Here is a 57078-nt window from a genome sequence, read left to right as displayed (position 1 = left end):
CCGTCCTGGTGGACGCCGATGTCGACGAACGCCCCGAACGCGGCCACGTTCGTCACGACGCCTTCGAGCACCATGCCCGCCGTCAGGTCGCCGATCTTCTCGACGCCCTCCTTGAACGTGGCCGTGCGGAAGGCCGGCCGCGGGTCGCGGCCCGGCTTCTCCAGCTCGCGCAGGATGTCGGAGACCGTCGGCAGGCCGAAGGTGTCGTCGACGAAGTCGTCGGGCCGCAGCGAGCGCAGCACCGCCGTGTTGCCGACGAGGGAGGTGACGTCACCGCCGGTGGCCTTCACCATCTTGCGCACCACCGGGTACGCCTCGGGGTGGACGCTGGAGGCGTCCAGGGGGTCGTCGCCCCCGCGGATGCGCAGGAAGCCCGCGCACAGCTCGTACGCCTTGGGGCCGAGCCGGGGCACGTCCTTGAGCGCCCTGCGGGAGCGGAAGGGGCCGTTGGCGTCCCGGTGGGCGACGATGTTCTCGGCGAGGCCGGAGCCGATGCCCGAGACCCGGGAGAGCAGCGGCGCCGAGGCGGTGTTGACGTCGACGCCGACGCCGTTGACGCAGTCCTCGACGACCGCGTCCAGCGAGCGGGACAGCTTCACCTCGGACAGGTCGTGCTGGTACTGCCCGACACCGATGGACTTGGGGTCGATCTTGACCAGTTCGGCGAGCGGGTCCTGCAGCCGGCGGGCGATGGAGACGGCGCCGCGCAGGGAGACGTCGAGGCCGGGCAGTTCCTGGGAGGCGAAGGCGGAGGCGGAGTACACCGAGGCGCCGGCCTCGGAGACCATCACCTTCGTCAGCTTCAGCTCCGGATGACGGGCGATCAGGTCCGCGGCGAGCCGGTCCGTCTCCCGCGAGGCCGTGCCGTTGCCGATGGCGACGAGCTCCACGCCGTGCTCGCGCGCCAGGCGGGCGAGGGTGGCCAGCGAGGCGTCCCACTTGTTCTGCGGCACGTGCGGGTAGATCGTCTCGGTCGCGGCGACCTTGCCGGTGGCGTCGACGACGGCGACCTTCACGCCCGTGCGGAAGCCCGGGTCCAGGCCCATCGTGGCGCGCGTGCCGGCGGGGGCGGCCAGCAGCAGGTCGCGCAGGTTGGCGGCGAAGACGCGCACGGCCTCGTCCTCGGCGGCCTGCCGCAGCCGCAGCCGCAGGTCGATGCCGAGGTGGACGAGGACGCGCGTGCGCCAGGCCCAGCGCACCGTGTCGCCGAGCCACTTGTCGGCGGGCCGGCCCCGGTCGGCGATGCCGAAGCGGCGGGCGATCATCTGCTCGTACGGCCCCGGGCCCTCGGTGCGCTCGTCGGCGGGCTCCGGCTCCAGGGTGAGGTCGAGGACCTCCTCCTTCTCGCCGCGCAGCATGGCCAGCACCCGGTGCGAGGGCAGGGCGGTGAAGGGCTCGGCGAAGTCGAAGTAGTCGGCGAACTTCGCGCCCGCCTCCTCCTTGCCGTCGCGGACCTTCGCCGCCAGCCGGCCGCGTTCCCACATCCGCTCGCGCAGCTCGCCGATGAGGTCCGCGTCCTCCGCGAAGCGCTCGGTGAGGATCGCCCGGGCCCCCTCCAGGGCGGCCGCGGTGTCCGCGACGCCCTTGTCGGCCGAGACGAAGGCGGCGGCCGCGGCCGCCGGCTCCACGCCGGGGTCGGCCAGCAGCCCCTCGGCGAGCGGCTCCAGGCTCGCTTCCCGGGCGATCTGCGCCTTGGTGCGCCGCTTGGGCTTGAAGGGCAGGTAGATGTCCTCCAGCCGGGCCTTGGAGTCGGCGGCGCGGATGCGCGCCTCCAGCTCCGCGTCCAGCTTGCCCTGGGAGCGGACGGAGTCCAGGACGGCCGTGCGCCGCTCCTCCAGCTCCCGCAGGTAGCGCAGGCGCTCTTCGAGGGTGCGCAGCTGCGCGTCGTCGAGCGCCCCGGTCGCCTCCTTGCGGTAGCGGGCGACGAACGGCACGGTGGAGCCGCCGTCGAGCAGGTCGACGGCGGCTCGCACCTGCGCTTCCCGTACGCCGAGCTCCTCGGCGATCCTGCCTTCGATGGACGTCGGCGTCGTCACGATCACGCTCTGCTTTCTCCGGGTGTCCTACGGGCGGTGCCCCGATGTCGTGATCTGCATTGTGGCAGGTGCCGTGGTGCGCGGTGGCGCGGCGTCGCCGCGCCGGGCCGGGGGTGCCGGGTCAGCCGCGCAGGTCCGCCGGGAAGGCCCCGGCCTCGACGACGGCGGTGGTGAAGCGGTGGGTCAGCTCGGTCAGGCGCGCGGTGCCCGCCGCGCCCAGGTGCTCGTAGGGGCCGCGGTCCAGCTCGTCGGTCCGCTGCTCCAGCTCCTCGCGCAGCGCGGCGCCGGCCTCCGTCAGCGCGCCGCCCTCGTCCATCAGGCCGCGCTCGCGCAGCCGCTGGCGGCCGGCCTCCAGCTCCTGCGCGCTCCAGCCGCGCAGGTCGCGGTTCCACTTCTCGGACATGCCCTTGCCGGTGGCGGCGTGGGCGACCAGCGCCTCGACGGGGTCGATGCCGGCTGCGAGGAGGACGGCGATGTGGCCGTCGCCGCGGTGCTCGCGCAGCAGCGTGGTGGCGTGCCAGTACGCCAGGTGCGGCTCGGTCGGCACGGGCAGCTCGGCCAGGGCCGCGTACAGCGCGCGGCCCTCCGGCCGGCAGCCCTCGGTCGCGCGCAGCGCGAGGCCGGCGGCCTCGGCCAGCTCCGCGGAGGCCAGGGCGTCCTCGCCCAGCAGCCGGCGCAGCAGGGCGTCGACGGCCCGCAGGCGCGCGTCCAGGACGTCCTGCGGGGAGGCGATCTCCCACACCGCGGGCACGTACCGGGCCACCAGCTCCGGCTTGAAGTTGTGGAACGCCGCCGTCACCACACCGGCGCCGACCCGGCCGAAGGCGGCGGAGCGGCCGGCGAAGTAGACGCCCTGGTCCTTCAGACCGAGTGCGGTGAGCTCCTGCCGGGTCTCGGGGGCGAAGTAGTGCGCCGAGTGGAAGGGGTTGACCAGCATCGCGCAGCGGCGCACGGCGCCGTCCGGAAGAGATGTCATGTCCCGTGACTGTACCTACTGGTTGGTACAGCTGGAAGGGCAAAGAGCGCAATGAAGATCACATCGAACGCACGGGCCCGATGCCCCGTCAGACCGTCCAGGTGAAGCGCGGTGCACGGCGGTCGAGGAAGGCGGTCACGCCCTCCGCGGGCTCACCGCTGCCACGTTCCTGCCGCGCCCAGTGCGCGATGCGCCCGGCCTCCACCGGGCCCGCCGCGAACTCCTTGGCCGCCGCCTGCGTCAGCTGCGAGCGCGTCGCCAGCACGCGCGCGAACCGCGCCACCTGCTCGTCCAGCTGCTGCGCCGGCCACACCTCGTCGGCCAGGCCGCAGCGCAGCGCCCGTTCGGCGTCGATCAGTTCGGCCGAGAACAGCAGGTACTTGGCGGTGGCCGGGCCGACGAGCTCCACCAGGCGGCGGGTGGAGGAGGCCGGGTAGACCAGGCCCAGCCGGGCCGGGGTGACGCCGAACGAGGCGTCCTCGGCGGCGAACCGCAGGTCGCAGGCGGCGGCGAGCTGGCAGCCACCGCCCACGCAGTGGCCGCGCACCGCGGCGATCGTCGGCTTGGGGAAGGCCGCGAGGGCCTCCTCGGCGGCGACCGCCAGGTCCCGGGAGAGCAAGCCTCCGTCGGCCGCGAGCGAGGAGATGTCCGCCCCGGCGCAGAAGGTCGCGCCCTCGCCGGTCAGCACCAGCACCCGTACGGCCGTGTCCGCGGCGCACCGCTGCAGGAGCCGCGGCAGGTCGCGCCACATGGCGGTGGTCATGGCGTTCCGCTTGGCGGGGTGCGCGATGCGAATGGTGGCTGTGGGACCGTCGATGTCCAGGTGCAGTGCGGGCTCCATGCGCCGGATGGTAATCGGGGCCGGAACCGGGCAGGGAACGCCGAACGGGGTCGCCAGGAACAGTCGGTGGCGTGACTCCGGCATAACCACCCGGTCAAAAGCCGCCGAAAAGACGGTCACTTCCGAGCAGCTCGCCGCAGGTCACCCGGGGGTTCCCACACTCATGGCTGTGCTGTCGAGCCAGGGCGAGGGGTTGGTATCGGACATGGAGAGCCTCGGGAGCGTCCCGTCCGAGCCGGCGGGGCAGGCGCCCCCGCCCCGGAAACCGGCCGAGTACGACCGCACCTGGCGATACCTCGCCCCCGCGCTCGACAGCTCGGTCCCCCGCACCAGACGCGCGGTGCGCGACCTGCTCCGGGGCCGGGGCGTCCCCCTGCGCGAGGACCTGCTGTACGGGCTGCTGCTGATCGTCTCCGAGCTGGTCACCAACGCCGTGCAGCACGCGGCGCTGCTGACCCCCGAGGTGGCCGTCGAGGTCTCCCTGGGGCCGGAGTGGATCCGGGTGGCCGTCGAGGACAGCCACCCCTACCGGCCGCGGCCGGTCGCCGCCTGCCCCGACGACGAGCCGCGCACCGGAGGGCGCGGCCTGCTGCTGGTGCAGGCGACCGTCGAGGAGGCGGGCGGCCTGTGCGACGTCGAGCACACGCCGGGCGGCGGCAAGGTGGTCTGGGCCGCCCTGCCGCTGCGCCCGCCGGCTACCAGCCGGCGCCGGCCCCGGTGACCTCGCGGATCGCCGGCCGGGCGGCGTCGAGCACCGTCATGAACCACGCGGAGAACGGATGGCGTGCGCGCAGCTCGTCGAGCTCCGCCGGGGTCACGAAGGCCGTCTCCGCGATCTCCGCCGGATCCGGCTGCGGCCGCTGGCCCACCCGGCCCACGAACAGGTGGTTGTACTCCTGCTCCACCAGGCCCGACGCCGGGTCCGGGTGGTTGTAGCGCACCGTCCCCGCCTCGCGCATCAGCTCCGGCGCGAGCCCCAGCTCCTCGCCGGTGCGCCGGGCGGCGGCCACGAAGGGCAGCTCGCCGGGGTAGGGATGGCCGCAGCAGGTGTTCGACCAGACGCCGGGGGAGTGGTACTTCTCCAGCGCGCGGCGCTGCAGCAGCAGCCGGCCCTCGTCGTCGAAGAGGAACACCGAGAAGGCGCGGTGCAGCCGGCCGGGTGCGACGTGGGCGGAGAGCTTCTCGGCCGTACCGACCGTTCTGCCGTTCTCGTCGACCAGCTCCAGCATGATGGGTTCAGCGGTGTCGTCGGCGGCGGGAGGCTGCGCCGAGTCGGCGGAGCGTCCCGTGGCTGATGTGATCGGCATTGACCATCCTCGTTTCCGGTCGTCGACCCTCCAGTCTGCCGTACGAGATGCCCACGGCACGGCCGGATGAGTCCTGACCGGCACCCCTCGCCACCCTGCGGGCCCCGGCGCGGGCCGGGTGCGGGCGCCGGGCGCTCAGTGGCACAGCCTCGCCTCGTGCTCGGCGTGGCCGCTGGGCTCCAGCTGGAAGGTGCAGTGCTCCACCGCGAAGTGCTCGCCCAGGCAGCCCTGCAGGTCGTGCAGCATCTTCTCGTGGCCGGCCGAGTCCAGTGCGGCCGGGTCGACCACCACGTGCGCCGAGAGCACCGGCATGCCCGAGGTGATGGTCCACACATGCAGGTCGTGCAGGTCCTCCACGCCCGGCAGCGCCATGATGTGCGCCCGGACCTCCTCCATGTCCACGTCCTTGGGCGCGGCCTCCAGCAGCACGTCCAGCGCCTCGCGCAGCAGCTTCACCGTGCGCGGCACGATCATCAGGCCGATCAGCAGCGAGGCGATGGGGTCCGCCTGCGTCCACCCGGTGGCCATGATCACCAGCGCGGAGATCACCACGGCCAGCGAGCCGAGCGCGTCCGAGAGGACCTCCAGGAACGCCCCGCGGACGTTGAGGCTCTCCTTCTGCCCGCGCATCAGCAGGGCCAGCGAGATCCCGTTGGCCACGATGCCGACCAGGCCGAAGACCACCGTCTGCCCGCCCGGCACCTCGGTCGGGCTGGTCAGCCGCTGGACCGCCTCGTAGAGGATGAAGCCGCCCACGCCCAGCAGCAGCAGGCAGTTCAGCAGCGCCGCGAGGATCTCGGCCCGGGCGTAGCCGTAGGTGCGCCGGGGCGAGGGCGGCCGGCCGGCGAAGTGGATGGCCAGCAGCGCCATGGACACGCCGATGGCGTCGGTCGCCATGTGTCCGGCCTCGGCGAACAGCGCCAGCGAGCCGGTGAGCGCACTGCCGACGGCGTAGGTCAGCAGCACGGTCAGGGTGATGCCCAGCGCCATGCGCAGCCGCCCCTTGTAGGCGGCGGCAGCGGTGCCGCTCGCCCCGGGCGGGGGTCCCCCGTGCGAGTGACCGTGATCGTGCCCCGCTCCCATGAAAACCCGCCTTCCGTGGCCGTCCCGCGACGCGGCCGGCGGTCGCCGGCCGAGCCCAGTGAACTACGGGTGGGGGGTATTGGCAACGCGGCATTGAACACCGTTGTCATTGCCTCTGACCTGCGGCGATGCCGCAAGCGGGTGATCAGCGGCGATGCGCCTCGGGGTGGTGCAGGCACCAGCCCTCCCAGGCGGAGACGACCATGCTGCGAAGGTCGTGCCGGGCGCTCCAGCCGAGCTCCTTGGCGATCAGCTCGTTCGACGCCACGACACGCGCCGGATCACCCGGTCGGCGCGGCTCGGTGAGCGGCGCCAGGGCGGTGCTGCCGGTGACGTCCGCGATCACGTCCGCCATCTCCCGCACCGACACGCCCCGGCCCGTGCCCACGTTCAGCGTCAGGTCGCCCGCCCCGGAGCGCTGCTGCAGGTGGCGGGCCGCGGCCAGGTGGGCGGTCGCCAGGTCCTCGATGTGGATGTAGTCCCGCACGCAGGTGCCGTCGGGCGTGTCGTAGTCGTCCCCGAAGATCCGGGGCCGCTCCCCGCGGGTGATCCGGTCGAACATCATCGGGATGATGTTGAAGATGCCGGTGTCGGCCAGTTCCGGCCGCGCCGCGCCCGCCACGTTGAAGTAGCGCAGGCAGGCGGTGGAGATCCCGTGCGCGGCCCCCGTCGCCCGCACCAGCCACTCGCCGGCCAGCTTGGTCTCGCCGTACGGGTTGATCGGCAGGCAGGGCGTGGCCTCGGTGACCAGGTCGGTGTCCGGCGCGCCGTAGACGGCGGCGGAGGAGGAGAACACGAAGCTGCGGATCCCCGCCGCCACGACCGCCTCCAGCAGCACGGTCAGCCCGTGCAGGTTCTGCCGGTAGTACAGCAGCGGCTTCTCGACCGACTCCCCGACCTGCTTCTTCGCCGCGAGGTGCACCACACCGGTGATGCCCAGCTCCGCGAACGTGCGGTCGAGCAGCTCCCGGTCCAGGACCGAGCCGCGCACCAGGGGCACGGTCCCGGGCAGCCGGGCGGCCGTGCCCGTGGACAGGTCGTCCAGGACCGCCACCCGCTCCCCGGCCTCCGTCATCGCCCGGGCCACGTGCGCCCCGATGTATCCCGCTCCGCCTGTGATCAGCCACGTCATATGCCGCACCCTAATCCAGCCGACCGGCGGGAAACGTTTCCTCCCGGGGATCCTCCGTCCGTGGGAACCGCCGGCGCCCGGCGGGCGTCCTGTCAGCGACGGGACCGCTGGGTGCACGTGCGGTGAACGGCGGCTTCCGTTGATCCGATAGCCTCTGCCGACGTGCCGTACGCCGCCCCGCAGCCGGGGCCCCGCGCGCCGCACCCCCGGCCACCGCGCCGCGACGCCCGCGGCCTGTCGGGGTGGCCACGTCAGCTGCAAGGAGTGAGTTCGTCTGCCGACCGCCATCCTCACCGGTACGCCGCCCGCCGGGTCCTCCGTCGAGGACGACCTGCGGTCGCTGGGCTTCGACGTGCGCACGGCGGCCGGAGCCGCCGCCACCGCCGCGGAGCTCGCCGCCGTCCCGGCCGCCGACCGCGTCGCCGTGGTCGACCCCCGCTTCACCGGCCACGTCCACGCCCTGCGCCTCGCCCTGACCGACCCCCGCTTCCCCGTGGGCGCCGTGCCGGGTGCGCTCGCGGTCCTGCCGGAGGCCCGGACCGCACTGGCACGTGCCGCCGAGACGGTCGCGGCGGACCGGCCGGCGCCCGGCGCCCCTGCGGCCGGGCCCGGCGGGCCCGGGGTAGCCGCGCACGACGCGCCGGAGCGTTCGCACCCGCCGGCGGGCGGGGCCGGGGAGTGCCTTCCCGAGCTCCTCGCCGCCCGGCTGGAAGCCGCCGACGTCGCCGTGCACCGCCCGGAGCTCGGCGTGCTCGTCGCCGAGGTGCCCGCGGACGACGAGGCCCGGGCCAAGGCCCGTGCGGCCACCGCGGCCGTCGACGACGAGGCCGTGCGGCTGCGCAGCGCCGTGAAGTCCCGCGACGGCTTCTTCACCACCTTCTTCATCAGCCCGTACTCGCGCTACATCGCGCGCTGGTGCGCCCGCCGCGGCCTGACCCCCAACCAGGTGACGACCGCCTCCCTGCTGACGGCGCTGATCGCCGCCGGCTGCGCGGCCACCGGCACGCGCGCCGGCTTCGTCGCCGCCGGCGTCCTGCTGATCGCCTCCTTCGTGCTCGACTGCACCGACGGCCAGCTGGCCCGCTACTCGCTGCAGTACTCCACGCTCGGCGCCTGGCTGGACGCCACCTTCGACCGCGCCAAGGAGTACGCGTACTACGCGGGCCTCGCGCTCGGCGCCGCCCGCGGCGGCGACGACGTCTGGGCACTGGCCCTGGGCGCGATGGTGCTGCAGACCTGCCGGCACGTCGTCGACTTCGCCTTCAACGAGGCCAACCACGACGCGACGGCGAACACCAGCCCGACCGCCGCCCTGTCCGACCGGCTCGACAGCGTCGGCTGGACGGTCTGGGTCCGCCGCATGATCGTGCTGCCCATCGGGGAGCGCTGGGCCCTGATAGCGGTGCTCACCGCGCTCACCACCCCCCGCACCGTCTTCGTCGTGCTGCTCATCGGCTGTGCGTTCGCCGCCTGCTACACGACCGCGGGCCGCGTCCTGCGCTCCCTGACGCGCAAGGCGCGCCGCACCGACCGCGCGGCGCGGGCACTGGGGGAGCTGACCGACTCGCTCCTGCTCACGCTGCTGCCGGTCCGCAAGGCGCCGGGCAAGGCGTACGCCGCGCCGGCGCTGGCCGTGCTGGCCGCGGTCGTCCTCCTGGTAGGCCCGCTGCTGCTGGGCACCGCCGGCAGCTGGCGGGCGGTCGACGAGGCCGTGCTGTACGCCGTGGTCTCGGCCATGGCCGTCCACCGCTCCCTGAAGGGCCCGCTGGACTGGCTGGTCCCGCCGATCCTGCGGGCCGCCGAGTACGGGCTCGTCCTCGGTCTCGCGGCCCGCTCCGACGCCCCCGGGGCGCTGCCCGCGGCGTTCGGGCTGGTCGCCGCGGTCGCCTACCATCACTACGACACGGTCTACCGCATCCGCGGTGGCACCGGTGCCCCCCCGCCGTGGCTCGTGCGCGCCACCGGCGGGCACGAGGGACGCGCTGTGGCGGTGACCATCGCCGCCGCCCTCTGGCACGGCCAGGGCTTCACCGTGGCGCTGACGGCCCTGGCGGCCGGCATCGCGCTCCTGGTGCTCTGCGAGAGCATCCGGTTCTGGGTGTCCGCCGGGGCGCCCGCAGTCCACGACGAAACAGGAGAACCCGCATGATCGGCCTCGTGCTGGCCGCCGGCGCCGGACGGCGCCTGCGTCCCTACACCGACACCCTGCCCAAGGCGCTGGTGCCGGTCGACGGTGACACCACCGTGCTCGACCTGACCCTGGGCAACTTCGCGGAGGTCGGTCTGACCGAGGTCGCCATCGTCGTCGGCTACCGCAAGGAGGCCGTCTACGCCCGCAAGGAGGCCCTGGAGGCCACCTACGGGCTGAAGCTGACGCTGATCGACAACGACAAGGCCGAGGAGTGGAACAACGCCTACTCCCTGTGGTGCGCGCGTGACGTCCTGACCCGCGGTGTGATCCTCGCCAACGGCGACACCGTCCACCCGGTCTCCGTCGAGAAGACGCTGCTGGCCGCCCGCGGCGACGGCAAGAAGATCATCCTCGCCCTCGACACGGTGAAGAACCTCGCCGACGAGGAGATGAAGGTCGTCGTGGACGCCGCCAAGGGCGTCCGGAAGATCACCAAGCTGATGGAGCCCGGCGACGCCACCGGCGAGTACATCGGCGTCACCCTCATCGAGGCCGACGCCGCGGCCGAGCTGGCCGACGCGCTCAAGACCACCTTCGAGCGCGACCCCGACCTGTACTACGAGGACGGCTACCAGGAGCTCGTCGACCGCGGCTTCCAGGTGGACGTGGCCCCCATCGGCGACGTGCGCTGGGTCGAGATCGACAACCACGACGACCTCGCCAAGGGCCGGGAGATCGCGTGCCAGTACTGACGAGGCTCATCCCCTCGCCGGTCGTCGTCGACATCCGCCCCGGAGCGCTGGAGAACCTCGCCGGTCTCCTGCACGACCAGCGCATCTCCAGCTCCGGCAAGCTGGCGATCGCCATCAGCGGGGGCTCCGGCGCCCAGCTGCGCGAGCGGCTGGCCCCGGCGCTGCCCGGCGCCTCCTGGTACGAGGTGGGCGGCGGCACCCTCGACGACGCCATCAGGCTCGGCGACCGCATGAAGAAGGGGCACTACGACGCCGTCGTGGGCCTCGGCGGCGGCAAGATCATCGACTGCGCCAAGTACGCCGCGGCCCGCATCGGCCTGCCGCTCGTGGCGGTCGCCACCAACCTCTCCCACGACGGGCTGTGCTCGCCGGTCGCCACCCTCGACAACGACGCGGGCCGCGGATCCTACGGCGTGCCCAACCCGATCGCCGTCGTCATCGACCTCGACGTCATCCGCCGGGCCCCGGTGCGCTACGTGCGCTCCGGCATCGGGGACGCGATCTCCAACATCTCCGCCGTCGCCGACTGGGAGCTCGCCCACCGCGAGACCGGCGAGGACATCGACGGCCTGGCCGCCGCCATGGCCCGCCAGGCCGGCGAGGCCGTGCTGCGCCACCCCGGCGGCGTCGGCGACGACGGCTTCCTGCAGGTGCTGGCCGAGGGCCTGGTGCTCACCGGCATCTCGATGTCGGTCGCCGGCGACAGCCGCCCGGCCTCCGGCGCCTGCCACGAGATCAACCACGCCTTCGACCTGCTGCACCCCAAGCGGTCCGCCCCCCACGGCGAGCAGTGCGGCCTGGGGGCCGCCTTCGCCATGCACCTGCGCGGCGCCCACGAGGAGGCCGCGCTCATGGTCGAGGTCCTGCGCCGGCACGGCCTGCCCGTGCTGCCGGGCGAGATCGGCTTCACCGACGAGGAGTTCGTCGAGGTCGTCGACTACGCGCCGCGGACCCGCCCCGGGAGGTACACCATCCTGGAGCACCTCGACCTCTCCACCGACCAGATCAGGGACGCGTACGCCGACTATGCACAAACCGTCAGTCGCTGAACTCCGCCCGGTCGTCCACCCCGAGGGTGTGAAGGACCGGCGCAGTGGTGAGCACTGGGCAGGCCGCCTGTACATGCGGGAGATCTCGCTGCGCTGCGACCGGTACCTGGTGAACACCAGGGTCACGCCCAACCAGCTCACCTACCTGATGACCGTCGCGGGCGTGCTCGCGGCCCCGGCCCTGCTGGTGCCGGGAATCGCCGGCGCCGTGCTCGGCGTGGTCATGGTGCAGCTCTATCTGCTGCTGGACTGCGTCGACGGCGAGATCGCCCGCTGGAAGAAGCAGTACTCGAACTCCGGCGTCTACCTGGACCGGGTCGGCGCCTACCTGTGCGACGCCGCCGTCCTGGTGGGCCTCGGCCTGCGCGCCGCCGACCTGTGGGGCGGCGGCCGGATCGACTGGCTGTGGGCCTTCCTCGGCACCCTCGCCGCGCTCGGCGCCGTCCTGATCAAGGCCGAGACCGACCTCGTCGGCGTCGCCCGCCACCAGGCCGGTCTGCCGCCCGTCAAGGAGGCCGCGTCCGAGCCGCGGTCCTCCGGCATGGCGCTGGCCCGCAAGGCCGCCGCGGCGCTGAAGTTCCACCGCCTGATCCTCGGCATCGAGGCGTCCTTGCTGATCCTGCTCCTGGCGATCCTGGACGCGGTCAGGGGCGATCTGTTCTTCACCCGCCTGGGCACCGCCGTCCTGGCCGGTATCGCCCTGCTGCAGACGGTGCTGCACCTGGTGTCCATCCTGGCGTCGAGCAGGCTGCGATGAGCGGGGGCGCGATGAGGGACGCACGACGGCACGCAAAGGTCGGCGCGGTCGTGCTGACCATGGGCAACCGCCCCGACGACCTGCGGGCCCTGCTGGAGTCGGTCGCCAAGCAGAACGGCGATGCGATCGAGGTCGCGGTGGTCGGCAACGGCTGCCCGCTGCCGGAGCTGAACGTGGCGGGCCTTGCGATCCGCACCGTCGAGCTGCCGGAGAACGTGGGCATCCCGGCTGGCCGCAACGCCGGCATCGAGGCCTTCGGCCCGGCCGGCCGCGACGTCGACATCCTGCTCTTCCTGGACGACGACGGCCTGCTGCCCCGGCAGGACACGGCCGAGCTGTGCCGCGCGGCCTTCGCCGCCGACCCCAGGCTCGGCATCATCAGCTTCCGCATCGCCGACCCGGACACCGGCGTCACCCAGCGCCGCCACGTGCCGCGCCTGCGCGCCGCGGACCCGATGCGCTCCTCGCGGGTGACCACCTTCCTGGGCGGCGCCAACGCGGTGCGCACCCGGGTCTTCGCCGAGGTCGGCGGGCTGCCGGACGAGTTCTTCTACGCCCACGAGGAGACCGACCTGGCCTGGCGGGCCCTGGACGCGGGCTGGATGATCGACTACCGGTCCGACATGGTCCTGCACCACCCGACGACCGCCCCGAGCCGGCACGCGGTCTACCACCGCATGGTGGCCCGCAACCGCGTCTGGCTGGCCCGCCGCAACCTGCCCGCTCCCCTGGTCCCCGTGTACGTGGGGGTCTGGCTGCTGCTGACCCTGGCCCGGCGGCCCTCCCTGCCCGCGCTGCGCGCGTGGCTGGGCGGCTTCCGCGAGGGGTGGACGACCCCGTGCGGGCCGCGGCGCCCCATGAAGTGGCGTACCGTGTGGCGCCTGACCCGACTGGGTCGACCGCCCGTGATCTGACAAGCTCGTATCCGAGAGTCGTGTCGAAGAGCATGGGGCGCGCCCCGGGGTCCGGCCCCAAAGGCGCGCCTTGAGGACGAAAGTGTCAACTGTGAGCGAGACAACGCACGACAGTGCGGTCGCCCTGACTGTGCCGTCGTCACCCGACGACGGACTGTCCGCCGCCGAGCTGGCCCGCAAGTACGGCCTCGCGGTGAGCGGCGCCCGGCCGTCCCTGGCCGAGTACACGCGGCAGCTGTGGGAGCGGCGCCACTTCATCTCCGCCTTCTCCCGGGCGAAGCTGACCGCTCAGTACAGCCAGGCCAAGCTCGGCCAGGTCTGGCAGGTGGCCACGCCCCTGCTGAACGCCGTCGTGTACTACTTCATCTTCGGCGTGATGATGGACCAGAAGCGGAACATGCCGACGAACACCTACGTCCCGTTCCTGGTGACGGGTGTGTTCGTCTTCACGTTCACCCAGAGCTCGGCCATGGCGGGCGTCCGGGCGATCGCGGGCAACCTGGGCCTGGTGCGGGCCCTGCACTTCCCCCGGGCGGCCCTGCCGATCTCCTTCGCGCTGCAGCAGCTCCAGCAGCTGCTCTACTCGATGATCGTGCTGGCCCTCGTCCTGGTCGCCTGCGGGCACATGCCGTCGATGGCCTGGCTGATGATCATCCCGGTGCTGGCGTTCCAGTTCCTCTTCAACACCGGACTGGCGCTGATCCTGGCCCGCGCGGGCAGCAAGACCCCCGACCTGGCCCAGCTGCTGCCGTTCCTGCTGCGCACCTGGATGTACGCCTCGGGCGTGATGTACAGCCTGGTCGACAACCTCAAGCGGACCCACGCGTCCCAGTGGGTGATCGACCTGCTCGGGGCCAACCCGGCGGCCGTCTACATCGACCTGATGCGCTACGCGCTGATCGACGACTACGGGGCGAAGCACCTGCCGCCGCACGTGTGGGCGCTGGCGGTGGGCTGGGCCGTGCTGATCGGCGTCGGCGGCTTCGTCTACTTCTGGAAGGCTGAGGAGAAGTACGGCCGTGGCTGAGCAGATCACCCCCAAGGGCGCCGAGCGCGTCCCCACCGTGATCGCGGACGACGTCCACATCGTCTACCGCGTCTACGGCGGCAACACCGGCCGGGGCAGCGCCACGGCCGCCCTGAACCGGATCATCCGCCGGCAGCCGAGCGCCGGCGTGCGGGAGGTGCACGCCGTCAAGGGCGTGAGCTTCACCGCCTACCGGGGCCAGGCCATCGGCCTGATCGGCTCCAACGGCTCCGGCAAGTCGACCCTGCTCAAGGCGATCGCCGGGCTGCTGCCCGCCGAGCGCGGCAAGGTCTACACCGACGGCCAGCCCTCCCTGCTGGGCGTCAACGCCGCCCTGATGAACGACCTGACCGGCGAGAAGAACGTGATGCTCGGCGGCTTGGCGATGGGCATGAGCCGGGAGCAGATCAAGGAGCGCTATCAGGACATCGTCGACTTCTCGGGGATCAACGAGAAGGGCGACTTCATCACGCTCCCGATGCGCACGTACTCCTCCGGCATGGCCGCGCGGCTGCGCTTTTCGATCGCCGCGGCCAAGGACCACGACGTGCTGATGATCGACGAGGCGCTGGCCACCGGCGACCGGGCCTTCCAGAAGCGCTCCGAGGAGCGCATCCGGGAGCTGCGCAAGGAGGCCGGCACGGTCTTCCTCGTCAGCCACAACAACAAGTCGATCCGGGACACCTGCGACCGGGTGCTGTGGCTGGAGCGCGGGGAGCTGCTGATGGACGGGCCGACCGACGAGGTCGTGCGGGCCTACGAGAAGGAGACGGCCCGCTGACGTCCGGTGTGACGTACAAGGCCCCCGCCGGAGTCCTCCGGCGGGGGCCTTGACCCATCCGTGACGGTCAACTGGCTTATTGGCAGGGTTGATTCGCGCGCCGCGTGGCATTGTATGGATCAAGCACGTACCCCGGCGGGCGTCGGACGTTTGTACGGCGTACGCTGTAGCCTGCTCTTTTGCGGCCGTTTCGCGGCCGGCTTCGCAGGGGGCGACCCGGAGGGAGGCCGGGGGCGCGGCCCGCCCTGCGGCGTGTCCGAAATAGGATGTTCTGGGTCGGCAGTGTAGAACGGGAGATGTGACGGCAATGGCGGCATTGGCTACGGGGCCTCTCCAGGTCACAGGCGCATGCGCCGTCCCCGGTCCGGGCAGCCCGCAGTGACCGCCGGGACGGACGCGCACGCGCGCGCCGTGCTCGACAAGGCCGCGCACGAGAACTTCCCCGTGGCCCCCTTCTTCGTGCCCCGCGCCTGGCGCCAGGACCTCATGGCCGTCTACGGCTACGCCCGCCTCGTCGACGACATCGGCGACGGTGACCTCGCCCCCGGCGGCCGCGACGCCGAGCTGCTCGGCCTGGACCGTGAGCAGACCGACGACCGCCCCGCCCTGCTGGATGCCTTCGAGGCCGACCTGCGTCGCGTCTTCGACCACGGCGGCACCGGCCCCCGCCACCCCCTCCTGATGCGCCTGCGCCCGACCGTGCGCCGGTGCGGCCTGACCCCCGAGCCCTTTCTCGGCCTCATCGAGGCCAACCGTCAGGACCAGCGGGTGCGCCGCTACGAGACCTACGCGGACCTGCTCGCCTACTGCGAGCTGTCCGCCAACCCCGTCGGCCGCCTGGTCCTGGGCATCACCGGCACCGCAAGCCCCGAGCGGATCCGCCGCTCGGACGCGGTCTGCACCGCCCTGCAGATCGTCGAACACATCCAGGACGTCGCCGAGGACCTGCGGCGCGACCGCGTCTACCTGCCCGCCGAGGACCTGCGGCGCTTCCGCGTCGCCGTGCCCGACCTCGCACGGCCCACGGCCAGCGCATCAGTGCGTGCCCTGGTCGCGTTCGAGGCCGAACGCGCCGGGCGCCTGCTGAATGAAGGGACCCCCCTGGTGGGTAGCGTCCACGGCAGGCTCAAGCTGTTGCTCGCGGGGTTCGTGGGCGGGGGGAGGGCCGCACTCCGTGCGGTCGCCGCCGCGGGGCACGACGTTCTCCCCGGACCGCCCAAGCCCACCAGGCTCAGCATGCTGCGCGCGGTGGGGGCGACACTGCGAAGAGAGGGGTGAGCGGGATCGTGACCGCAACACCGCACGCGTCGCCGCCGGTACTCGCCGCGTACAGCTACTGCGAGGCCGTCACCGGGCAGCAGGCGGGCAACTTCAGCTACGGCATCCGACTGCTGCCGGCCGCGAAGAGGCGGGCCATGTCCGCCCTGTACGCCTTCTCCCGGCGCGTCGACGACATCGGGGACGGCCCCCTGGACGCCGAGGCCAAGCGGCTGCGCCTGGAGGACGCCCGCACCACGCTGGAGCGCATCCGCGCAGGCGAGGTCGACGAGGACGACACCGACCCGGTGGCCGTCGCGCTCGCCCACGCCGTGCGCCGCTTCCCCATCCCCATCGGCGGGCTCGACGAGCTCATCGACGGCGTCCAGATGGACGTGCGCGGCCAGACCTACGAGACCTGGGAGGATCTCGCCGGCTACTGCCGCTGCGTGGCCGGGGCCATCGGCCGGCTCTCCCTCGGCGTCTTCGGCACCGTCCCCGGCGCCCGGGACGCCGCCCGCGCACCCGAGTACGCCGACACCCTGGGCCTGGCCCTGCAGCTCACCAACATCCTGCGCGACCTGCGCGAGGACGCCGAGGGCGGCCGCACCTACCTGCCCGCCGAGGACCTCGCCAAATTCGGCTGCTCCGCCGGCTTCGCCTCCCCCCGGCCCCCGGCCGGGGCCGACTTCACCGGCCTGGTGCAGTACGAGGTCCGCCGGGCCCGCGCGCTGTTCGCGGAGGGCACCCGGCTGCTGCCCATGCTCGACCGGCGCAGCGGCGCCTGCGTCGCCGCCATGGCCGGCATCTACCGCCGGCTGCTGGAGCGCATCGCCGAGGACCCCGGTGCCGTGCTGCGCGGCCGCGTCTCGCTGCCCGGCCGGGAGAAGGCCTTCGTCGCCGTGCGCGGACTGTCCGGGTACGACGCCCGCAGCGTCCACCGGCAGACCGCCAGGGGGCGCGCTTGATGACCCGCCCCCGCGATGGCGAGCGGTGTGCAACCCTCCGCCCGGCCCTCGCGTCCCTGACAGCAGCCGAGGGGAAGCGCGCATGACAGCACACGACACCACCCGGCCCCGTACAGACGCAGCAGGCCGCCCCGACGGGGCGGCCGCGGTAGTGATCGGGGGCGGGCTCGCCGGCATCACCGCTGCCCTCCGGCTCGCCGCCGCCGGCGTCCGCGTCACCCTGCTCGAAGGCCGGCCCCGCCTGGGCGGGCTCGCCTTCTCCTTCACCCGCGGCGAGCTGAGCATCGACAACGGCCAGCACGTCTACCTGCGCTGCTGCACCGCCTACCGGTGGTTCCTCGACCGCGTGGGCGCCTCCCACCTCGCCCCCCTGCAGGACCGGCTCGACGTGCCCGTCCTCGACGTCGGCCACCCCTCGGGCCGGCCCCGCCTGGGCCGGCTGCGCCGCACCGCCCTGCCCGTGCCGCTGCACCTGGCGGCCAGCCTCGCCACCTACCCCCACCTCTCGCTCGCCGAGCGGGCCTCCGTCGGCCGCGCCGCGCTCGCCCTGCGCACCCTCGACCCGGCCGACCCCGCCCTCGACGGCACCGACTTCGCCACCTGGCTGCACCGCCACGGCCAGTCGCCCCGCACCGTCGAGGCCCTGTGGGACCTGGTGGGCATCGCCACCCTCAACGCCACCGCCGACCAGGCCTCCCTCGGCCTGGCCGCCAAGGTCTTCGGGACGGGGCTGCTGTCCGAGCCCGGCGCCGCCGACATCGGCTGGGCCCGCGTCCCCCTCGGCGAGCTGCACCACACCCGCGCCGGCGCCGCCCTCGACGCGGCCGGCGTGCGCACCGCCCTGCGCACCCGCGCCACCCGCATCACCCGCCTCCCCGACGGCACCTGGCAGGTGGACGCCGAATCGGGCCCGCAGCGCGGCGAGAGCCTCACCGCGGACACCGTGGTGCTGGCCGTGCCCCAGCGCGAGGCCCACGCCCTGCTGCCCGCCGGCGCCCTGGACGAGCCCGACCGGCTGCTGCGGATCGGCACCGCGCCCATTCTCAACCTGCACGTCGTCTACGACCGCAAGGTGCTGCGGCAGCCCTTCTTCACCGCCCTCGGCTCTCCCGTGCAGTGGGTCTTCGACCGCACCGACTCCTCCGGCCTGGCCGCGGCCGGCGGCGGCCAGTACCTCGCCGTCTCCCAGTCGGCCGCCCAGGACGACATCGACCGGCCCGTCGCCGAACTGCGCGCGCGGTACCTGCCCGAGCTCGAGCGGCTGCTGCCCGCCGCCCGCACCGCGGTCGTGAAGGACTTCTTCGTCACCCGCGAGCGCACGGCGACGTTCGCCCCCACCCCGGGCGTCGGCCGGCTGCGGCCGGACGCCCCCACGAACGCGCCCGGCCTCTACCTGGCCGGAGCGTGGACCGCCACCGGCTGGCCCGCGACCATGGAGGGCGCGGTGCGCAGCGGTGCGAGCGCCGCCCGCGCAGCACTCTCCGAGCTCGGCCGGCCGCAGCAGGACCCCCTGCAGGAGGCGGCGGTATGAACCAGCGAGCCCTCAAGGAGCGCGTCCCGCCGGGCGGGCCGCGCACGAGCACGACCACCAGAGGAGAGACCGTGACATCGGCGATCCCAGCTGTCGACACCGCGGGCGTACGCGCCCTGCTGGAGCGCGGACGGACGCTTGCCACGCCGGTGCTGCGTGCCGCCGTGGCCCGGCTCGCCGCACCCATGGACACCGTCGCCGCCTACCACTTCGGCTGGATCGACACCGACGGCCGGCCGATCGACGGCGACCAGGGCAAGGCCGTCCGGCCCGCCCTCGCCCTGTTGTCGGCCGAGGCCGCCGGCGCCCCCGCCGAGGTGGGCGTCCCCGGCGCCGTCGCCGTCGAGCTGGTGCACAACTTCTCGCTGCTGCACGACGACCTGATGGACGGCGACGAGCAGCGCCGCCACCGCGACACCGTCTGGAAGGCCTACGGGCCCGCCCAGGCCATCCTCGTCGGCGACGCCCTGTTCGCCCTCGCCAACGAGGTGCTCCTCGAGCTCGGCACCGTCGAGGCCGGCCGCGCCACCCGGCGCCTGACCACGGCCACCCGCAAGCTCATCGACGGCCAGGCCCAGGACATCTCCTACGAGCACCGCGAGCGCGTCACCGTCGCCGAGTGCCTGGAGATGGAGGGCAACAAGACGGGCGCCCTGCTGGCCTGCGCCGTGTCCATCGGCGCCGTCCTCGGCGGCGCCGACGAGGCCACCGCCGACCGGCTGGAGGCCTACGGCTACCACCTGGGCCTGGCCTTCCAGGCCGTCGACGACCTGCTGGGCATCTGGGGCGACCCGGTGGCCACCGGCAAGCAGACCTGGAGCGACCTGCGGCAGCGCAAGAAGTCCCTCCCGGTCGTCGCCGCCCTCGCGGCCGGCGGCCCGGCCTCGCAGCACCTCGCCGGCATCCTCGCCGCCGACGCGAAGCTCACCGACGCCCAGCTGGCCGACTTCGACGAGGAAGAATTCGCCAGCCGGGCGGCGTTGATCGAGGAGGCGGGCGGCCGGGAGTGGACCTCCCAGGAGGCCCGCCGCCAGCACGCCACCGCCGTCGAGGCCCTCGAAGGAGTCGACATGCCCGCCGCGGTCCGCGCCCAGCTGACCGCCCTCGCCGACTTCGTCGTCGTACGGAAGAGTTGATCGCCCATCACCTGATACCTGGACGCGGTCGCCGGCCGGTGCCCGTGTGCGCGGCACCGGCCGAGGCGGAACCCCGAAGTACGGCAGTCACAGCAGTACGGCAGAGAAGGAACTCACTGCACTAGGGGACACCACATGACAGCGACGACCGACGGCACCGGGGCTCCGCCGCCCCGCGCGGCCGAGGCCGACCCGAGCACGACCGTCCTGCGCAACCCCACGGCGCCCCCCGGGCCGCCGAAGATCCAGGAGGCGGCGGCCCGCGCCGCCGCCCGCGCCGCCGAGCACCTGCTGGCCCGCCAGGACGAGCAGGGCTGGTGGAAGGGCGACCTGGAGGCCAACGTCACCATGGACGCCGAGGACCTGCTCCTGCGGCGCTTCCTCGGCGTCGACGACGAGCGGACCACCGCGGCCGCCGCCCGCTGGATCCGCGCCCAGCAGCGCCCCGACGGCACCTGGGCCACCTTCCACGGCGGCCCCGGCGAGCTGTCCGCCTGCATCGAGGCCTACGTCGCCCTGCGGCTCGCCGGCGACGACCCCGCCGACCCCCACATGGCCGCGGCCGCCGCCTGGATCCGCGAGCACGGCGGCATCGCCGCGAGCCGCGTCTTCACCCGCATCTGGCTCGCCCTCTTCGGCTGGTGGCGCTGGGAGGACCTGCCGGAGCTCCCGCCCGAGATCATGTACCTGCCGAAGTGGTTCCCGCTGAACATCTACGACTTCGGCCAGTGGGCCCGGCAGACCATCGTCCCCCTGACGGTCGTCTCCGCCCTGCGCCCCGTGCGGCCCGGCCCCTTCACCCTGGACGAGCTGCACACCGACCCGGGGCGGCCGAACCCGCCGCGCCCGCTCGCCCCGGCCGCCAGCTGGGACGGCCTCTTCCAGCGCCTGGACAAGGCGCTGCACGCCTACCACCGGCTGCCGCTCGCCCCGCTGCGCCGGGCCGCCCTGAACACGGCGGCGCGCTGGATCATCGAGCGGCAGGAGAACGACGGCTGCTGGGGCGGCATCCAGCCGCCCGCCGTCTACTCGGTCATCGCCCTGCACCTGCTGGGCTACGACCTGGACCACCCCGTCCTGCGCGCGGGACTGGCCTCGCTGGACCGTTTCGCCGTCTGGCACACCGGCGCCGACGGCGAGCCCGTGCGGATGATCGAGGCGTGCCAGTCCCCGGTCTGGGACACCTGCCTGGCCGTCACCGCCCTCGCCGACGCCGGCCTGCCGGCCGACCACCCGGCCCTGGTGCGCGCCGCCGACTGGATGCTCGACGAGCAGATCACCCGCCCCGGCGACTGGACCGTGCGCCGCCCGCACCTGGAGCCCGGCGGCTGGGCGTTCGAGTTCCACAACGACACCTACCCCGACATCGACGACACCGCCGAGGTCGTCCTCGCCCTCAAGCGGGTGCACCACCCCGACCCGGACCGCGTCGAGGCGGCGGTGCGCCGGGCCGCCCGGTGGGCGGTCGGCATGCGCTCGCGCAACGGCGCCTGGGGGGCGTTCGACGCCGACAACACCAGCACCCTGCCCAACAGACTGCCCTTCTGCGACTTCGGCGAGGTCGTCGACCCGCCCTCGGCCGACGTCACCGCCCACGTCGTGGAGATGCTGGCCTTCCTCGGCAAGCAGCACGACCCCCGGGCCCGGCGCGGCATCGAGTGGCTGCTGGCGGAGCAGGAGGCGAGCGGCGCCTGGTTCGGCCGGTGGGGCGTGAACTACGTCTACGGCACCGGCTCGGTCGTTCCCGCCCTGACGGCCGCCGGGCTGCCCGCCTCCCACCCCGCGGTGCGCCGGGCCGTCGCCTGGCTCACGAGCGTGCAGAACCCGGACGGCGGCTGGGGCGAGGACCTGCGCTCCTACCGCGACCCCGCCTGGATCGGCCGCGGCGCCTCCACCGCCTCGCAGACCGCCTGGGCCCTGATGGCCCTGCTGGCCGCGGGGGAGCGCGAGAGCGAGGCCGTCCAGCGCGGGGTGCTCTTCCTGGCGGAGACCCAAGGGGAGGACGGCGCCTGGGACGAGCCGTACTTCACCGGCACCGGCTTCCCCTGGGACTTCTCCATCAACTACCACCTCTACCGCCAGGTCTTCCCGCTCACCGCACTCGGCCGCTACCTGCACGGCGAGCCCTCCGCCGCCCCACGGCTGGAGGGCTGATGACCCACGGCACGGACACGCCCGCCCCCGCACCGCTGCTGATCGCCTGCGCTCTCGGCATCGAGCGGCTGGCCCTGCGCGGGGGCGCGAGCGGTGCCGCCGGGCCCGTGACCGTACTGCGTACGGGCATGGGGCCGCAGGCGGCGGACCGTGCCGTCACCCGGGTCCTCGCCGAGGCCCGCCGGCAGGGCGGGATGCGCGACGCCGCCGTCATCGCCACCGGCTTCTGCGCCGGGCTGGCGCCGGGGATGCACCCCGGCGACCTGGTCGTCGCCGACGAGACCCGCGACGCCGCCGGGCGCACCGAGTGCGTCGGGGTCGAGCTGCTGGCCAAGGAGCTCACGCGGGTCGCCCCCCGGCGCGTCATCCACACCGGACCGCTCGTGGGCTCGGACCACGTGGTGCGCGGCGCCGAGCGGGCGGCCCTGCACGCCTCGGGCGCGCTGGCGGTGGACATGGAGTCCGCGGCCACGCTCCGAAGCGCCGTCCGCGCCGGGGCACGCCCCGTTGCCGCCGTAAGAGTGGTCGTGGACGCTCCGGAACACGAACTCGTACGTATCGGGACGCTGCGCGGTGGAATATCAGCCTTCCGCGTACTGCGCACCGTCCTGCCGGCTTTTTTCGAATGGCACCGTTCTTTGCTGCTCCCCAGGAGGTGAGCCAGATGGCCATGCCGCTCCGCCAGACCATCAGGGTAGGAACCTACCTCTTCGAACAGAAGCTGCGGCGGCGGGAGAAGTTTCCGCTGATCGTGGAGCTCGAGCCGCTGTTCGCCTGCAATCTCAAGTGCGAGGGGTGCGGCAAGATCCAGCATCCCGCCGGCGTGCTCAAACAGCGCATGCCCGTTGCCCAGGCGGTCGGCGCGGTGCTGGAGTCCGGCGCCCCGATGGTCTCCATCGCCGGCGGCGAGCCCCTGATGCATCCTCAGATCGACGAGATCGTGCGCCAATTGGTGGCCCGGCGCAAATACGTCTTCCTCTGCACCAACGCCCTGCTGCTGCGGAAGAAGATCGAGAAATTCACCCCGTCCCCCTACTTCGCCTTCGCGGTGCACATCGACGGTCTGCGGGAGCGGCACGACGCGTCGGTGGCGAAGGAGGGCGTCTTCGACGAGGCGGTGGAGGCCATCAAGGAGGCCAAGCGGCGCGGCTTCCGCGTCACCACCAACTCCACCTTCTTCAACACCGACACCCCGCAGACGGTCGTCGAGGTGCTCAACTACCTCAACGACGAGCTCAAGGTGGACGAGATGATGATCTCGCCCGCCTACGCCTACGAGAAGGCCCCCGACCAGGAGCACTTCCTCGGCGTCGAGCAGACCCGCGAGCTGTTCCGCAAGGCGTTCTCCGGCGGCAACCGGCGCCGCTGGCGGCTCAACCACAGCCCGCTGTTCCTCGACTTCCTGGAGGGCAAGGCGGACTTCCCCTGCACTGCCTGGGCCATCCCCAACTACTCCCTCTTCGGCTGGCAGCGCCCCTGCTACCTGATGAGCGACGGGTACGTGCCGACGTACCGCCAGCTGATCGAGGAGACCGACTGGGAGAAGTACGGCCGCGGCAGGGACGAGCGGTGCGCCAACTGCATGGCCCACTGCGGCTACGAGCCGACGGCCGTCCTGGCCACCATGGGCTCCCTCAAGGAGTCCCTGCGCGCCGCACGCGAGACCGTCTCCGGGAACCGGGGGTAGGGGCCGTGTCCACCACGGAGCCGGTCTCCCTGGGCCTGCCCCCGGTGCCGCCCCGGCCGCTCGCGGAGCGCCGCCCCTCGCGGCGCATCCAGGTCGGGACGGTGCCGGTCGGCGGGGGCGCACCCGTCTCGGTGCAGTCCATGACCACCACGGTCACCGCGGACATCGGCGCGACCCTGCAGCAGATCGCCGAGCTGACGGCCTCCGGCTGCCAGATCGTGCGGGTCGCCTGTCCCTCCCAGGACGACGCCGACGCGCTGCCGGTCATCGCCCGCAAGTCGCAGATCCCGGTGATCGCGGACATCCATTTCCAGCCGAAGTACGTCTTCGCCGCGATCGACGCCGGGTGTGCGGCGGTGCGCGTGAACCCGGGCAACATCCGGCAGTTCGACGACAAGGTCAGGGAGATCGCGAAGGCGGCCGGTGACGCGGGCGTCCCGATCCGCATCGGTGTGAACGCCGGCTCCCTGGACAGGCGCTTGCTGGAGAAGTACGGCAAGGCGACGCCGGAGGCCCTGGTGGAGTCCGCCCTGTGGGAGGCGTCGCTGTTCGAGGAGCACGGTTTCCGCGACATCAAGATCTCGGTGAAGCACAACGACCCGGTCGTGATGGTCAACGCCTACCGTCAGCTGGCCGCCCAGTGCGACTACCCGTTGCACTTGGGCGTCACCGAGGCGGGCCCGGCCTTCCAGGGCACCATCAAGTCCGCCGTCGCCTTCGGCGCCCTGCTCTCCGAGGGCATCGGCGACACGATCCGGGTGTCGTTGTCGGCGCCGCCGGCGGAGGAGATCAAGGTCGGCATCCAGATCCTGGAGTCCCTGGGCCTGCGCCAGCGCCGGCTGGAGATCGTCTCCTGCCCGTCGTGCGGCCGGGCCCAGGTGGACGTGTACAAGCTCGCCGACGAGGTCACCGCGGGTCTGGAGGGGATGGAGGTGCCGCTGCGGGTGGCCGTGATGGGCTGTGTCGTCAACGGTCCCGGTGAGGCCCGTGAGGCCGACCTCGGTGTCGCGTCCGGCAACGGCAAGGGCCAGATCTTCGTCAAGGGCGAGGTCATCAAGACCGTTCCCGAGTCGAAGATCGTGGAGACCCTCATCGAGGAGGCCATGAAGCTCGCCGAGAAGACCGGGACCGACGGCGGCCCCTCCGGGCCGCCCGCCGTCACCGTCGTCTGAACGGCGGCGGCAACAGGAACGAGCCCGCACTGCCGGGCCGACCAAGGAGGAGGGGGCCGGCGTGTCGTTGCTGGAGAACATCCGCGGTCCACGCGACCTGAAGGCACTCGACGCAGAAGAACTCACCGACCTCGCCGAGGAGATCCGCCACTTCCTGATCCACGCCGTGGCCAGGACCGGCGGCCACCTGGGACCGAACCTCGGCGTGGTGGAGCTGACCATCGCCCTGCACCGGGCCTTCGACTCGCCCGCGGACCGCATCCTGTGGGACACCGGCCACCAGTCCTACGTCCACAAACTGCTCACCGGCCGCCAGGACTTCTCCAAACTGCGCGGCAAGGGCGGCCTGTCCGGCTACCCCTCCCGCGAGGAGTCCGAGCACGACGTCATCGAGAACAGCCACGCCTCCACCGTGCTGGGCTGGGCCGACGGCCTGGCCAAGGCCAACCAGGTCCTCGGCCGCTGGAACCGCCACGTCGTCGCCGTCATCGGCGACGGCGCCCTGACCGGCGGCATGGCCTGGGAGGCGCTGAACAACATCGCCGTCGCCAAGGACCGCCCGCTCGTCATCGTCGTCAACGACAACGAGCGCTCTTATGCGCCCACCATCGGCGGCCTCGCCGATCACCTGGCCACCCTGCGCACCACCGACGGCTACGAGCGCTTCCTCGCCCGCGGCAAGGAGGCCCTGCTGCGCGTGCCGGGCGTGGGCCGGCCCGTCTACGAGTCGCTGCACGGCGCGAAGAAGGGCTTCAAGGACACCTTCGCGCCCCAGGGCATGTTCGAGGACCTGGGCCTGAAGTACCTCGGCCCCATAGACGGCCACGACATCGCCGCCGTCGAGTCCGCGCTGCGCCGGGCCAAGCGCTTCCACGGGCCCGTCCTGGTGCACTGCCGTACGCAGAAGGGCCGCGGCTACCGGCCCGCCCTGGAGCACGAGGCGGACCGCTTCCACACCGTCGGCGTGATGGACCCGCTCACCTGCGAGCCGCTGTCCCGCCCCGCCGGGGTGTCCTGGACGTCGGTCTTCGGCGAGGAGATGGTGCGCATCGGGGCCGAGCGGCCCGACGTCGTGGCCCTGACGGCGGCCATGCTGGACCCGGTGGGCCTGACCCGGTTCGCCGAGGCGTACCCGGACCGGGTCTGGGACGTCGGCATCGCCGAGCAGCACGCCGCCACCTGCGCGGCGGGCCTGGCCACCGGCGGCCTGCACCCGGTCGTCGCCGTCTACGCCACCTTCCTCAACCGCGCCTTCGACCAAGTACTGATGGACGTGGCCCTGCACAAATGCGGGGTGACCTTCGTCCTGGACCGCGCCGGGGTCACCGGCACCGACGGACCCAGCCACAACGGCATGTGGGACATGTCGATCCTTCAGGTCGTCCCCGGCCTGCGGATCGCCGCCCCGCGCGACGCCGACCAGCTGCGTGCCCAGCTGCGCGAGGCCGTCGAGGTCGACGACGCCCCCACCGTCGTGCGCTTTCCCAAGGAGAACGCGGGCGAGCCCGTCCCCGCCGTCGGCCGCGTCGGCGGCATGGACGTCCTGGCCGGCTCGGCCCGGACCCCCTCCGACGTGCTCCTCGTCGCCGTCGGGGCCATGGCACCGGTCGTGCTGGACGCGGCCGAGCTGCTGCGGGCCCGCGGCACCGGCTGCACCGTCGTCGACCCCCGCTGGGTCAAGCCCGTCGACCCGGCCCTGCCGCCGCTGGCCGCACGGCACCGGCTGGTCGCGGTGGTGGAGGACAACAGCCGCACCGGCGGCGTCGGCTGGGCCGTCGCCCAGGCCCTGCGGGACGCCGGCACCCACGTGCCCGTACGGACCTTCGGCATCCCCGAGCAGTTCCTGGCGCACGCCAAGCGGTCCGAGGTGCTCGCCGACGTCGGGCTCACGCCGGCCGAGATCGCCGGGCAGATCAGCGCCGCCCTGGCCCGGGCGCAGGACCAGGCCGCGCGGGCCGCGGCCGCGAAGGAGACGAGCGAGGCATGACCTCCGAGGGCACCAAGGGATTCGACCTGGCCCGGCTGCTGGCCGAGCGCGGCGGCGAACGCTACGACCTGCACGCCCGCCACCTCAACCACCAGCTGCCGCGCATGCTGCACACCATCGGCTTCGACAAGGTCTACGAGCGGGCCGAGGGCGCGTACTTCTGGGACGCCGACGGGCACGAGCACCTCGACATGCTCGCCGGCTTCGGGGTCATGGGCCTGGGCCGGCACCACCCCGTCGTGCGCAAGGCACTGCACGACGTCCTCGACGCCTCCCTCGCCGACCTCACCCGCTTCGACTGCCCCCCGCTGCCCGGCCTGCTCGCCGAGCGGCTGCTGTCGTACGCCCCCCACCTGAATCGGGTCTTCTTCGGCAACAGCGGCACCGAGGCGGTGGAGACCGCTTTGAAGTTCGCCCGGTACGCCACCGGCCGGCCGCGCATCCTGTACTGCCGGCACGCCTTCCACGGCCTGACGATCGGCTCGCTGTCCGTCAACGGCGAGGACGGCTTCCGCGACGGCTTCGCGCCCCTGCTGCCCGACACCGCGGTGCCGCTCGGCGACCTGGCGGCGCTGGAGCGGGAGCTGGCGCGCGGCGACGTCGCGGGGTTCGTGATCGAGCCGGTCCAGGGCAAGGGCGTGCACGTCCCCCCGCCCGGCTACCTGCGGGCGGCGCAGGAGCTGCTGCACCGGCACAAGGCCCTGCTCATCGCGGACGAGGTGCAGACCGGCATCGGCCGCACCGGGGAGTTCTTCGCCTACCAGCACGAGAGCGGCGTCGAACCGGACCTGGTGTGCGTGGCCAAGGCCCTCTCGGGCGGCTACGTGCCCGTCGGCGCCACGCTCGGCAAGGACTGGATCTTCAAGAAGGTCTACTCCTCCATGGACCGGGTGCTCGTCCACTCGGCCAGCTTCGGCTCCAACGCCCAGGCGATGGCGGCCGGTCTGGCGGTCCTCGCCGTCATGGAGGACGAGCAGATCGTCGCCAACGCCCGCACCACGGGCGAGCTGCTGCGCTCCCGCCTGGCGGCCCTGACCGGCACCTACGAGATGCTGCACGACGTGCGCGGGCGCGGACTGATGATCGGCATCGAGTTCGGCCGGCCGAAGTCGCTGGGCCTGCGCAGCCGCTGGACGATGCTGCAGGCGGCCCGCAAGGGCCTGTTCGCCCAGATGGTCGTGATCCCGCTGCTGCGCAAACACCGCATCCTCACGCAGGTCTCGGGCGACCACCTGGAGGTGATCAAGCTCATCCCGCCGCTGATCATCGGCGAGCGCGAGGTCGACCGCTTCGTCGACGCCTTCACGTCGGTCATGGACGAGGCCCACGAGGGCGGCGGCCTGATGTGGGACTTCGGCAAGACGCTGATGAAGCAGGCGATGGGGAAGTGACGCCGGTCTTCTAGGCGGACAGCAGTCGCTCCTGCAGCCGCTCCCGCGTGCCGGGTGCCAGGCCGAGCCCCTCGGAGAGGTACCGCTCGGTGGACCCCCACGTCTGCGCGACCGCGGAGAACGCCGCCCCCAGGTACGAGGCCCTCGCCTCGAACAGCGGGGACAGCAGCTCCATGACCTCCGGCGGAGCCGCCCCGTCCGCCCGCCGCACCACGTACCGCCGGTGCGGCGCGTTGGACTCCAGGTAGTCGGCCTCGATCACCTCCGGCTCCACCCCGAGGGCGAGCAGCGTCACGGCGATCGACAGCCCCGCCCGGTCCTTGCCGGCGGCGCAGTGCATCAGGGCGGGGACGCTGTCGTCGGCGAGGGCGTGCAGCACGCGGCTGTGCTCGGCGGTGCGGGTGACGATCATCGTGCGGTAGGAGTCGGCCATCCGCTCCGCCGCCCGGCCCTCGCCGAGGACCGCGCGCAGGGTGGCCAGGTCGCCGTCGCGCACCATCCGCCAGAACTCGCTGCCGTCGGCCGGGTCCGACAACGGGATGTTGACGTTCCGCACGCCGGTGAGCTCGACGTCCGGGCCTTCGAGGGCGATGTCGGCCGCGTTGCGGAAGTCGAAGACCGTGTGCAGTCCGAGCGACTGGAGGAAGGCCGCATCCGCCTCGGTGGCGTGCGCGAGGTGGCCGCTGCGGAAGAGGACGCCGGGCCGCACGTGCCGTCCCCCGGCGGCCGGCAGGCCGCCCAGATCGCGGAAGTTGCGCACTCCCGCGAGCTCGGGTTCGGTCGACGGGGCGGGCGGTGTCCAAGTCACGTGCTGCTCCCTAGGGAAAGATGCGGCGCCGATGCGACACCGCATCGTATTCCGCACGGCGCGAGATTGCCGGGGTGGGATACATCACGGCACGTCAACCCCTGGTTACGGTGGCGTAGGTCACTTGCGAAGGTGAAAGATGTGCTGACGTGGCAGACGATTCGCATTCATTCAGCAAGAGCGCAATCGGGTCGTACGCGGCCGTCGGGGACAGCTTCACCGAGGGCGTCGGCGACCCGGGACCCGACGACACGTTCATCGGCTGGGCCGACCGGCTGGCCATCCTGCTGTCCGACCAGCAGCCGGAGCACACCTTCCGGTACGCCAACCTGGCCGTGCGCGGCCGCCTCCTGGACCAGATCGTCGAGGAGCAGGTGCCCCGGGCCAAGGAGCTCGGGCCGGACCTCGTCACCTTCTGCGCCGGCGGCAACGACATCCTGCGCCCCGGCAGCGACCCGGACGACGTGGCCCAGCGCTACGAGGCGGCCGTGGCCGAGCTGCGCGCGACGGTGGGCACCGTACTGCTGTGCACCGGCTTCGACACCCGCGGGGTGCCGGTCCTGCGGCACCTGAGGGGCAAGATCGCGACGTACACCGCCCATGTGCGGGCCATCGCCGACCGGCACGACTGCCCGGTGCTCGACCTGTGGTCGCTGCGCTCGGTGCAGGACCGCCGCGCCTGGAGCGAGGACCGGCTGCACCTGTCGGCGGACGGTCATACGCGCGTGGCGCTGCGCGCCGCGCAGGTGCTGGGCCTTGACGTGCCGGCCGACCCGGACCAGCCGTGGCCGGACGAGGGGCAGCGCTCGGCCGCCGAGGTGCGGCGCGACAACATCCACTGGGCCCGGGAGCACCTGGTGCCGTGGATCGGGCGCCGGCTGCGCGGCGAGTCCTCGGGGGACAACGTCGAGCCCAAGCGCCCGGACCTGCTGCCGCTGTAACGCGCGGCCGCAACCGGCTCCCTGCGGGCCCGCGGTGCGGGCCCGTTCAGGGCAGCCGTCTGTGCGGCACGTCCGCCCAGACGACACGGCCGTGGCCGCTGTCGTCGGGCCGGACGCCCCACGCCGCCGACAGGGCGCCGACCAGGAGCAGTCCGCGTCCGCTCTCCTCGTCCGCCCCGCTGCAGCGCACCCGTGGTTCCGTCGGGGCGTGTCCTTGGTCGGCGACCTCGATGCGCAGCGCCGCCCTGCTCACCCGCAGCCGGCAGCCGACCTTGTCGCTGTCGGTGTGCCGCACGGCGTTGGTGAACAGTTCCGAGACCACCAACTGTGCGTCGTCACAGGCGCTTTCGTCGATTCCCCACTCCCGCAGCCGCGCGAGAACTCGTTTTCGCGCCTCCGCCACCGAGGCGTTGAGGGCCGGGAAGTGGAAGGCGTCCTGCAGATGGCCGATGAGATAGCTGCCGCAGAGCCCGGGCGAGGGTGCGTCATGGGAGGGGACCACGCCGCAACTATGTGCGATGTGTGCGAGCTGTGGCAAGGTTCAATCTGTAAATTGCAGAATCGCAAGGACAGTCTGTCGGGTCGACAAGCTGCGTGGCACACTGCTGGCATATGACGGCAGTTGGAGGGGATGGACAGTGGCGGACGCGCGTCCGGCGGGGGCCGCGACGGTCCTGAGGGTCGTGCTCGGCAAGCGGCTCCAGGACCTCAGGGAAAAGGCCGGCCTCTCCTACGAGGAGGCCGCACGCGCCTTGGACGTCACCCACGCCACCGTCCGGCGGATGGAGAAGGCCGAGGTCGGGCTGAAGATCCCGTACGTGGAGAAGCTGCTCCGCGTCTACGGGGTGAGCGACCCGCAGGAGGTGGAGGGCTTCCTCGCACTGACCCGCGAGGCCAACCGCCCCGGCTGGTGGCACCGCTTCCGGGACGTCCTGCCCGAGTGGTTCAGCGCGTTCGTGAGCCTGGAGCAGGAGGCCAACCTCATCCGCGCCTACGAACCGCACTACGTCCCCGGCCTGTTGCAGACCGAGGACTACGCCCGGGCCGTGCTGCGCGCCGGCATGCCGCACGCCCCCCAGGCGGACGTGGAGCGCGCCGTCGCCGTGCGCCGGGAGCGCCAGGGCCTGCTCACCCGGGAGCGGCCGCCCCTGCTGTGGGTGGTGATGGACGAGACCGTGCTGCGCCGGCCCATCGGCGGGCCGGACGTGCTGCGGGCCCAGATCGACCGGCTGATCGAGGCCAGTGAGATGCCGCACGTCCGCCTGCAGTTCATGCCGTTCGCCGCCGGCCCGCACCCGGCGATGTACGGGCCCTTCCACATCTTCCGGTTCCCCCTCCATGAGCTTCCGGACATCGCGTACGCGGAGAACCTCGTCGGTGCCTCCTACTTCGACCAGCGCGAGGACGTCTCGTCCTTCCTGGAGGCACTGGACCGGATGTGCGCGCAGGCCGCGCCGGCACACACCACCAAGGCAATCCTGGGTGGCATTCGTAAGGAGATCTGAATCCATGGATCCGGACCACGTCTACAACGGCATGCCCGCCTCCGACCTCGGCACCGAGGGCTGGAGCAAGCCGTGGAGCGGCGGCAACGGCGGCAGCTGTGTCGAGGTCATGAGACTGGTGGACGGGCGCGTGGCACTGCGCCAGTCCACGGACCCCGAGGGTCCCGCTTTGATCTACACGCGTCACGAGATGGAGACCTTCATCCGCGGCGCCAAGGCCGGCGAGGCCGACTTCCTGCTCGCGGGGCACTGACCGCGCCACCGCACGCACGAACGGGGGAGAGAACATGCGAAGCAAAGGGGACAGGGCGTGGGTGAGCAGGGCATGAGCGAGCAGGGCGTGGGCGAGTGGGGCTTCGACGGGCGCTTCGGCGGCCCGGGCCTGGAGGCGGGGGGCTTCACGGCCGAGGAGATCGACACCAGCAGACCGCACCCGGCCCGCATGTACGACTACTACCTCGACGGCTGGGACAACTACGAGGTCGACCGCCTCGCCGCCGAGCAGGTCATCGCGGCCCACCCGCAGGTGCGCCTGTCCGCCCGCGCCAACCGGGCCTTCCTGCGCCGGGCGGTGCGCGAGGCCGTGCGCGGCGGCATCCGGCAGATCCTCGACATCGGCACCGGCATCCCCACCTCGCCCAACACCCACGAGGTCGCGCGCGAGGAGGCGGACGGCGTCCGGGTGGCGTACGTCGACAACGACCCCATCGTGGCCACCCACGCCGGGGCCAAGCTCACCAACGAGGGCGGCGCCGGCTTTGCGCTCGCGGACGTACGGCAGCCCGAAACGATTCTGCAGAACGCGGTGGTCCGCGATCTGATCGACTTCCGCGAGCCCGTCGCCCTGCTGCTCGTCGCCGTCATGCACTTCGTGAAGGACGAGGAGGACCCCGCCGGCATCATCGCCACCCTCGGCGACGCCCTGCCCGCCGGCAGCCTGCTCGTCCTCTCCCACGCCACGGAGGAGCCCTACGCCGGCTACGCCCGGGGGCGCACCGACGTCGTGGCCCGCGACGGAGTGCTCGACGTCTACAAGAACGCCACCGCCGCCCTGAACCTGCGCGGGCGGGCCGCGATCGAGCCGCTCTTCGGCGACTTCGCGCTCCTGGAGCCGGGCCTGGTCCGGGTGCCGCTGTGGCGCCCGGACGGCCCGGTGCCCGGCCCCGAGGAGCTGAGCAACACCGTCTTCTACGGCGGAGTGGGCCGCAAGGGCTGACTCAGGCGCCGGGGCGGGCCGGGACCTCGCAGCTGTCCTTGAAGCCCTGACTGGTCAGCCCCAGCGCCGAGTTGATCCGGGAGCGGAGATTCTCCACGGCCACCATCGCGGTGAGCTCGACGAACGCCGCCTCGCCGAGCTGCCGCCGCAGCCGCTCCGCCAGCTCGTCCTCCACGGCCGGCGGGGTGGCGCTCATCGCCTCGGCGTACTCCATGACGTCGCGCTCCAGCGGCGTGTAGGCGTCGCTGGAGCGCCACTGCGGCACGTCCCGCAGCTTCTCGGGCGCCATGCCCTGGCCGTGGCTGATCCAGTAGCCGAAGTCCATGCACCAGGAGCAGCCGATCGCTGCCGCCGACGCCATCACGGCGAGCTCCTTCAGCCCGCTGTCCAGCTTGTTCCACCGGGCCAGCGACATCTCGAAGCGGGCATCGGTCATCAGCACCTTGCGGTTGTGCCCCATGGCCAGCAGGGGATCGATGACCTTGCCGTACGTCCGCTTGCTGTACCAGGCGACGAGGCGGTTGACCAGCGTACGGGGCGGGGTGAGGGACACACGGGCCATGGCGGTGCCTTCCGGGGAGAACGATTGCTGTCACCCGTACGACGAATCGGGACCCCCCGGATGTGACATCACCGGGTGAAAATCTTTTTGCCGGTGCCCCGGCCTAGGCTGGCCGCATGGACGGTGAGCTCTTCCCCCGGCCCGTGACCGAGGTCGCCCCGGGCGCGGTGCACGTCCCCGGCTGGCTGGACGAGGCCGCCCAGCGCCGCCTCCTGGCGGCCTGCCGCGCCTGGGCCCGGCCCCCGGCGGGCCTGCGCACGGTGCGCATGCCCAGCGGCGGCGAGATGTCGGTGCGCACGGTCGGGCTGGGCTGGCACTGGTTCCCCTACGGCTACGCCCGCACCGTCGTCGACGGCGACGGCGCGCCGGTCAAGCCGTTCCCCGCCTGGCTGGACGACCTGGCGCGGGCCGCGGTGGCGCACGCGTACGGCCGCCCGGCCGGTCCCGAGGCGTACGACATCGCCCTGGTGAACTTCTACGACGCCGACGCGAAGATGGGCCTGCACCGCGACACCGACGAGAAGTCCGCCGCGCCCGTCGTCTCGCTCAGCCTGGGCGACACCTGCGTCTTCCGCTTCGGCAACACCGAGGGCCGCACCCGGCCCTGGACGGACGTCGAGCTGCGCAGCGGCGACCTGTTCGTCTTCGGCGGTCCCTCCCGGCTCGCGTACCACGGCGTGCCGCGCATCCTGCCCGGCACGGCACCGGCCCCGCTGGGCCTGACGGGACGGCTGAACATCACCCTGAGGGTCAGCGGGCTGGATCAGTAGCGGACCGGCTCAGTAGGCGAGTTCCGCGAGGACGGGCGCATGGTCGCTCGGCTGCTTGCCCGCCTTCGGCTGCTCGCCTGTGCTCTCCAGTGGCTCGCCGGCGCCCGTGAACACCTGCTTCACCCGGGCCAGCAGGGAGTGGCTGACCAGGATGTGGTCGATGAGCTCCTTCTCGCCCTCGAAGACGCGGGAGAAGGCGTTCTTCTTGATCAGCGGAGCCAGGTTCCACAGCCGCATCGCGTCCCCCGGGTCCGGCTTCGCCGCACCCCGCGGATGGTCCAGCTGGGAGCCGGGCGGGCCGTGGAGGATCTGGGTGGTGGCCGCCTTGGGCCCGTCGTTGAAGTCGCCCAGCACGACCACGTCGCGCGTGTCGCCCTGGCCCCCCAGGAGCCGGTCCGCCAGCGCCCGTACGGCTGCCGCCTCCGCACCCCGCCGGAAGAGCGCGTACGCGCCGACGCGGGCGCGCTCGCCCTCGTCGTCCGTGTCGAACCGCTCCCGGCCCGGGTGCTGCTTGTCGGGGAACTTCAGGAGCTTCGACTTCAAGTGGCAGACCGCCACGTGCAGCTTGTGCCCCGGGGCCGGCTCGATCTCCACGGCGAGGACGCCGCGGCCCATGGTGTGGATCGTGTCGCCGTCGTCCCCGCTCTGGACCGGCAGGAGCAGCTCGGGGAAGTCGGTCGTGTCGTCGAGGCGCTTCATCGGCTTGCGGCTGAGGAAACCGACCCGGATGTGGTGGTGCGGAGCCTTGTCGGGGTGCTGGGACGTCAGCACGTGCCACTGCCCGTCCAGGCGCTCGACCAGGTCGTCGAGCGCCTTCGGGTCGAGCACCTCCTGCACGCCGAGCAGCACGGGATCGAGGCGGTTGATGGTGGAGGCGAGCCCGTCGAGCTTCGCCTCGTACGCCGCCTCGTCCTCGGGGGTGCCCGTTGTGGCGTCGGGTCGAGCCAGGTTCTGCAGGTTCCACGTGCCGATGACCACCATGCCTCCAGTCTTTTCATCGGACTTACGGCGGAGGGGCGCGGTCGGCCGGGACGCGCCCGGGCGATCACCCGCCCGGCCGAAGGCGGCAATGCGCTCGGCGGATAATGGGCCGGTCCGACCGATGTGCTCCCTGGAGGTGCCGTGACCGGCTCCCGTCCGTACCGCTCGCCCCTCGATTCGCTGCGCCCGGCCGCCTTCGGCGCCGATCCGGCGGGGGAGCGGATGGCGCGCATCCGGCGGTCGCCGCACTTCGCGGACGGCTCCTTCGTCAACCCCGAGGGCACCCGGCGCACCCCCTCCGGCTCGATGCTGGCGTTCCTGCCCACCTACTTCCGTGCGGAGGAGCGCCGCCGCCGCGCCCCCGCCCACGCCGTGCCCGTGCACCCCACGACCGTCGCCGACCTGGCCGTCCCCGCCGCCTCCGGGCTGCGGCTGACGTGGATGGGGCACTCGAGCGTCCTGGCCGAGATCGACGGGCACCGGGTGCTGTTCGACCCGGTGTGGTCCGAGCGCTGCTCGCCCTTCGCCTTCGCCGGACCCCGCCGCCTGCACCCCGTCCCGGTGCCGCTCGCCGAGACCGGGCCGCTGGACGCCGTCGTCATCTCCCACGACCACTACGACCACCTGGACATGCCCACCGTCCGGGCCCTGATTCGCAGCGGCGCCGCCTTCGTCGTCCCCCTGGGCGTCGGCGCCCACCTGGAGCACTGGGGAGTACCGGCCGGGCGCATCACCGAGCTCGACTGGCACGAGCAGGCGCGCGTCGGGGGCCTGACCCTCACCGCCACCCCGGCCCGGCACTTCTGCGGGCGCGCCCTGCGCAACGCCCAGCACACGCTGTGGGCGTCGTGGGCCGTCGCCGGCGACACGCACCGCATCTTCCACAGCGGTGACACCGGCTACTTCCCCGGCTTCGCCGCCATCGGCGCGCAGCACGGTCCGTTCGACGCCACGATGGTGCAGATCGGCGCGTATTCGGAGTTCTGGCCGGACATCCACATGACGCCCCGGGAGGGCGTGCGGGCGCACACCGACCTGCAGGGCGGGGACGCCTCCGCGGGTGTCCTGCTGCCGATCCACTGGGGGACCTTCAACCTCGCCCCGCACCCGTGGGAGGAGCCGGCCGAGGACAGCGTCACCGCCGCCCGGGACGCCGGTGCCCGCCTGGTCGTGCCGCGGCCCGGGCAGCCGTTCGAGCCGGCCGTGGGCCTGCCGTTCGACCCGTGGTGGCGTGCGGTGGCGGCGCGGCCCGCGGGGGCCGGCCCGGTGGTGGAGGAGGGTGGCCCGGAGGCCGCTGCGCCGGCCGACGTCGCGCTGCAGGCCTGAGGGTCGCCCCGGGGAACCGCCGCCGACATTGGCGGAATCTCGCACAACTGTGCGCGTATGTCTTGTCAGGCATGCGGACGGGACGCTTCAATGCCCGGGCCGAGGTTAGGAAACCTTCCTAACACCGTGTCAGCAGGGTCCGAAGCCACCCCCGGGAACGGAGTTCCGCATGCCCGCACGCGCCACGAAGAACGCCACGAAGAAGACGACAACGACCAGGACCACCCGCCTCGCCCTGTGGGGCGTGGCCGCCGCCCTGCCCGCCTCGCTGCTCCTGGCGGGCCCCGGGCTGGCCGCGTCGTCCCCGGCCGCCGCGCCGTCGGCCGCCGCCCGGACGCAGGGCGCCGGCCTCGACGACCCGCACAAGAAGGACATCGCCATGCGGCTGGTCTCCAGTGCGGAGAACTCCTCGCTCGACTGGCGCGCCCAGTTCACCTACATCGAGGACATCAAGGACGGCCGCGGCTACACCGCCGGCATCATCGGCTTCTGCTCCGGCACCGGCGACATGCTCGAACTCGTCGAGCGCTACACCCGGCAGAAGCCCGGCAACCCCCTGGCCGCGTACCTGCCCGCCCTGCGCAAGGTCAACGGCACCGACTCCCACGCCGGCCTCGGCAAGCCCTTCGAGGACGCCTGGCACAAGGCCGCCGAGGACAAGGCCTTCCAGGACGCCCAGGAGGCCGAGCGCGACCGCGTCTACTTCGACCCCGCCGTCCGGCAGGCCAAGGCCGACGGCCTGCGCGCCCTGGGCCAGTTCGCCTACTACGACGCCATCGTCATGCACGGCCCCGGCACCGGCCGCGACAGCTTCGGCGACATCCGCAAGAAGGCCCTCGCCAAGGCCAAGCCCCCGGCTCAGGGCGGCGACGAGCGCACGTACCTGAGCGCCTTCCTGGACGCGCGCAAGGCCGCCATGAAGCACGAGGAGGCGCACAGCGACACCAGCCGCGTCGACACCGCGCAGCGGGTCTTCCTCGACAACGGCAACCTCGACCTGGAGCCGCCGCTGAAGTGGAAGGTCTACGGCGACTCCTACGAGATCAAGCAGTAACGATCCTTCCACGGCCGGGGCGGCTGCAGGCTCCCGCCGCCCCTTGCAGGCCGCTGCGGCCCGGGCGCCCCCCGGTGGAGGCGCCCGGGCCGCAGCGGCCCTTGTGGCGTCAGTGCGCCGGGTGCTCCATGTCGCAGCACGAGTCCCGGCGCAGTTGCCGGCCGATCGCCAGCCAGTCCGGGCGGTCCGCGCCGGCGCGCAGCGCCGCGACGGCCGGAGTGCGCTCGTACGCGGCGACGAGCGCGCGCTGCTCGAACTCCACGCCCCCGCGCAGCACCGACGTCGTGCGCACGAGGGTGTCGAAGTCGGCGAAGGGGTCGCCGTCGATCACGGCGGCGTCCGCCAGCTTGCCCTCCTCCAGCGTGCCCAGGTCCTTCTCCACGCCGAACGCCCGCGCCGGCAGCACCGTCGCCGTGCGCAGCGCCTGCGCGGCCGACAGCCCGTACCGGTGCAGCGCCCGCAGCCCCATGTGCAGCGACAGGCCCACCGGTACCAGCGGGGCGTCCGTGCCCAGGGCCACGATGCCGCCGCCCGCCAGCACCGTGCGGTAGACCTCCACCTCGCGCTCCAGCGTGGCCAGCTGCTCCTCGGTCGGCGGCTTGGCGGCGGTCTGCTCGACCAGCGCGATGTCCCACGGCGGCGTCAGCACCGTTATCCGCGGGTCCTTCGCCAGCGCCGGGTCGGCACCCAGCAACGGCATCGAGGTGAAGATCGTCGCGACCATGTGGAAGTCCGTGGCCGTGTAGATCTCCGCCAGGTCCTGGTAGGCCCGGCCCGTGGCCGTCGTCGCGTGCCCGAACTCCAGGCGTTGGGTGGCCTGCAGATGGGTCGTCAGGTCCTGCCCCAGCTGCACGCCGGGCGAGCACAGGTGGCTGCCGCTGCGCACCCCCAGACGCTCGTGCGCGAAGCGCGCCGCTTCCTCCATGAGCCAGCCCGGCGCCCGGACGTAGGTCTTGACGAAGTCCCAGTCCAGGGCCGCCGCCCGGGTCAGCGAGCGGCGCAGGCCCTCGCGCGTGCGGTGCGCCCGGCCCATGCTGTACGCGACGCGGGAGCCGTCGAGCAGCTCGCCGGCGGTCAGCAGCCGCGGCCCGGCCAGCTCCCCGGCCGCCACCGCCTCGCGCAGCCGCGCCTGCTCGTAGGCGAAGCCGCCGAACGAGACGGCCGTGGTGATCCCGTACGCCAGCTGTATGGCGGTCTGCCGGCCGCCGTAGACGTACTGCCACGGGTGCGTGTGGGCGTCCCACAGGCCCGGGATCACCGTCCGCTGCGAGGCGTCGACGGTGCGCCGGGCCGCCCGCCGGGGCCGGTGCGGCTCGACGGCCGCGATCCGGCCGTCCCGCACGACGAGGTCGACGTCCTCGCGCACCTCCGAGCCCGTGCCGTCCCACAGCCGGCCGGCGTGCACCACGGTGTCGACGGGTGCCGGGCGCCGGTAGTCCAGGGCGACGGGCACCGTGCGCACGGAGCCGGTCGCGGTGTCCAGCAGCCGCAGCCGCCCGGCGGACAAGTACAGGATCCGGCGGCTGTCGGCCGCCCACGACGGGTGGTCGGCGGCCTCGTCCGTCAGCCGCCGCGCCTCGCCGTCGGGGGTGCCGTCGGGGCGCACGGGCAGCAGCCACAGTGCGGACTCGCTGATCACCGCCATGGTGCGGCCGTCCGGCGACCAGACCGGGCCGGAGTCGTAGCGGTCGGAGATCGAGGCGTGCGGGGCGAGCGCGTGCAGCCGGGCCCGGCCGGTCGTGGTGTCGACGACGCGGATGAGGTTGTAGCCCTCGCGGAAGCGCTGGTTCAGGCGGTTGCGGTCGCAGAACGCGACGTACCGCCCGTCCGGCGACCAGCTCGGTCTGCCGGGCAGCCCGCCCGCGCCCAGCGGGGCGGCCAGCACCTTCTCCGTGCCGGCGGCGAGCTCGCGAACCACGATATTTCCCGACATGTCGACGCATGCCAGCCGGCTGCCGTCCGGCGACAGCGCCGGCAGCGAGCGCCCGCCGCCCGCCAGGACCGTCTCCGCGCCAGTGGCCAGGTCGCGGCGGCGCACCGCCAGCAGCCCGTCGCGGTCGTCGGCGTAGATCAGCGCCCGGCCGTCGCGGGAGAAGGACGGTGCGAACAGGTAGCGCGTCGGGTCCGCCTTCACCAGCCGCCGTGGCGTTCGGCCGCCGGAGACGTCGGCCAGCCACAGCGAGTTCAGCGCGGCGAACACCACCCGGCGGCCGTCCGGCGAGAGCGCCGGCAGATGCAGCGACCGTACGGGCCGCACGCCGCCGCCCTCGGCGGCGAAGTCGTACCGCTTCACGTCGTACCGCGGCCGGGACAGCGGCAGCCTCGCGCGGAACGGAATCGTGACCGCCGGCACCCCGTGACCGGTCGCCGGCGGGGTGGGCGCGGGAGCGGCCGAGGGGTGCGGCAGGTCGTCCGCCGGAGCCGTGCCCGCCCCGGCGGGCACCTGCACGATCGTGAAATGCCCGCCGACGGTCAGCAGCACCTCGCCCCGCGAGACCCACCGCGGGGGCACCGGCTCCACGTCCCCCTCGACCGGCACCGCCGCCCCGTCCACGACCAGCGTGCAGGAGGCGGCCGGCGCGGCCGTCGTCCGCAGGTACGCCAGCCGGCCGTCGGGGGAGACCGCCGGGGTCATCACCTGCGCGGCCGCCGCCTCGGTGTGCTCGACCCGCACCGGACCGCGCCCGTCCGCCGCCACCGACGCGACCGTGCGGGACTGCAGCGCAGTGCCCTCCACCCGGCCGCGCACGAACAGCAGCCGCCGGCCGTCGGGCGACCACACCGGGTCGAAGTCCTCCCAGGCCCCCTCCTGCCCCGGGCCCTCCTGCCCGGGCAGCCCGGTGACCTTGGTCAGCGCGCCGGTACGGACGTCCACCACCCACACGCGGTACGGGCTGCCCGCCACCGGGTCGCCGTCCCGCTCGGAGGCGAACGCGATCCGCGTGCCGTCCGGCGACCACGCCGGCCCCCGGTCGTCCCACGGCCCGTCCGTCAGCTGCCGCAGCCCCGAGCCGTCGGGCCGCAGCACCCAGATGTGGAAGCCGCCACCCCGATACGCGCAGACCGCGAGCTGCCGGCCGTCCGGCGCGTGCACCGGCCGGGTCGGCTCCAGGTCGGCGGGCGTGATCGCCACCGCCTCCCCGCCCTTCCGCGGCACCGACCACAGCACGTTCTGCACCTCGGCGACCAGATGCCGCCCGTCCGGCGCCATGGACGCGGCCCCATTGGTGGCGGCGGTGAAGGACAGCACGTCCGACCGCCCGCCCCGCCCGGCGGCCAGGGCCTCCGCGGCCACCCCCGGCAGCGCGACGCCCGCCCCGGCCACGACGGCACCCCCCGCCGCGGCCTGCAGGAACCCGCGACGGGAGAGGGCGGCGGAGGCCGCCGCCGCGATGTGGGTGTCCGTGTCCAACTTTCCTCCTGGTCCAGGGGAGTTGCATGAGGCGGAAGGTCATATGCAAAAGGTGATCGTTGCATGCCTCATGTGGCCGGGGTCAACACCCTGGAGTCCGGAAAGGGGGAAGTGCGCGGATTTGATCACCGAGAAAACGACGCGGGGAGTCACCCGAAGGGAGACGGGCCCGCCCACCCCCTGACGAGCCGACCACGCTCCGCACCCGACCCACTACCGCCCCACTGGACGGCGGCCGTAAAGCGGTGCACGACCACCCCGCGAAGTGCGGTATTGTTCTCGTGCGCGGTCGGCACGGGGCAAACCCCCGGGCCGGACAAGCACCGGGACGTGGCGCAGTTTGGTAGCGCACTTGACTGGGGGTCAAGGGGTCGTGGGTTCAAATCCCGCCGTCCCGACACGGTGAAAGAAGCCTCTGATCAGCGGGAAACCGCAGGTCAGAGGCTCTTTTCGTATGCGTCGACGGATGAGCCGCAGGTGCCGGACGGGCGCGGGCTCTGGGGGCCACTTTGGGACCGGTCGGCTCCTCGCGGCCTTCGACGACGTAGCGGCTGAGGGCGGCGCCGGCCAGGTGGATCGACCGGCGGTCGGGGTGGAGGTAGCGCTGGGTGGTGGTGATCGAGCCGTGTCCGGCGATCACACGGAGGACGTGAACGGGGATGCCGGCGTCCGCCATCCATGTCAGCCCGATGTGCCGGAGGTCGTGGCGGCGCAGGCGCTCGTAGCCGAGGCGGACGACGACCGGATCCCAGTGGGTGACGTCGCGCAGGACGGCGGTGGTGATGCCTCCGCCGCGCGGTCCGGTGAAGAGCCGGGGGCCGTGGGGTTGTGTCCCACTGCGTCGAGGCGGGCGCTGACCATGGGCCGGAGTTCGGGGATGAGGGAGATCGAGCGGCGTCTTTTGCCCTTGGTGCCCTTGTCGATGGGGCCGCCGGGCTGGGGGTGGTCTGGCGGCAGCACTCCCAGGTCCAGGTGTGCCGGTCGATGTCCTGGGCTCGGACGCCGGAGACCTCGCCGACGCGGGCGGCGATGCAGGCGACGAAGCGTACGGTGTCGCCCCGGCCCGGGTACTGCTCGTTCGACCGCTCGACGAGGGCGTTGGCGAAGCTGTCGAGCGCGCCCCAAATCCCGCAGGGCGATCCAGCCGTAGACGGTGCGGTCGACAACACCGTTGGTGACGACCTGGACTTCAAGGTGCCCGATGGCCGGTACGACGCGCAGCCGCCAGCCCGCACCGTAGAGCTCGTAAGAGGATCATGATGTGCGGTTCTTCAGGCGTCGCCAGCAGATGAGCCGTTGTAGCCGGTGGCGCAGCTCCGGCCCGGACGGCCGGCGCGGTCCGGCCCAGCTCAACGCGTCCGACCGCGGTGTTGATCGCTACGCGACCCCTCACTGTGTGTCATTACGAGTCCGTCAGCGGGGAGCCGGCGTGTCCGGTCCCTCTTCGCATGGTGTCCGCCACCGGGGAGAGCTTGTTGTCCGCCCACAGCCTGACGGACTTTCGCGCCCGCCTGGCCGAGGAAGGCCGGTCGGCCTGGTCACCGACGAGTGGGGGCGGCGATACGGACGTGCCGCCCGCCTCGGGAAGCTCGTGACCTGGGCCGAGGAACGGATGGACATCACCCTCAAGACCGTCCGGCGCCCGCCGAACACGGCTGGATCCCCCACTCCTCCGCAGAACCCGGGCCCTCACCCTGGCCGAACCAGTGGCGCCAGCGCAAGAACTCCATGTTCTTCCCCTGCACCGCGCGCTCGACAGGAGGCCGTGCGGCTGGCGGCGGCGAAGAACAACCGAGCGACCAACCTCACGCCGACCTCGGCGATGAGGCGGCGCAGCGGCGGGGCAGTGCCCGCCGTTCTGTTGCCGCCTGTGGCCCACCTCACCGCGGGTCGGCCCGGCAAGGCCGTCGACCTGCTCACCACCCTGGACGACCGCACCGAGCGCCTCGGCGGCGTACGCGTGGAGCGCGAGATCATCCAGGACACCCTCGCCCGCGGACGCCCCGACCGCCTGACCGGCCGGGGCATGGGAGTCGGGTCAAGGTCACAGCCCAGGCAGGAGATCTCCGGGTGGGCATCTCGCTCGCTTCGGTGTGATCTCGGCGCAGTGGCCCGGTACTGCGGTCGCTCGTCGTAACGGGCTCGCAGGCGAAGGCGTGCCAGGCCGCACGACGGGTCGGGGTGACCGGTTGCGGTACGCCGATGGCGAGCCGCCGTGATGTGGCTGTGGAGGTCTTCCGGCTGGTTATCGGGTCCTGAAGCGGCGGTAGAGGTTGCGGGCCACGTACACGCCCGGGCCGCCGAAGCCGACGATGTCGGCGCGTCCGTCTCCGGTGATGTCGGCGAGGAAGCGGGGGTGGCGGTCGACCCGCCAGGCGCCGGCGTCGTCGTTGTACCCGAACCCGTGGCACACCAGCTGAGCCTGCTCGAACCGGCCGTCGCCGCAGTTGTGCGCCACCCAGACGCCCTCGTCTCCGAAGCCGACGATGTCCGGATTGCCGTCACCGGTGACGTCGGCGAGGAAGCGGAGGTGCTTCTTGCTCGTCCAGTCCTGAGCGGCCCCGAAGTCGTTCAGGACGAGCTTGGAGGGCTCGAAGGTGCCGTCGCCGCGCCCGCGTGCGACGACGAGGCCCTGCGGGCCGAACCCGACGATGTCCACTGCTCCGTCAGCGGTGGTTTTGAGCAGGAACCGCGGGTGCTCCTCGGCCGAACTCCACCCCTGGTCGACCCCGAAGTCGTCGAGGATGTACAGGGGCTCGGGGAACGTGCCGTCCTCGTCCTGAAGCGACACCCATACACCGTCATCATGGAAGCCGACGATGTCGGCGCGTCCGTCACCGGTGGTGTCGACGACGAAGCGAGGATGCTGGTCGGCCAGCCAGCCACCGGCCTCCTCATCGTGGCCGAACGCCCGGAGCACCGGTTCGTCGGTGAGCGGGGCGAACCTTCCCTCCTCGTCCTGGAGCGACACCCGGACACCGCTGCCGTGGAAGCCGACGATGTCGAGCCTGCCATCGCCGGTGGTGTCGACGAGGAAGCGAGGGTGCTGGTCGGCCAGCCAGCCGCCGGCTTGGTTGCCGTGCCCGAACGCTTTGACGACGGGCTCGCCGCCCGGGGGCGGATACGTTCCGTCCTCGGCTTGAGGGTGCACCCGGACGCCATCTGCGGACAGCACGACGATGTCGCCCTTGCCGTCGCCCGTCGTGTCCGCGAGGGTCCACAGATCCGCGGGGCTCGCGGAGGGAGCGGGCGGGTGCAGGACGCGCTCGTCGCGGTCGAACGTGCCGTCACCTTGGCTGGGCGACGTCACCGCGCCCTTCGCGGGCTTGAGCCCCACGATGTCCGCCCGTCCGGTTCCCGTGACATCGGCGAGGAACCGCGCACCGAGCCCGGCCCACCAGGTCGGCTGCCCGCTGGGAGAGCGGTTGACACCGTCGTTCTTCCAGCCGCCGGCGTCCTGGTCGCTCCCGAACCGCTGGAGGACCAGCAGCATGTCGCTGAAGGAGGGCGTCGCGCCGGGTGCCGGCCGCAGCGCGTCCGAGGGAGCCAGCCGCCAGGACTGGCGACTGTTCCAGTGACTCAGAGGAGACCAGCGCAGCACGGGGTCGCTGATGCGCTCGGGCTCTGCCGGGACCAGGCGCCAGCGCTGGCTCTGAGCACTGTCGTCGTACTCGTGCAGGACGATCCGGGTGTGGTCCTGGCCGGGGACGGCAAGGTCGAGGACCGTGCCGTCAATCACGCCCTCGATGAGGTAGAGACCCGCTTCCCCTTCGACGGGGACGACGCGCCACTGCTGGGCCGCGTTGTCGCCGGCGGCGGCGTCCCACTGGCGGACACCACGGTCTGCGGCAGCGGGGTTGTCGAGCACCTTGCCGCTGACCGCGTTGCGGATCACGTATGCCTGCTCGTCCTGGGCGGCCTGCACGGGGACGAGCTGCCACAGGTCGGGGTCCGGGCCGCCGTCGGGAAGGTCGCGGACGACGAGCGCCCCGTCCGCGCCCGGCACGGCCCTGGCGCCGAGAGTCTCTCCTGTGGCGGCATTGACGATCTGGAGCTTCAATTCTTCCGTGGGCACCGGCATCGGGCTGCCTCTTCCAGGCGGTTGGGGCGTGGGCTCGGGACGGGGGCGGCGCGGTAGTGCCCGCCGGTCACGTGAAGACGTGGTGGTAGGGGACGCTCCACTCGTTGGGCAGCCGCGGGTAGAACGTGTTGATGACCGTGCCGGTGAAGTCCCCGCCCCAGTTGTAGGTGAGGCGCACCTCGCTGTCGGCCGCCACCGCGTGGTCCTTGAACCCGAGGATGGCGTCGGGGTGGGTGATCGGCACGAAGGTGATCCCGCCCCACGGCGTCACCGTGACGATCCAGAGCTGGGTGTCCTCGGGTGCGCCGTTCTTCCCGCGCCACTTGTCGCCGACCTTGTCGGGCAGGCCGACCTGGACGGTGTCGGCCGTGCTCTTGGGAGCGTCCTGATTGACGGTGACGCGCCTGCGCTGCGGCTTGGGCAGGCCGTCGTCGCCGCGACCGTCGTCGGCCTTGCCGGCTCCAGCCGGCTTGGGCGAGACCTGGCCCGCGGCGCTCTCGAGGAAGTACAGCGGCCGCTGCCCGAAGAAGCCGGCGGGGGTGATGTGCCAGAGGTGGCCCTTCGCCTCCTTGGTGGCCGGGTCGAGCGCGGTGGCCAGTTTGACGCCCTTGTCGTGGCTCGCCTCCGCGAGTTCGGCGGGCCGCAGGTAGCCACCGTTGAAGGCGTGGACGAGCATGACCGGCCGGTTCTCGACCAGTGCCGCCACGATCGCGTTGTCGTAGCTGTTCACCGCCACCGGGCCACCGACGACCAGGTTCGACATCGCCGTGCGTTCTTGGGTGTACATCGCGGAAACCTCACCTGTTCTGGTTGGGAGAACAACGGGTCGGACGCTCAGTGCAGTGGCTTGTCGCGCGGTATCGCAGCACACGCGACAGCATTCTGTCGAAACGGCTCCAAAAACGATTGGACACTTCGTCCGCGGCAACGGTCAATGCTGCGGTACCGACAGGAAGAGACATCCCGAAAGTCGTCGGCCGGGCAATCGCCAGGCCCTCAAGTTACCTTTGACTCGGACGAGTTGGGGTAGTCTTCGACCCTTGTCACTCGATTGAGCACATAATACGGAAGCGCCTTCCCAGGCGGGTGGACCCCGTGCTAGCTTCGCCTTTCGGAACGTGCGCAGATTCTTGTTTACATTTCACCGAGCGGAATTCGGCCAGAAAAGTCGAGGGCGGGAAATGTCATCCAACGCGTACAACCTGGGACGGGCCAAGCGCCAGCCGCTGACGAAGAAGAACCTGCGGGAACTCCACATCCATCAGAATTGGAAGTCCATCCTGGAGCATCCCAATCTGGTCTACGTCGACGACTACGGTGTGCGGCACAAGCCCGTCGGGTTCTCCGTGAACAAGTCGAGCTTCGGCACGTTCACCGGGACCGCGTTCCAGCTGGGCTGGATCGCCTACATGAATCTTGGGGAGCCGCTGATCGAGGAGCGGTGCAACATCAGCCCGCCTCCACCCGACACGTTCTCCTGCCGCTGCTACGTCAACCGCAGCCAGACGTCTTCGATGACCTTCACCGACTCGGTCGATTTCACCGTGTCGAACGGGATCACGTGGTCGCTCCAGGGACAGGCCCAGCTCACCTTCGGCGGCAGCCTCAGCGCGCAGCTCCAGCTGATGCTGCAGAACCAGCTCAAGTTGGACCTCCAGCAGCAGCTTCAGATGCAGTGCCAGAACGAGGTGGCGAACAAGAACGCGAACACGGTCACCAACAAGAACAGCAAGGACAATGTCGGGGTGGACAACGCCAACGCCACCGAGACGAGCACGAGGAACGCGGCGACGAACTCCGCGACGAATTCGGTGACGAACTCGGCGGCGTTCACGACCCAGGGCAGCGCCACCGGCACCGCGACGCTCAACGCCCAGTTGATGCTGGGCATCACAGGCTCCGTCAGCGGTTCCCTGACCACCAGCTGGGCCTCGAAGTCGCAGATCTCCGGCCAGGTCCCGCCGGGCTCCCGCGTGGAGACCATCTGCACGCAGCGGCGCTGCTGCAAGCAGTACTGCTACGAGATCCCGGTGACCTTCTCCGGGTTGATCGCGGTGATGTACGCCGTGCCGGTGGCGGTCCTGTCTCCTCCGCAGTCCGGGGACCATCCCGGTCTCGACAAGGTGGTCGCCCGACCCATCGGCGACCTCGACCTGGCCGGCGGCGGATTCCTGATGACAGGGCTGGCCGAGGTCGTCTCCGCCCTGGATGTCCACCACACGATGTTCGACAGCGAGAGCCTGATCGACAACCAACAAACGCTGCACAAGCAGCCCTGACCGGGCGGGCGACGACAAGGGGTGACGACCATGGTGTTCAAGAACATCTTCGACTTCGCGGGCGAGAGCGCGGGGCTCTTCTCGGTGGCCCCCGGCAGGGCCGAGCCGCAGCCGGGTGAGGGCATCGACTTCGAGGACGCCGACGACGACGCATACGACGACAAAAGCACGAGCCTGTTCAACGGCGCGATCCACGGGGCATCCTCCCGGGCGAAGGTCGTGCGGGAGCAGTCGCCCGAAGCGCGGGCTGTCCTGGGCTTCCTCGGCTCCTTCATCCGGACCACCCAGGCGTCGGCCGATGAGCAGGCCCGGTACGCCGGGGATCCCGGCTCGGTGTCCGCGGCGGCGGACGCCGGCATGAAGAAGGCGAGTGAGACGGTGACCGAGCACAGCGGCCTCCGGAAGGACGAGGACCTGAAGATGCCGAAGAAGAGCGATTACGCCAAGGCCCCCAAGGCCCCTGAAGCACCCAAGGCACCCGAAGCCCAGGCACCCAAGGCGACCAGCGAGAAGCCGTCCCGTTTCGACGCACAGTAGTACCCGTCTTCCGAGGGGGCAGGGGCGAGAACGCCCCTGCCCCCTCGTGCGTCATACGGGAAGCAACTGCCACTGCCGGCCTCGGTGGTCGCCATCCGACCCGTCCTGCCGGATCGCCGCGCGGGCGTTGGTGTCGACCTGCAGGAGCAGGCCGCTGCTGTGGTTAGCGATCTCGTACACCCGCGGGGTGTCGGTCGCCGAGCCCACCGGGATCAACCTCCACTGCTGGTGGCGCGCTTCAGCACCCTCGTAGGCGCGCTGCGCGATCACCGCCCAGGCCGTATCCTGCGGTCCGCCGGCCTCCAGGACCTTGCCGCTGCGCACGTTCTCGATCCTGTACAGGACGTCGCCGTTGTCCTGACCTGCCGCGACCAGCCGCCACCGCTGGTGATCCCTGGAGGTGGCGAGCAACTGGTGGATCTCGGCCCCGTCCTTGGTCGACTCGCGCAGAACCCCCATGCGCAGCTTGCTGCGGACGTTGGCCCAGGAGACCACCGTGCCCGACTCGGGCAGCCCGGCCATCTTCGCCGACGCGACCTTCCGAACCCGGTTGTTGGCCGTGTCGGCGATGTAGAGGGTGTCGACGCAGTCCACAGCGAGCCCGGATGAGCCGCTCAACTGGGCTGAGGCGGCCGGCCCGTCGTCACCGCTGAAGCCCGCGGTGTCCTTGCCTGCGACCGTGCTGATGTTCCCCTCAGTGTCGACCTTCCGGATCCGGTGGTTGCCGCGGTCGGCAATGTAGAGGACGCCGGTACTGTCCACCGTCACGGCCACCGGTTGCTTCAACTGGGCATCTTTCGCGAGGCCGCCATCGCCGCTGAAGCCCGCGGTGTCCTTGCCTGCGACCGTGCTGATGTTCCCCTCAGTGTCGACCTTCCGGATCCGGTGGTTTTCGCGGTCGGCGATGAAGAGGTTGTCTGTGCTATCCACCGCCACTCCCTGCGGGTAGTTGAGCCGGGCTGAACGCGCTGGGCCGCCGTCTCCCGCGAAGCCCGAGACCTCCCTCCCCGCGAACGTACTGATCTTCCCATCGGGGGTGATCTTTCGGACCCGGTGGTTTCCGTAGTCAGCGACATAGAGGGCGCCGGTACTGTCCACCGCCACCGCCAACGGGGCATTCAGCTGAGCATCTTTGGCGAAGCCGCCGTCGCCACTGAAGCCCGCGGCATTCTTGCCGGCGATCGTGGTGATCCTTCCGTCGGTCGTGACCTTCCGGATCCGGTGGTTATCGGTATCGGCGATGTATACGGTGCCAGCGCCGTCCACCGCCACCGCCAACGGGCGCCTCAGTTGGGCGTCTTTGGCGAGGCCGTCGTCGCCGCTGAAGCCCGCGGTGCCCTTGCCGGCGATCGTGCTGACCCTTCCGTCAGTCGTCATCTTTCGGACCCGGTGGTTGCCCTCCTCGGAGAAGTAGACGGTGCCGGTGCTGTCCACCGCGATGCCCCACGGGCCCTTCAATCGCGCAGAAGCCGCAGGCACGCTCTCCCCCGTCAACCCCCCATCCCCGGCTCCCGCGACCGTTTTGATCGGAGGACCGGAAGGCTCGTCGCCTGTGGCTGCCGCCTGAGCAGTGCTCATCGTCATCCCCTTCACCGTTCGCCGACCGCCCGCTATAGACGGCTATCAATTGATTGCAAAGCGCCATGAGAGTTTTTGGGGCTGCCAGGTCGAGGAGGCCGTGGCGGCGGCACGCATCGGGCGCAGGTGATGCCGGGGGTTCACCGGCAGCCCGCCCGCCGCCCCGGTGCGGGGCACTCCCCGGCGGTACCCGCTGTATGGACACCGGTACCGCCGACGGCGACCGCTGTCTGCCGGACGCGACTGGCCCGCTACTCCGCTCGGCCTGGGGCAGCGAGCGTCAGGGCGAGATCGCGTATCCCGGTGCCTGCTGGCCGAACATCTGGGCGATGTGCCAGACCGCGTGGTCCGTGCCGTGGAAGAACACTTCCAGGCGTCCGTCGGCGTTGGCCTCCACGACGGGTTCGCCGCCGATGTTCTGCGCGATCTGCTCGTGGGCGCTCCAGTCGGCACCGTTGACGATGGTCTGCTCGCTGACCCAGAGGTGGCCGCCGCCCCAGTAGAAGGCGGCGAGCCGGGCGTCGGCGGCCCTGGCGACGGCCGGGTTACCCGTGAGGGTGCCTCCAAGGCCCGTCAGTTTGTCCCAGCCGTTGTAGTCGTCGGCCTGCGGCAGGTGCCACAGGGCGTTGTCGGTGCCGCGGAAGAACACCTCCAGACGCCCGTCGGCGTTGATGCCGACGACCGGGTCGCCGCCGATGTTCTGGGCGATGCTTACCGGGCTGTCCCAGCCGCTGCTGTTGGCGTCCCGCTGCCGGACGACCCACAGGTGACCGTCGGTGCCGCGGAAGAACACCTGGAGCCTGCCACGGGCGTCCGTCGCCACGGCCGGGTCGCCGGACATGGATCCGCCCAGGTTGGCCGGGCCGGTCCAGTTTCCGTAGCCGGACTTGGTGGTCTCCCACACATGCCACAGGGCGTTGTCGGTGCCCCGGAAGAACGCCTCCGGACGCCCGTCGGCATCCAGCCCGGGAATGGGGTCGCCCGCGATATGGGTGGCCAGCGTCACCCCGGCGCCGTAGGTCCCGTTGATGATCGTCTGCCAGGGGTGTTCGAGGTTGCCTTCACTGTTCCGGAAGAACACCCCGATGCGCCGCGCGGCCGTCCGCAGCACGGAGGGATCGCCGGACAGGACGCTGCTGCCCAGGTTCTCCCAGTCGGACCAACCGCCCCACGTCTGCTGATGGCTGGTCGACAGCGCGTTGTCGGCACGGTTCCTCACGAACACCTCGAGGCGACCGTCCGACGAGGGTGCCACCGCCGGATTGCCGGTCAACTGCCCGCCGAGCGAGGCCACCGTGCCCCAGCTCATCCCCGGAGTCGAAGGAATCGTCATGTTCTCCCCCTTCTGCTCGCCCCCGGCGCTCCACCCCCGGGGGTATCGACATATGCACGGGATCAGTTGCCTTCTGCGAAATATGGAGACCCGGCAACCGCTATAGGACGGAGCCGTCAGGGCCTGTTCCGACTACTCCGAGGTCTTGGCTCCTGCCGCCGCGTCCCTGGCCCACCTCATCGCAGGCCGACCCGGCAAAGCCGTCGGCCTGCTCACCGCCCTGGGCGACCGCGCCGAACGTCTCGGCGGCGTACGTGTGGGACGCGAGATCATCCCACCATCGCCCTCGCTGTCACCTCCTGCACGATCGCACCGCCATCCGCCGCCACCACACATACGAAGACGTTCTCCTCGTCTCACGCCCATGTGCCGTCCCCATGTCCGCGGCGGGCGCGCCGACGCGGTAGCGGCCGCCGGCTGTTGGTCTCGCTGCCGTCCGCTCGGTGACCGCCTCGCCCCGGCCGGTCCATGACGTCAGTCGGGGCTCCCGGGCGGTCAGATCAGTGGAATCTCCAGGTAGGACGGGTCGTCGGCGGGTGACGAGACGATAAGGGAAGTGCCGAGCTTGTTGGCGTCGCTGTAGAAGGGGTCCTTGGAGTCCAGGACGAGCATCAGCCGGTGCCCTGCCGGGATGGTGTAGCCGGTGGCCTGGAGCAGGATGTCGGCGGTCACCGGCCGGCCGATGGTGGCGTCGGGATCCGTGAACGGCGCGTGCGTGATGATGTGCGCCTTCCCGGTGGCGTCGACGTCGAAGAGGTGCACCACGAGCGTGATCTGCGGGGAGCTCGCGGTGTACGTCAGCCTGAGCCGGGGGATGCCGCGGAGCGTTGTTGCGCCGGGCACCTCCGCGCTCACCCACACTCCGGCGTCGGCACGGTTGATGTCACCGGTCCGGTACACCTTGGGGCGCCCGTTCATCTCTTCGTAGCCGGTTTTGATGATCTCGTCGGCGACGGTGGCAGGTGTGTCCATGCTGGTTCGGAAGGACAGGGCCCATCCGGTCTCGGGCTTGTCCGTCAGCGCGCCGTGGCCCGTGCCCTCGGCCGCGCCGGCCAGATACAGCGGCTCGGGACGGCCGACGAAAGTGTCCCAGGTCTCGGCATCGTCCAGGGGGCCTTTCCACATCAGGTGACCGGACACCTGTCCCTCGGTGTCGTCGAGCTCCCCTTTGAGGTGGTGCGCCAGCCAGCGGTGTGCGCCCTCCCAGATCGGGTTGGGCAGCCCGATCGTGCCGGGCGTCTCGGGGCCTGAGTGGTCGCCGATCGACAGCATGATGCGCTTCGGTCCGGTGAGCGCGTTGAACATCTTGAGTGTCTGGTTGGTCGGGAAGAGCGTCTCGTGCCAGGCGTGCGCGAAGTACACGGGAACTGCGCGGTTGTTGAGGCGCTCCACGTAGGTGTACGGGGACCGCTTGCCGGCCCACTCCAGAGTCTCGGGAATGTTCCGGCTGGCCAGCACGTCGTCGAAGATCTGCCGGGTGCGCTCGCTGAGCCGGGCGTTCTTCGCGGCGTTGAACAGGCCCTGCACGGCAGCGATGTGGCGGGTGGAGTTCTCGTAGAACGCCTCGCCCAGGTCTCCCCAGGTGCTCATGGCGACGACGGCCGACACCCGCTCGTCGTGGGCGGCGACGAGTTGGCTGATGCCGGAACCGTACGAGTCGCCGAGGAAACCGGCCTTGGTGAAGACGCCGCCCGACTGCGCGATGAGGTAGCTGAGCGCCCGGCGGCCGTCGGCGACGTCCTCGGGCCCCGCCACCTCGACCTCGCCCTCGGACCGGCCGAAGCCGCGTGCGGTGTAGGCCAGGACGTTGTAGCCCTCAAGCGCCGCGAAGAGGGTGGCCTGCACGGCGTAGATCCACCAGCCGGCGTCGGTCCATGGCGAGGGCATCACGATCAGCGGGCGCGGCTGTCCGGTGGGATGCTTCCACAGCGCGCCGTCCAGCTCGGGCTCGCCGTCGGCCCCGGGCACTTTCACCCGGCTGAACACGAGCACGTGGCGGGCGGCAGCGACCTCCTCGGCCCGCAGGGGCGCCAGTCCCCTTGTGTCGCCCGACTCCAGCGCCTCGACGAACCGCGTCAGCAACGCCTCGTCCAGCTCCGGGTAGAGGCTCGCCGGCCGGTCCCGGTCCTCCCGGCCGTCGTCCGACGGCACATTCGCTGAGTTCACATCCGCCCCCGTCCCGTGGTTGCCGCCCTTTGCCGGCCGACCGGACCAGTGCGACTCCGCCGCCGCGTCCGTCAACGGAGCGTGGTCTGCGGCTTCACGGTATGAGTCCGTAAATCACCCCCGCCAGAAGGCGAGGTGAGCGTGGTTGTGCTTCCGGCCAATGCCGGTGGCAGACCTCGCGGCAGGGCCTCGAGGGACCCTGCCCTTGGGGCGGCGGCTGGTCCGGCTGAGTGTCGGGCGGTCCGTTCGACGCATAGGACGACATGCGGTGTCGGCTGTCACAACCACGGTGACGCAATACCCATTGCGAACCCTTGTGCGTCGTTGTCCTCGTGTCGCGGCACGGTTTGAATGACAGCGGCCCGCTGTCATGGTTCCGCGATGGATGGGGGAGGACAGTGCAGGCCGACGCGCACGAGTACACCTGCTTTGGCGACGGCACGCGGTTGTTCAAGGCTGGCAGAACCTGCTCGTCGGGCACGGCGCCGGCCGTCGCAGATCGTCACCGACGACCCCGCCACGGCCCTGCACATCGTGGTCTCCAACGGCGGTGACGAGACCGTCTACTGCCGGGAGATCTCTTCGCCCTGCCGGAGGGCGACCTCGCCCAGAGCCTCGTCGAGGCCGACGCGGGCGACGGCCAGGCGCCGGGCTGGGACGTGGTACGCCTCCAGCCCGGCACGCAGACCGTCGTGCCGTCGGGCGACTACGCCCGCTTCCAGGTCACCCCCAAGGGCGACGACAAGAAGAAGTCGGGCGTGCCGGTCGACGCCTCCGGCCTCGTCATCACCCTGGAGAACCTCAAGATCAGCTCCCGGCCCGGCACGGCCCGGATCGAGATCCGCGAGGTCGCCACCACGAACACGGACCAGTGGTCCGACAACCCGCGCTTCACCAAGCTGGCCCTCACGAAGTTCCCGGCGCCGAAGATCCCGGCCGTGGTCGTCTCGGACTTCACGGCAAACAGCCTCGAGGTGGAGGCCGGTACGGAGATCACCCTTACCTGGAACGGCCCGTCGACCCTCGACTACACGGTCTCGCACGGCGGCGACCCGCACCCGGTGAAGAACGACCACGCGTGCAAAGCGACGATCGACCGCGATACGACCTTCCAGCTCTCGTACGTCACGGGCGGGACCACGCACTACCTCACGACCACGGTCACGGTGAAGAACCCGAAGCTGACGGGGCTGGAGGTCGACGGGCCGCTCACGGTCACCGGCGACACCGGGGTCCAGAAGCTGACGGTGGCCAAGGATCTCACCGCGCAGGGCGCACTCACCGGCGGCGACAGCACCGTTAAGTTCGGCGAGGGCATCCAGGTTTCCGGCTCGATCTCGGCCTCGGGAGGGATCTCGACCTCGGGAGGGCTCTCCGCCTCGGGAGCGATCGCGGCCTCGGGAGTGACGGTGGGTGGCAACAGCGTCTTCGTCAACGGCGACGTCGTAAACCTCTGGAATGACGCGACCGGAGGAGCTATGTACACCTCAACCGATCAACACTGCGACGCGTACTACGTTTTCACGGAAACCGGCGGGCACGACCGGTCGAAGTGGTACCTGAAGCACGGCTGAGCAGCTCCCCGTCGGGGTGGTGGGGAGCCGGCGAGGACGCCGGGCGTGCGCCTCACCGCCCCAGGCGGATGCGGTGGAGCTGGTCGCGGCCCTCCGGGACGGTGCCGGACTTGTCGACCGCGTAGGCGGTGGTGCCGGCGATCGTGATGTGGTTCGGGTTGGGGCCCGTCGGGAGGGTTTCCGTCACCGTGGCCTTGGCCGGGTCGACGACCGTGACGGTGGCCGCCGTGCGGTTGGCGACCAGGACGCGGCCCGTGCGGCGGTCGGTGGCCACGGAGAGGGCGCCGGCGCCGGTGGGGATGGTCCGGGTGACCGCCTTCTTGCGCAGGTCGACGACCGAGACGGCGCCCGCCGCCTGGTCGGCGGTGTAGGCGGTGCGGCCGTCGGGGGAGAGGGCCACGGAGATGGGGCCGTTGCCGGCGGGGATGAAGGAGGGGTCCTTGGCGTACGGGGAGACGGCTATGAGGCGGTTGCCCTTCAGGTCGGTCGCGTAGACCGTGCCCGTCCGCTCGTTGACGGCGAGACCGGCGGGGGCCGCGCCGGGGACGGTCACGCGCTTCTTCTCCTTGAACGTGCGCGTGTCGAAGGCGACCACGGTGCCGTCCCCGAAGCCGCCGGCCCACGCGAGGTCGTGGCGCTCGTCGACGACGACCTCGCGGGCGTGGGCCACGTTGGGCAGGGTGGCCAGGTGCTTGCCGGTGCGCTGGCTGTAGACGGCGAGGGAGTTGTTGCGGGTGTTGGTGGTCCAGACGGTGTCGTGCTCGTCGTCGACGGCGACGCCGTAGACGGCCTCGACGGCGCCGGTGGCGGTGTCCGTCACCGGCGGGGTGTGGGTCGCCTTCACCTTCAGGGTCTTCGGGTCGACCTCGAGCAGGGCCGAGGAGGTGACCGGCGGGCGGCCGACGGCCGTGGTGGCCCACAGGACGTGGTGGCGCTCGGAGTAGGCCGTCTGGTACAGGCCCTTGGCGAGCGGCGCCGAGACGACGGTCGAGGGGTGGGAGGCGGCGGAGGCGGTGCCGGTCGTGAGCGGCACGGTGGCCGCGGCGAGGGCCAGGGCGGCGACGGCGGTACGGCGGGTGGTCGAGGGCATGTTGCGTCGGTCTCCTTGCGTGGGAGGAATGCGGATGAGGCTAAGTTAGCTTAGCCTTACCTAAGTTATCCACCTGTATCGGAGCCACCCCGCATGACGTTGCCCACCCCGCCCGAAGGCGCCCCCCAGCACCCGCCCCGCCTCGCGCGCCCGCAGGCGCTGCCGTTGCTCGCCGCACCGCCCTTCGCGCTGCCCGGCCCCGGCGGCGCGGCGCAGTTCTGGGCGGACGTGCGCCGGCGCGGTACGCCCCTGGTGGCGCCCGATCCGCTGGGCAGGGCCGACCACCGGGCCGTGACGTTCCTGTGGCGCGGTACGCCCCGTACGCGCGCGGTGCAGGTGCTGCCCAACAAGCTCGTCGACCCGCGGGTCCCCGAGGACAACCTCATGCGGCACGTCCCCGGCACCGACGTGTGGCACTGGACCCTGCGGCTGCGCGCGGACTGGCGCGGCACCTACGACATCCACGTGGACGAAGGCGACGGCCCGGCGCCCGAGGACCCGGCGTACTGGCCGTGGATGCGCGGCAACCGCCGCCCCGACCCGTACAACCCGCGCCGTCTGCCGCGGCGCTGGGGCGGGCAGCCCGTCGCCTGTGCCGCACTGCCGGACGCCCCCGGCGCGGACGACTGGCTGCCCCGGGCGGACGTGCCGCGCGGCACCGTCACCGAGGGCGAGGTGACGAGCAGCCACCTGGGCGACCGCCGGCGGGTGTGGCTGTACGCGCCTCCCGCAGCCGCCGACGCCGCCGACCTGCCGGTCCTGGTGCTTCTGGACGGCGAGCACTGGCAACCCCGCCTGGGCATCGCCCACCTCTTGGACAACCTCATCGCCGACGGCCGCATCCCGCCGCTGGTCGCCGTGCTGCCGGAGTCCGTGGACGCGGCCACCCGCTGGGCGCAGCTGACCTGCCGCCCGCAGTTCGTGGCCTTCTTGGAGGAGGAGCTGCTGCCCTGGGCCGGGACCCGGCTGCCGCTCACCGCGGACCCCGCGCGCACGATCGTGGCCGGGCAGAGCCTCGGCGGGCTCGCCGCCGCCCACGCGGCCGTCCACAGCCCGCACCGCTTCGGCAACGTGCTCGCCCAGTCCGCTTCGTTCTGGTGGCCCGTCGGACCGCAGGCCGAGTGGCTGACCGGCGTCCTGGCCGCCACCGAGCGGCTGCCGGTGCGCTTCTGGCTCTCCTTCGGCGCGCAGGAGTGGGTGGCCCTGCCCGCGGCCAAGCGCCTGCGCGAGACGCTGGCCGCGGCGGGCTACGAGGACGCCGTCTTCCGCGAGTTCAACGGCGGCCACGACTACCTGTGCTGGCGCACCGAACTCGCCGAGGGGCTCGTGGGGCTGCTCTCCCCGCGCTGAGCCGCGTCCAGTTCCTCCAGCCGGGCCGCCAGCACGGCCGCGATCGCATCCAGGTGGCGGCCCTGGAGCAGCTGCGGGTGCGTGCAGTCCAGGTCGTGGTTGTCGAGGCCGCCGCCGAGGTGCGGGCGCCACGCCTCATGGGTCAGCCAGTCCTCGGCGCGGGGCGCGGCGGCGGTGAAGAAGAGCATGTCGCCGTCGAAGCGCCGGTGCCGGTGTTCGCGCATCATGCGGGCGTGGTTCGGCACGATGTCGACGATCCTGGACAGGGTCCGCTCGCCCAGCCCGGCGAGCGGGCTGCCCGCCCGGCGCAGGGTGGCCAGGACGTCCTCGCGGGTGCGTTCGCCGGCCCGGTCGAAGCCGGCCATGCGCAGCACGGCGGTGAGCGCGTCGCCCTCCTCGGGTGCGGGCCGCTCGCGCCACTGCTCGGCGGGGAAGGCGTCCAGCAG

At 72.1% G+C, this 57078-nt stretch carries 49 protein-coding genes and 1 tRNA gene (2 of these 50 only partly in view); 31 read left to right on the top strand and 19 right to left on the bottom strand.

What is annotated here, in order from left to right:
* From AC27L3_RS04150 to AC27L3_RS04140, 3 genes are all read right to left on the bottom strand, one after another.
* Positions 1 to 2042, bottom strand: partial view of a Tex family protein gene (locus AC27L3_RS04150; RefSeq protein ID WP_487232624.1) — the 5' portion only. 340 nt of this gene lie to the left of the window's left edge; the window shows 2042 of its 2382 coding nt (coding positions 1–2042); its start codon is at positions 2040 to 2042; its stop codon lies off the left edge, out of view.
* A 115-nt stretch (positions 2043 to 2157) separates the two neighbouring features.
* A complete protein-coding gene (locus AC27L3_RS04145) occupies positions 2158 to 3012 on the bottom strand; it encodes an SCO6745 family protein (RefSeq protein ID WP_487232623.1) in 855 nt (284 codons plus the stop codon).
* Positions 3013 to 3100: 88 nt separating this feature from the next.
* Positions 3101 to 3853, bottom strand: coding sequence for an enoyl-CoA hydratase/isomerase family protein (locus AC27L3_RS04140; RefSeq protein ID WP_487232622.1), 753 nt, complete (start codon positions 3851 to 3853; stop codon positions 3101 to 3103).
* Positions 3854 to 4058: 205 nt separating this feature from the next.
* Between AC27L3_RS04140 and AC27L3_RS04135 the strand changes: the two genes are divergently transcribed.
* Complete coding sequence (locus AC27L3_RS04135; protein ID WP_487232806.1) at positions 4059 to 4574, top strand: ATP-binding protein; 516 nt, start codon at positions 4059 to 4061, stop codon at positions 4572 to 4574.
* Here the strand turns inward: AC27L3_RS04135 and idi are convergent.
* The 3 genes from idi to galE form a co-directional block, all read right to left on the bottom strand.
* The gene (gene idi / locus AC27L3_RS04130) at positions 4549 to 5160 is read right to left on the bottom strand and encodes an isopentenyl-diphosphate Delta-isomerase (RefSeq protein WP_487232621.1); all 612 of its coding nucleotides are present in this window, start codon (positions 5158 to 5160) and stop codon (positions 4549 to 4551) included. The two genes, AC27L3_RS04135 and idi, sit on opposite strands and share 26 nt — an antisense overlap.
* A gap of 135 nt (positions 5161 to 5295) precedes the next feature.
* Positions 5296 to 6243 (bottom strand): cation diffusion facilitator family transporter, encoded by a 948-nt coding sequence (locus tag AC27L3_RS04125; protein WP_487232620.1) that lies wholly within the window; start codon positions 6241 to 6243, stop codon positions 5296 to 5298.
* Between the two features lie 145 nt (positions 6244 to 6388).
* A complete protein-coding gene (galE, locus tag AC27L3_RS04120) occupies positions 6389 to 7375 on the bottom strand; it encodes a UDP-glucose 4-epimerase GalE (RefSeq protein WP_487232619.1) in 987 nt (328 codons plus the stop codon).
* A gap of 274 nt (positions 7376 to 7649) precedes the next feature.
* Here galE and AC27L3_RS04115 point away from each other — a divergent pair, with 274 nt between their 5' ends.
* From AC27L3_RS04115 to AC27L3_RS04035, 17 genes are all read left to right on the top strand, one after another.
* A complete protein-coding gene (locus tag AC27L3_RS04115; RefSeq protein WP_487232805.1) occupies positions 7650 to 9524 on the top strand; it encodes a DUF5941 domain-containing protein in 1875 nt (624 codons plus the stop codon).
* The gene (locus tag AC27L3_RS04110; RefSeq protein ID WP_487232618.1) at positions 9521 to 10258 is read left to right on the top strand and encodes a phosphocholine cytidylyltransferase family protein; all 738 of its coding nucleotides are present in this window, start codon (positions 9521 to 9523) and stop codon (positions 10256 to 10258) included. Before AC27L3_RS04115 ends, AC27L3_RS04110 begins: the two co-directional genes overlap by 4 nt.
* Positions 10246 to 11307 carry an iron-containing alcohol dehydrogenase family protein gene (locus AC27L3_RS04105; RefSeq protein WP_487232617.1) on the top strand — a complete coding sequence of 354 codons (1062 nt, stop codon included), beginning with the start codon at positions 10246 to 10248 and terminating at the stop codon, positions 11305 to 11307. The genes AC27L3_RS04110 and AC27L3_RS04105 overlap by 13 nt, the downstream gene beginning before the upstream one ends.
* On the top strand, positions 11285 to 12064 hold the full coding sequence (locus AC27L3_RS04100; RefSeq protein ID WP_487232616.1) for a CDP-alcohol phosphatidyltransferase family protein: 780 nt from the start codon (positions 11285 to 11287) through the stop codon (positions 12062 to 12064). Before AC27L3_RS04105 ends, AC27L3_RS04100 begins: the two co-directional genes overlap by 23 nt.
* An 11-nt stretch (positions 12065 to 12075) precedes the next feature.
* Entirely contained in the window at positions 12076 to 12978 is a 903-nt protein-coding gene (locus AC27L3_RS04095) for a glycosyltransferase family 2 protein (protein WP_487232615.1), read from the top strand.
* 91 nt (positions 12979 to 13069) lie between these two features.
* A complete protein-coding gene (locus tag AC27L3_RS04090; RefSeq protein ID WP_487232614.1) occupies positions 13070 to 14005 on the top strand; it encodes an ABC transporter permease in 936 nt (311 codons plus the stop codon).
* Positions 13998 to 14786: an ABC transporter ATP-binding protein gene (locus AC27L3_RS04085; RefSeq protein WP_487232613.1), complete on the top strand. Its 789-nt coding sequence runs from the start codon at positions 13998 to 14000 to the stop codon at positions 14784 to 14786. Before AC27L3_RS04090 ends, AC27L3_RS04085 begins: the two co-directional genes overlap by 8 nt.
* 348 nt (positions 14787 to 15134) lie before the next feature.
* Positions 15135 to 16064 carry a squalene synthase HpnC gene (hpnC, locus tag AC27L3_RS04080; protein ID WP_487232612.1) on the top strand — a complete coding sequence of 310 codons (930 nt, stop codon included), beginning with the start codon at positions 15135 to 15137 and terminating at the stop codon, positions 16062 to 16064.
* Complete coding sequence (hpnD, locus tag AC27L3_RS04075; protein WP_487232611.1) at positions 16061 to 17011, top strand: presqualene diphosphate synthase HpnD; 951 nt, start codon at positions 16061 to 16063, stop codon at positions 17009 to 17011. Before hpnC ends, hpnD begins: the two co-directional genes overlap by 4 nt.
* Before the next feature lie 82 nt (positions 17012 to 17093).
* Positions 17094 to 18542, top strand: a complete 1449-nt coding sequence (gene hpnE, locus AC27L3_RS04070) for a hydroxysqualene dehydroxylase HpnE (protein ID WP_487232610.1) — start codon at positions 17094 to 17096, stop codon at positions 18540 to 18542.
* Complete coding sequence (locus AC27L3_RS04065) at positions 18539 to 19678, top strand: polyprenyl synthetase family protein (RefSeq protein WP_487232609.1); 1140 nt, start codon at positions 18539 to 18541, stop codon at positions 19676 to 19678. The genes hpnE and AC27L3_RS04065 overlap by 4 nt, the downstream gene beginning before the upstream one ends.
* A gap of 135 nt (positions 19679 to 19813) precedes the next feature.
* Positions 19814 to 21832, top strand: coding sequence for a squalene--hopene cyclase (shc, locus tag AC27L3_RS04060; RefSeq protein WP_487232608.1), 2019 nt, complete (start codon positions 19814 to 19816; stop codon positions 21830 to 21832).
* The gene (locus AC27L3_RS04055) at positions 21832 to 22491 is read left to right on the top strand and encodes a phosphorylase family protein (RefSeq protein WP_487232607.1); all 660 of its coding nucleotides are present in this window, start codon (positions 21832 to 21834) and stop codon (positions 22489 to 22491) included. Before shc ends, AC27L3_RS04055 begins: the two co-directional genes overlap by 1 nt.
* Positions 22492 to 22496: 5 nt before the next feature.
* Positions 22497 to 23519, top strand: a complete 1023-nt coding sequence (gene hpnH / locus AC27L3_RS04050; protein ID WP_365966535.1) for an adenosyl-hopene transferase HpnH — start codon at positions 22497 to 22499, stop codon at positions 23517 to 23519.
* A gap of 5 nt (positions 23520 to 23524) precedes the next feature.
* Positions 23525 to 24691 carry a flavodoxin-dependent (E)-4-hydroxy-3-methylbut-2-enyl-diphosphate synthase gene (gene ispG, locus AC27L3_RS04045; protein WP_487232606.1) on the top strand — a complete coding sequence of 389 codons (1167 nt, stop codon included), beginning with the start codon at positions 23525 to 23527 and terminating at the stop codon, positions 24689 to 24691.
* Positions 24692 to 24752: 61 nt separating this feature from the next.
* Complete coding sequence (dxs, locus tag AC27L3_RS04040; RefSeq protein WP_487232605.1) at positions 24753 to 26678, top strand: 1-deoxy-D-xylulose-5-phosphate synthase; 1926 nt, start codon at positions 24753 to 24755, stop codon at positions 26676 to 26678.
* Positions 26675 to 28069, top strand: a complete 1395-nt coding sequence (locus AC27L3_RS04035; protein WP_487232604.1) for an aspartate aminotransferase family protein — start codon at positions 26675 to 26677, stop codon at positions 28067 to 28069. Before dxs ends, AC27L3_RS04035 begins: the two co-directional genes overlap by 4 nt.
* Positions 28070 to 28079: 10 nt before the next feature.
* Here AC27L3_RS04035 and AC27L3_RS04030 read toward each other — a convergent pair whose 3' ends face one another.
* Entirely contained in the window at positions 28080 to 28877 is a 798-nt protein-coding gene (locus AC27L3_RS04030; RefSeq protein ID WP_487232603.1) for a tyrosine-protein phosphatase, read from the bottom strand.
* Positions 28878 to 29026: 149 nt separating this feature from the next.
* Between AC27L3_RS04030 and AC27L3_RS04025 the strand changes: the two genes are divergently transcribed.
* The gene (locus AC27L3_RS04025; protein WP_487232602.1) at positions 29027 to 29818 is read left to right on the top strand and encodes an SGNH/GDSL hydrolase family protein; all 792 of its coding nucleotides are present in this window, start codon (positions 29027 to 29029) and stop codon (positions 29816 to 29818) included.
* 46 nt (positions 29819 to 29864) lie between these two features.
* Here AC27L3_RS04025 and AC27L3_RS04020 read toward each other — a convergent pair whose 3' ends face one another.
* Positions 29865 to 30320: an ATP-binding protein gene (locus AC27L3_RS04020; protein WP_487232601.1), complete on the bottom strand. Its 456-nt coding sequence runs from the start codon at positions 30318 to 30320 to the stop codon at positions 29865 to 29867.
* 136 nt (positions 30321 to 30456) lie between these two features.
* Between AC27L3_RS04020 and AC27L3_RS04015 the strand changes: the two genes are divergently transcribed.
* The 3 genes from AC27L3_RS04015 to AC27L3_RS04005 all read left to right on the top strand — a co-directional run bounded on the left by AC27L3_RS04015 (position 30457) and on the right by AC27L3_RS04005 (position 32539).
* Positions 30457 to 31323: a helix-turn-helix domain-containing protein gene (locus AC27L3_RS04015; RefSeq protein WP_487232600.1), complete on the top strand. Its 867-nt coding sequence runs from the start codon at positions 30457 to 30459 to the stop codon at positions 31321 to 31323.
* A gap of 4 nt (positions 31324 to 31327) precedes the next feature.
* The gene (locus AC27L3_RS04010) at positions 31328 to 31576 is read left to right on the top strand and encodes a DUF397 domain-containing protein (protein ID WP_344436535.1); all 249 of its coding nucleotides are present in this window, start codon (positions 31328 to 31330) and stop codon (positions 31574 to 31576) included.
* 72 nt (positions 31577 to 31648) lie between these two features.
* Positions 31649 to 32539 carry an SAM-dependent methyltransferase gene (locus tag AC27L3_RS04005; protein ID WP_487232804.1) on the top strand — a complete coding sequence of 297 codons (891 nt, stop codon included), beginning with the start codon at positions 31649 to 31651 and terminating at the stop codon, positions 32537 to 32539.
* Position 32540: 1 nt separating this feature from the next.
* Here the strand turns inward: AC27L3_RS04005 and AC27L3_RS04000 are convergent, their stop codons facing one another.
* Positions 32541 to 33101 carry a carboxymuconolactone decarboxylase family protein gene (locus AC27L3_RS04000; RefSeq protein ID WP_487232599.1) on the bottom strand — a complete coding sequence of 187 codons (561 nt, stop codon included), beginning with the start codon at positions 33099 to 33101 and terminating at the stop codon, positions 32541 to 32543.
* Positions 33102 to 33217: 116 nt separating this feature from the next.
* On the opposite strand from AC27L3_RS04000, the gene AC27L3_RS03995 reads away from it, so the two are divergent.
* Complete coding sequence (locus tag AC27L3_RS03995; RefSeq protein ID WP_487232598.1) at positions 33218 to 33871, top strand: alpha-ketoglutarate-dependent dioxygenase AlkB family protein; 654 nt, start codon at positions 33218 to 33220, stop codon at positions 33869 to 33871.
* Positions 33872 to 33880: 9 nt separating this feature from the next.
* Here AC27L3_RS03995 and AC27L3_RS03990 read toward each other — a convergent pair whose 3' ends face one another.
* Positions 33881 to 34849, bottom strand: a complete 969-nt coding sequence (locus AC27L3_RS03990) for an endonuclease/exonuclease/phosphatase family protein (RefSeq protein WP_487232803.1) — start codon at positions 34847 to 34849, stop codon at positions 33881 to 33883.
* Positions 34850 to 34993: 144 nt separating this feature from the next.
* Between AC27L3_RS03990 and AC27L3_RS03985 the strand changes: the two genes are divergently transcribed.
* Positions 34994 to 36178 (top strand): MBL fold metallo-hydrolase, encoded by a 1185-nt coding sequence (locus tag AC27L3_RS03985; RefSeq protein ID WP_487232597.1) that lies wholly within the window; start codon positions 34994 to 34996, stop codon positions 36176 to 36178.
* A gap of 169 nt (positions 36179 to 36347) precedes the next feature.
* The gene (locus AC27L3_RS03980; protein WP_487232596.1) at positions 36348 to 37232 is read left to right on the top strand and encodes a chitosanase; all 885 of its coding nucleotides are present in this window, start codon (positions 36348 to 36350) and stop codon (positions 37230 to 37232) included.
* Positions 37233 to 37341: 109 nt separating this feature from the next.
* On the opposite strand, the gene AC27L3_RS03975 is transcribed toward AC27L3_RS03980, so the two are convergent.
* Complete coding sequence (locus tag AC27L3_RS03975) at positions 37342 to 40644, bottom strand: amidohydrolase family protein (RefSeq protein WP_487232595.1); 3303 nt, start codon at positions 40642 to 40644, stop codon at positions 37342 to 37344.
* 324 nt (positions 40645 to 40968) lie between these two features.
* On the opposite strand from AC27L3_RS03975, the gene AC27L3_RS03970 reads away from it, so the two are divergent.
* A tRNA-Pro gene (locus AC27L3_RS03970) sits at positions 40969 to 41042 on the top strand.
* Here the strand turns inward: AC27L3_RS03970 and AC27L3_RS03965 are convergent.
* Entirely contained in the window at positions 41024 to 41320 is a 297-nt protein-coding gene (locus tag AC27L3_RS03965) for a hypothetical protein (RefSeq protein ID WP_487232594.1), read from the bottom strand. The two genes, AC27L3_RS03970 and AC27L3_RS03965, sit on opposite strands and share 19 nt — an antisense overlap.
* A 1194-nt stretch (positions 41321 to 42514) precedes the next feature.
* On the opposite strand from AC27L3_RS03965, the gene AC27L3_RS03960 reads away from it, so the two are divergent.
* Positions 42515 to 42781, top strand: a complete 267-nt coding sequence (locus tag AC27L3_RS03960) for a hypothetical protein (protein ID WP_487232593.1) — start codon at positions 42515 to 42517, stop codon at positions 42779 to 42781.
* A 108-nt stretch (positions 42782 to 42889) separates the two neighbouring features.
* Here AC27L3_RS03960 and AC27L3_RS03955 read toward each other — a convergent pair whose 3' ends face one another.
* Together AC27L3_RS03955 and AC27L3_RS03950 are read right to left on the bottom strand one after the other, a co-directional pair.
* The gene (locus AC27L3_RS03955; protein WP_487232592.1) at positions 42890 to 44725 is read right to left on the bottom strand and encodes an FG-GAP-like repeat-containing protein; all 1836 of its coding nucleotides are present in this window, start codon (positions 44723 to 44725) and stop codon (positions 42890 to 42892) included.
* Between the two features lie 67 nt (positions 44726 to 44792).
* Positions 44793 to 45512, bottom strand: coding sequence for a hypothetical protein (locus AC27L3_RS03950; RefSeq protein ID WP_487232591.1), 720 nt, complete (start codon positions 45510 to 45512; stop codon positions 44793 to 44795).
* Between the two features lie 394 nt (positions 45513 to 45906).
* Here AC27L3_RS03950 and AC27L3_RS03945 point away from each other — a divergent pair, with 394 nt between their 5' ends.
* Together AC27L3_RS03945 and AC27L3_RS03940 are read left to right on the top strand one after the other, a co-directional pair.
* Positions 45907 to 47004: a hypothetical protein gene (locus tag AC27L3_RS03945; protein WP_487232590.1), complete on the top strand. Its 1098-nt coding sequence runs from the start codon at positions 45907 to 45909 to the stop codon at positions 47002 to 47004.
* Positions 47005 to 47034: 30 nt separating this feature from the next.
* Positions 47035 to 47541: a hypothetical protein gene (locus tag AC27L3_RS03940; protein WP_487232589.1), complete on the top strand. Its 507-nt coding sequence runs from the start codon at positions 47035 to 47037 to the stop codon at positions 47539 to 47541.
* 51 nt (positions 47542 to 47592) lie between these two features.
* Here AC27L3_RS03940 and AC27L3_RS03935 read toward each other — a convergent pair whose 3' ends face one another.
* The 3 genes from AC27L3_RS03935 to AC27L3_RS03925 all read right to left on the bottom strand — a co-directional run bounded on the left by AC27L3_RS03935 (position 47593) and on the right by AC27L3_RS03925 (position 52618).
* Positions 47593 to 49119, bottom strand: coding sequence for an NHL domain-containing protein (locus tag AC27L3_RS03935; RefSeq protein ID WP_487232588.1), 1527 nt, complete (start codon positions 49117 to 49119; stop codon positions 47593 to 47595).
* Positions 49120 to 49399: 280 nt separating this feature from the next.
* A complete protein-coding gene (locus tag AC27L3_RS03930) occupies positions 49400 to 50452 on the bottom strand; it encodes a PLL family lectin (RefSeq protein ID WP_487232587.1) in 1053 nt (350 codons plus the stop codon).
* A 495-nt stretch (positions 50453 to 50947) separates the two neighbouring features.
* Complete coding sequence (locus AC27L3_RS03925; protein WP_487232586.1) at positions 50948 to 52618, bottom strand: CocE/NonD family hydrolase; 1671 nt, start codon at positions 52616 to 52618, stop codon at positions 50948 to 50950.
* 659 nt (positions 52619 to 53277) lie between these two features.
* Between AC27L3_RS03925 and AC27L3_RS03920 the strand changes: the two genes are divergently transcribed.
* A complete protein-coding gene (locus AC27L3_RS03920) occupies positions 53278 to 54192 on the top strand; it encodes a hypothetical protein (protein WP_487232585.1) in 915 nt (304 codons plus the stop codon).
* Between the two features lie 52 nt (positions 54193 to 54244).
* Here the strand turns inward: AC27L3_RS03920 and AC27L3_RS03915 are convergent, their stop codons facing one another.
* The gene (locus tag AC27L3_RS03915; RefSeq protein WP_487232584.1) at positions 54245 to 55282 is read right to left on the bottom strand and encodes a YncE family protein; all 1038 of its coding nucleotides are present in this window, start codon (positions 55280 to 55282) and stop codon (positions 54245 to 54247) included.
* Positions 55283 to 55375: 93 nt separating this feature from the next.
* Between AC27L3_RS03915 and fes the strand changes: the two genes are divergently transcribed.
* A complete protein-coding gene (fes, locus tag AC27L3_RS03910; protein WP_487232583.1) occupies positions 55376 to 56632 on the top strand; it encodes an enterochelin esterase in 1257 nt (418 codons plus the stop codon).
* On the opposite strand, the gene AC27L3_RS03905 is transcribed toward fes, so the two are convergent.
* On the bottom strand, positions 56572 to 57078 hold the end of the coding sequence (locus tag AC27L3_RS03905) for an amino acid adenylation domain-containing protein (protein ID WP_487232582.1). Its footprint extends 3492 nt past the window's final position; the window shows 507 of its 3999 coding nt (coding positions 3493–3999); its start codon lies beyond the right edge, outside the window; the stop codon is at positions 56572 to 56574. The genes fes and AC27L3_RS03905 overlap by 61 nt on opposite strands.

The sequence above is a fragment of the Streptomyces sp. PKA51 genome, from assembly GCF_057552455.1.
The sequence above is the reverse complement of the archived record's forward strand: the minus strand, read 5'-3'. Positions and strand labels throughout refer to the sequence as shown.

Excerpts from the sequence above, each read along its gene's own strand:
- AC27L3_RS04055 (WP_487232607.1), top strand. The coding sequence starts at position 21,832 with ATGACCCACGGCACGGACACGCCCGCCCCCGCACCGCTGCTGATCGCC.
- AC27L3_RS04010 (WP_344436535.1), top strand. The coding sequence starts at position 31,328 with ATGGATCCGGACCACGTCTACAACGGCATGCCCGCCTCCGACCTCGGC.
- hpnC (WP_487232612.1), top strand. The coding sequence starts at position 15,135 with ATGCGCCGTCCCCGGTCCGGGCAGCCCGCAGTGACCGCCGGGACGGAC.
- AC27L3_RS04145 (WP_487232623.1), bottom strand. The coding sequence starts at position 3,012 with ATGACATCTCTTCCGGACGGCGCCGTGCGCCGCTGCGCGATGCTGGTC.
- AC27L3_RS04005 (WP_487232804.1), top strand. The coding sequence starts at position 31,649 with ATGAGCGAGCAGGGCGTGGGCGAGTGGGGCTTCGACGGGCGCTTCGGC.
- AC27L3_RS04000 (WP_487232599.1), bottom strand. The coding sequence starts at position 33,101 with ATGGCCCGTGTGTCCCTCACCCCGCCCCGTACGCTGGTCAACCGCCTC.
- AC27L3_RS03940 (WP_487232589.1), top strand. The coding sequence starts at position 47,035 with ATGGTGTTCAAGAACATCTTCGACTTCGCGGGCGAGAGCGCGGGGCTC.
- AC27L3_RS03935 (WP_487232588.1), bottom strand. The coding sequence starts at position 49,119 with ATGAGCACTGCTCAGGCGGCAGCCACAGGCGACGAGCCTTCCGGTCCT.
- AC27L3_RS04110 (WP_487232618.1), top strand. The coding sequence starts at position 9,521 with ATGATCGGCCTCGTGCTGGCCGCCGGCGCCGGACGGCGCCTGCGTCCC.
- AC27L3_RS04065 (WP_487232609.1), top strand. The coding sequence starts at position 18,539 with ATGAACCAGCGAGCCCTCAAGGAGCGCGTCCCGCCGGGCGGGCCGCGC.
- AC27L3_RS03950 (WP_487232591.1), bottom strand. The coding sequence starts at position 45,512 with ATGTACACCCAAGAACGCACGGCGATGTCGAACCTGGTCGTCGGTGGC.
- AC27L3_RS04140 (WP_487232622.1), bottom strand. The coding sequence starts at position 3,853 with ATGGAGCCCGCACTGCACCTGGACATCGACGGTCCCACAGCCACCATT.
- AC27L3_RS03930 (WP_487232587.1), bottom strand. The coding sequence starts at position 50,452 with ATGACGATTCCTTCGACTCCGGGGATGAGCTGGGGCACGGTGGCCTCG.
- AC27L3_RS04095 (WP_487232615.1), top strand. The coding sequence starts at position 12,076 with ATGAGGGACGCACGACGGCACGCAAAGGTCGGCGCGGTCGTGCTGACC.
- AC27L3_RS04035 (WP_487232604.1), top strand. The coding sequence starts at position 26,675 with ATGACCTCCGAGGGCACCAAGGGATTCGACCTGGCCCGGCTGCTGGCC.
- shc (WP_487232608.1), top strand. The coding sequence starts at position 19,814 with ATGACAGCGACGACCGACGGCACCGGGGCTCCGCCGCCCCGCGCGGCC.
- hpnE (WP_487232610.1), top strand. The coding sequence starts at position 17,094 with ATGACAGCACACGACACCACCCGGCCCCGTACAGACGCAGCAGGCCGC.
- AC27L3_RS03945 (WP_487232590.1), top strand. The coding sequence starts at position 45,907 with ATGTCATCCAACGCGTACAACCTGGGACGGGCCAAGCGCCAGCCGCTG.
- AC27L3_RS03915 (WP_487232584.1), bottom strand. The coding sequence starts at position 55,282 with ATGCCCTCGACCACCCGCCGTACCGCCGTCGCCGCCCTGGCCCTCGCC.
- AC27L3_RS04100 (WP_487232616.1), top strand. The coding sequence starts at position 11,285 with ATGCACAAACCGTCAGTCGCTGAACTCCGCCCGGTCGTCCACCCCGAG.
- fes (WP_487232583.1), top strand. The coding sequence starts at position 55,376 with ATGACGTTGCCCACCCCGCCCGAAGGCGCCCCCCAGCACCCGCCCCGC.
- AC27L3_RS03995 (WP_487232598.1), top strand. The coding sequence starts at position 33,218 with ATGGACGGTGAGCTCTTCCCCCGGCCCGTGACCGAGGTCGCCCCGGGC.
- AC27L3_RS04125 (WP_487232620.1), bottom strand. The coding sequence starts at position 6,243 with ATGGGAGCGGGGCACGATCACGGTCACTCGCACGGGGGACCCCCGCCC.
- AC27L3_RS04135 (WP_487232806.1), top strand. The coding sequence starts at position 4,059 with ATGGAGAGCCTCGGGAGCGTCCCGTCCGAGCCGGCGGGGCAGGCGCCC.
- idi (WP_487232621.1), bottom strand. The coding sequence starts at position 5,160 with ATGCCGATCACATCAGCCACGGGACGCTCCGCCGACTCGGCGCAGCCT.
- hpnH (WP_365966535.1), top strand. The coding sequence starts at position 22,497 with ATGGCCATGCCGCTCCGCCAGACCATCAGGGTAGGAACCTACCTCTTC.
- AC27L3_RS03955 (WP_487232592.1), bottom strand. The coding sequence starts at position 44,725 with ATGCCGGTGCCCACGGAAGAATTGAAGCTCCAGATCGTCAATGCCGCC.
- AC27L3_RS03965 (WP_487232594.1), bottom strand. The coding sequence starts at position 41,320 with ATGGCGGACGCCGGCATCCCCGTTCACGTCCTCCGTGTGATCGCCGGA.
- AC27L3_RS03980 (WP_487232596.1), top strand. The coding sequence starts at position 36,348 with ATGCCCGCACGCGCCACGAAGAACGCCACGAAGAAGACGACAACGACC.
- galE (WP_487232619.1), bottom strand. The coding sequence starts at position 7,375 with ATGACGTGGCTGATCACAGGCGGAGCGGGATACATCGGGGCGCACGTG.